The organism is Miniphocaeibacter massiliensis (assembly GCF_900232905.1).
Lineage (GTDB): Bacteria > Bacillota > Clostridia > Tissierellales > Peptoniphilaceae > Miniphocaeibacter > Miniphocaeibacter massiliensis.
Window position 1 is genome coordinate 115344 of sequence record NZ_OCTQ01000004.1, and the last position, 57671, is coordinate 173014.

At 28.4% G+C, this 57671-nt stretch carries 60 protein-coding genes and 1 riboswitch (2 of these 61 cut by a window edge); of the genes, 13 read left to right on the forward strand and 47 right to left on the reverse strand.

What is annotated here, in order from left to right:
* Positions 1-560, reverse strand: partial view of an ABC transporter ATP-binding protein gene (locus tag CS899_RS08390; RefSeq protein WP_100065743.1) — the 5' portion only. 1177 nt of this gene lie to the left of the window's left edge; only the first 560 of its 1737 coding nucleotides appear in the window; the start codon lies at positions 558-560; the stop codon falls past the left edge of the window.
* On the reverse strand, positions 554-1006 hold the full coding sequence (locus tag CS899_RS08395; protein WP_100065744.1) for a MarR family winged helix-turn-helix transcriptional regulator: 453 nt from the start codon (positions 1004-1006) through the stop codon (positions 554-556). The genes CS899_RS08390 and CS899_RS08395 overlap by 7 nt, the downstream gene beginning before the upstream one ends.
* 127 nt (positions 1007-1133) lie before the next feature.
* Between CS899_RS08395 and CS899_RS08400 the strand changes: the two genes are divergently transcribed.
* Positions 1134-2051 carry a diacylglycerol/lipid kinase family protein gene (locus tag CS899_RS08400; protein WP_100065745.1) on the forward strand — a complete coding sequence of 306 codons (918 nt, stop codon included), beginning with the start codon at positions 1134-1136 and terminating at the stop codon, positions 2049-2051.
* Positions 2052-2478: 427 nt separating this feature from the next.
* Here CS899_RS08400 and CS899_RS11090 read toward each other — a convergent pair whose 3' ends face one another.
* The 3 genes from CS899_RS11090 to hemZ form a co-directional block, all read right to left on the reverse strand.
* The gene (locus CS899_RS11090; protein WP_277985538.1) at positions 2479-3528 is read right to left on the reverse strand and encodes a 3D domain-containing protein; all 1050 of its coding nucleotides are present in this window, start codon (positions 3526-3528) and stop codon (positions 2479-2481) included.
* Positions 3529-3794: 266 nt separating this feature from the next.
* Positions 3795-4205: a hypothetical protein gene (locus CS899_RS08410; protein WP_100065746.1), complete on the reverse strand. Its 411-nt coding sequence runs from the start codon at positions 4203-4205 to the stop codon at positions 3795-3797.
* 1 nt (position 4206) lies between these two features.
* Entirely contained in the window at positions 4207-5631 is a 1425-nt protein-coding gene (gene hemZ, locus CS899_RS08415; protein ID WP_100065747.1) for a coproporphyrinogen dehydrogenase HemZ, read from the reverse strand.
* A gap of 84 nt (positions 5632-5715) precedes the next feature.
* On the opposite strand from hemZ, the gene CS899_RS08420 reads away from it, so the two are divergent.
* A complete protein-coding gene (locus CS899_RS08420) occupies positions 5716-6873 on the forward strand; it encodes a M20 family metallopeptidase (RefSeq protein WP_100065748.1) in 1158 nt (385 codons plus the stop codon).
* Positions 6874-6968: 95 nt separating this feature from the next.
* Here CS899_RS08420 and CS899_RS08425 read toward each other — a convergent pair whose 3' ends face one another.
* From CS899_RS08425 to CS899_RS08455, 7 genes are all read right to left on the reverse strand, one after another.
* On the reverse strand, positions 6969-8759 hold the full coding sequence (locus CS899_RS08425) for an LTA synthase family protein (RefSeq protein ID WP_100065749.1): 1791 nt from the start codon (positions 8757-8759) through the stop codon (positions 6969-6971).
* A gap of 197 nt (positions 8760-8956) precedes the next feature.
* Positions 8957-9676: a pseudouridine synthase gene (locus CS899_RS08430; RefSeq protein ID WP_100065750.1), complete on the reverse strand. Its 720-nt coding sequence runs from the start codon at positions 9674-9676 to the stop codon at positions 8957-8959.
* A gap of 42 nt (positions 9677-9718) precedes the next feature.
* Positions 9719-10237 carry a M15 family metallopeptidase gene (locus CS899_RS08435; protein WP_100065751.1) on the reverse strand — a complete coding sequence of 173 codons (519 nt, stop codon included), beginning with the start codon at positions 10235-10237 and terminating at the stop codon, positions 9719-9721.
* A 105-nt stretch (positions 10238-10342) separates the two neighbouring features.
* Entirely contained in the window at positions 10343-11254 is a 912-nt protein-coding gene (locus CS899_RS08440) for a DMT family transporter (RefSeq protein ID WP_100065752.1), read from the reverse strand.
* Positions 11255-11356: 102 nt separating this feature from the next.
* Complete coding sequence (locus CS899_RS08445; protein ID WP_164995899.1) at positions 11357-11683, reverse strand: DUF2752 domain-containing protein; 327 nt, start codon at positions 11681-11683, stop codon at positions 11357-11359.
* Between the two features lie 67 nt (positions 11684-11750).
* Entirely contained in the window at positions 11751-12104 is a 354-nt protein-coding gene (locus CS899_RS08450) for a DUF4234 domain-containing protein (protein ID WP_100065754.1), read from the reverse strand.
* A 72-nt stretch (positions 12105-12176) separates the two neighbouring features.
* Positions 12177-13868 (reverse strand): DEAD/DEAH box helicase, encoded by a 1692-nt coding sequence (locus CS899_RS08455; RefSeq protein ID WP_100065755.1) that lies wholly within the window; start codon positions 13866-13868, stop codon positions 12177-12179.
* Positions 13869-14006: 138 nt separating this feature from the next.
* Here CS899_RS08455 and CS899_RS08460 point away from each other — a divergent pair, with 138 nt between their 5' ends.
* Positions 14007-14819, forward strand: coding sequence for an HNH endonuclease (locus CS899_RS08460; protein WP_100065756.1), 813 nt, complete (start codon positions 14007-14009; stop codon positions 14817-14819).
* Here CS899_RS08460 and CS899_RS08465 read toward each other — a convergent pair.
* From CS899_RS08465 to CS899_RS08480, 4 genes are read right to left on the reverse strand one after another with little or no spacing between them, the layout of a single operon-like run.
* Positions 14816-15565 carry a glycerophosphodiester phosphodiesterase gene (locus tag CS899_RS08465; protein ID WP_100065757.1) on the reverse strand — a complete coding sequence of 250 codons (750 nt, stop codon included), beginning with the start codon at positions 15563-15565 and terminating at the stop codon, positions 14816-14818. The two genes, CS899_RS08460 and CS899_RS08465, sit on opposite strands and share 4 nt — an antisense overlap.
* 15 nt (positions 15566-15580) lie before the next feature.
* Positions 15581-16153: a DNA-3-methyladenine glycosylase I gene (locus CS899_RS08470; RefSeq protein ID WP_100065758.1), complete on the reverse strand. Its 573-nt coding sequence runs from the start codon at positions 16151-16153 to the stop codon at positions 15581-15583.
* Positions 16153-16458: a DUF6506 family protein gene (locus tag CS899_RS08475; protein ID WP_100065759.1), complete on the reverse strand. Its 306-nt coding sequence runs from the start codon at positions 16456-16458 to the stop codon at positions 16153-16155. The genes CS899_RS08470 and CS899_RS08475 overlap by 1 nt, the downstream gene beginning before the upstream one ends.
* Before the next feature lie 14 nt (positions 16459-16472).
* Positions 16473-16829 (reverse strand): iron chaperone, encoded by a 357-nt coding sequence (locus tag CS899_RS08480; protein ID WP_100065760.1) that lies wholly within the window; start codon positions 16827-16829, stop codon positions 16473-16475.
* 42 nt (positions 16830-16871) lie between these two features.
* On the opposite strand from CS899_RS08480, the gene CS899_RS11170 reads away from it, so the two are divergent.
* A complete protein-coding gene (locus tag CS899_RS11170; RefSeq protein ID WP_100065761.1) occupies positions 16872-17159 on the forward strand; it encodes a DUF1294 domain-containing protein in 288 nt (95 codons plus the stop codon).
* Here the strand turns inward: CS899_RS11170 and CS899_RS08490 are convergent.
* Complete coding sequence (locus CS899_RS08490; protein ID WP_100065762.1) at positions 17140-18489, reverse strand: aldehyde dehydrogenase family protein; 1350 nt, start codon at positions 18487-18489, stop codon at positions 17140-17142. The two genes, CS899_RS11170 and CS899_RS08490, sit on opposite strands and share 20 nt — an antisense overlap.
* 94 nt (positions 18490-18583) lie before the next feature.
* Here CS899_RS08490 and CS899_RS08495 point away from each other — a divergent pair, with 94 nt between their 5' ends.
* Positions 18584-19435 (forward strand): DMT family transporter, encoded by an 852-nt coding sequence (locus CS899_RS08495; RefSeq protein WP_100065763.1) that lies wholly within the window; start codon positions 18584-18586, stop codon positions 19433-19435.
* A gap of 15 nt (positions 19436-19450) precedes the next feature.
* On the forward strand, positions 19451-20176 hold the full coding sequence (locus tag CS899_RS08500) for a DUF5131 family protein (RefSeq protein WP_100065764.1): 726 nt from the start codon (positions 19451-19453) through the stop codon (positions 20174-20176).
* Positions 20177-20192: 16 nt separating this feature from the next.
* Here CS899_RS08500 and CS899_RS08505 read toward each other — a convergent pair whose 3' ends face one another.
* From CS899_RS08505 to CS899_RS08535, 7 genes are all read right to left on the reverse strand, one after another.
* The gene (locus CS899_RS08505; RefSeq protein WP_100065765.1) at positions 20193-20957 is read right to left on the reverse strand and encodes an EFR1 family ferrodoxin; all 765 of its coding nucleotides are present in this window, start codon (positions 20955-20957) and stop codon (positions 20193-20195) included.
* 29 nt (positions 20958-20986) lie between these two features.
* A complete protein-coding gene (gene carB, locus CS899_RS08510; RefSeq protein WP_100065766.1) occupies positions 20987-24199 on the reverse strand; it encodes a carbamoyl-phosphate synthase large subunit in 3213 nt (1070 codons plus the stop codon).
* Entirely contained in the window at positions 24192-25259 is a 1068-nt protein-coding gene (locus tag CS899_RS08515) for a carbamoyl phosphate synthase small subunit (protein WP_100065767.1), read from the reverse strand. The genes carB and CS899_RS08515 overlap by 8 nt, the downstream gene beginning before the upstream one ends.
* A gap of 278 nt (positions 25260-25537) precedes the next feature.
* Entirely contained in the window at positions 25538-26299 is a 762-nt protein-coding gene (locus tag CS899_RS08520) for an ABC transporter permease (protein WP_164995900.1), read from the reverse strand.
* Entirely contained in the window at positions 26289-27170 is an 882-nt protein-coding gene (locus CS899_RS08525) for an ATP-binding cassette domain-containing protein (RefSeq protein ID WP_100065769.1), read from the reverse strand. The genes CS899_RS08520 and CS899_RS08525 overlap by 11 nt, the downstream gene beginning before the upstream one ends.
* A 67-nt stretch (positions 27171-27237) precedes the next feature.
* Positions 27238-28803 carry a sensor histidine kinase gene (locus tag CS899_RS08530; RefSeq protein WP_100065770.1) on the reverse strand — a complete coding sequence of 522 codons (1566 nt, stop codon included), beginning with the start codon at positions 28801-28803 and terminating at the stop codon, positions 27238-27240.
* A gap of 5 nt (positions 28804-28808) precedes the next feature.
* Entirely contained in the window at positions 28809-29471 is a 663-nt protein-coding gene (locus tag CS899_RS08535) for a response regulator transcription factor (RefSeq protein ID WP_207204774.1), read from the reverse strand.
* 117 nt (positions 29472-29588) lie between these two features.
* Between CS899_RS08535 and CS899_RS08540 the strand changes: the two genes are divergently transcribed.
* Positions 29589-30575: a DUF975 family protein gene (locus CS899_RS08540; RefSeq protein ID WP_164995901.1), complete on the forward strand. Its 987-nt coding sequence runs from the start codon at positions 29589-29591 to the stop codon at positions 30573-30575.
* 56 nt (positions 30576-30631) lie between these two features.
* On the forward strand, positions 30632-31396 hold the full coding sequence (locus tag CS899_RS08545) for an amidohydrolase family protein (protein WP_100065773.1): 765 nt from the start codon (positions 30632-30634) through the stop codon (positions 31394-31396).
* A 43-nt stretch (positions 31397-31439) separates the two neighbouring features.
* On the opposite strand, the gene CS899_RS08550 is transcribed toward CS899_RS08545, so the two are convergent.
* The 6 genes from CS899_RS08550 to CS899_RS08575 form a co-directional block, all read right to left on the reverse strand.
* Entirely contained in the window at positions 31440-33263 is a 1824-nt protein-coding gene (locus CS899_RS08550) for an ABC transporter ATP-binding protein (RefSeq protein ID WP_242491896.1), read from the reverse strand.
* Between the two features lie 93 nt (positions 33264-33356).
* Positions 33357-33719 (reverse strand): hotdog domain-containing protein, encoded by a 363-nt coding sequence (locus CS899_RS08555; protein ID WP_164995902.1) that lies wholly within the window; start codon positions 33717-33719, stop codon positions 33357-33359.
* A 97-nt stretch (positions 33720-33816) separates the two neighbouring features.
* Entirely contained in the window at positions 33817-35157 is a 1341-nt protein-coding gene (locus tag CS899_RS08560) for a uracil-xanthine permease family protein (RefSeq protein WP_100065775.1), read from the reverse strand.
* A gap of 270 nt (positions 35158-35427) precedes the next feature.
* A complete protein-coding gene (locus CS899_RS08565) occupies positions 35428-35967 on the reverse strand; it encodes a putative ABC transporter permease (protein WP_100065776.1) in 540 nt (179 codons plus the stop codon).
* Between the two features lie 63 nt (positions 35968-36030).
* Complete coding sequence (locus tag CS899_RS08570) at positions 36031-36690, reverse strand: DsbA family oxidoreductase (protein ID WP_100065777.1); 660 nt, start codon at positions 36688-36690, stop codon at positions 36031-36033.
* Positions 36691-36725: 35 nt separating this feature from the next.
* Complete coding sequence (locus CS899_RS08575; protein WP_242491897.1) at positions 36726-36992, reverse strand: DUF1905 domain-containing protein; 267 nt, start codon at positions 36990-36992, stop codon at positions 36726-36728.
* A 212-nt stretch (positions 36993-37204) separates the two neighbouring features.
* On the opposite strand from CS899_RS08575, the gene ndk reads away from it, so the two are divergent.
* Together ndk and CS899_RS08585 are read left to right on the forward strand one after the other, a co-directional pair.
* Positions 37205-37606 (forward strand): nucleoside-diphosphate kinase, encoded by a 402-nt coding sequence (ndk, locus tag CS899_RS08580; RefSeq protein ID WP_100065779.1) that lies wholly within the window; start codon positions 37205-37207, stop codon positions 37604-37606.
* A 3-nt stretch (positions 37607-37609) separates the two neighbouring features.
* Positions 37610-38056 (forward strand): GNAT family N-acetyltransferase, encoded by a 447-nt coding sequence (locus CS899_RS08585; protein WP_164995903.1) that lies wholly within the window; start codon positions 37610-37612, stop codon positions 38054-38056.
* 38 nt (positions 38057-38094) lie between these two features.
* Here the strand turns inward: CS899_RS08585 and CS899_RS08590 are convergent, their stop codons facing one another.
* From CS899_RS08590 to dnaX, 7 genes are all read right to left on the reverse strand, one after another.
* Positions 38095-38799, reverse strand: a complete 705-nt coding sequence (locus tag CS899_RS08590) for a GAP family protein (protein WP_100065780.1) — start codon at positions 38797-38799, stop codon at positions 38095-38097.
* Positions 38800-38842: 43 nt separating this feature from the next.
* A riboswitch (guanidine-I (ykkC/yxkD leader) is annotated at positions 38843-38942 on the reverse strand.
* A gap of 46 nt (positions 38943-38988) precedes the next feature.
* A complete protein-coding gene (locus CS899_RS08595) occupies positions 38989-39303 on the reverse strand; it encodes an AzlD domain-containing protein (protein WP_100065781.1) in 315 nt (104 codons plus the stop codon).
* Positions 39303-40004, reverse strand: a complete 702-nt coding sequence (locus tag CS899_RS08600; protein ID WP_242491898.1) for an AzlC family ABC transporter permease — start codon at positions 40002-40004, stop codon at positions 39303-39305. The genes CS899_RS08595 and CS899_RS08600 overlap by 1 nt, the downstream gene beginning before the upstream one ends.
* Positions 40005-40021: 17 nt before the next feature.
* The gene (locus tag CS899_RS08605; RefSeq protein ID WP_100065782.1) at positions 40022-41005 is read right to left on the reverse strand and encodes an aromatic ring-hydroxylating oxygenase subunit alpha; all 984 of its coding nucleotides are present in this window, start codon (positions 41003-41005) and stop codon (positions 40022-40024) included.
* A gap of 64 nt (positions 41006-41069) precedes the next feature.
* On the reverse strand, positions 41070-41669 hold the full coding sequence (gene recR / locus CS899_RS08610; RefSeq protein WP_100065783.1) for a recombination mediator RecR: 600 nt from the start codon (positions 41667-41669) through the stop codon (positions 41070-41072).
* An 11-nt stretch (positions 41670-41680) separates the two neighbouring features.
* Positions 41681-42016: a YbaB/EbfC family nucleoid-associated protein gene (locus tag CS899_RS08615; RefSeq protein ID WP_100065784.1), complete on the reverse strand. Its 336-nt coding sequence runs from the start codon at positions 42014-42016 to the stop codon at positions 41681-41683.
* Positions 42017-42029: 13 nt separating this feature from the next.
* Positions 42030-43691, reverse strand: coding sequence for a DNA polymerase III subunit gamma/tau (gene dnaX / locus CS899_RS08620; RefSeq protein ID WP_100065785.1), 1662 nt, complete (start codon positions 43689-43691; stop codon positions 42030-42032).
* A 149-nt stretch (positions 43692-43840) separates the two neighbouring features.
* Between dnaX and CS899_RS08625 the strand changes: the two genes are divergently transcribed.
* Positions 43841-44851 (forward strand): aldo/keto reductase, encoded by a 1011-nt coding sequence (locus CS899_RS08625; RefSeq protein ID WP_100065786.1) that lies wholly within the window; start codon positions 43841-43843, stop codon positions 44849-44851.
* A gap of 178 nt (positions 44852-45029) precedes the next feature.
* On the opposite strand, the gene CS899_RS08630 is transcribed toward CS899_RS08625, so the two are convergent.
* From CS899_RS08630 to CS899_RS08650, 5 genes are all read right to left on the reverse strand, one after another.
* Positions 45030-45806, reverse strand: coding sequence for a ZIP family metal transporter (locus CS899_RS08630; protein ID WP_100065787.1), 777 nt, complete (start codon positions 45804-45806; stop codon positions 45030-45032).
* A 62-nt stretch (positions 45807-45868) separates the two neighbouring features.
* Positions 45869-46774 (reverse strand): radical SAM protein, encoded by a 906-nt coding sequence (locus CS899_RS08635; protein WP_100065788.1) that lies wholly within the window; start codon positions 46772-46774, stop codon positions 45869-45871.
* A 71-nt stretch (positions 46775-46845) separates the two neighbouring features.
* Entirely contained in the window at positions 46846-49320 is a 2475-nt protein-coding gene (locus tag CS899_RS08640) for a S24 family peptidase (RefSeq protein WP_100065789.1), read from the reverse strand.
* 153 nt (positions 49321-49473) lie between these two features.
* Positions 49474-50493 (reverse strand): PTS sugar transporter subunit IIC, encoded by a 1020-nt coding sequence (locus tag CS899_RS08645; RefSeq protein ID WP_100065790.1) that lies wholly within the window; start codon positions 50491-50493, stop codon positions 49474-49476.
* A gap of 131 nt (positions 50494-50624) precedes the next feature.
* A complete protein-coding gene (locus CS899_RS08650; protein WP_100065791.1) occupies positions 50625-50903 on the reverse strand; it encodes a GNAT family N-acetyltransferase in 279 nt (92 codons plus the stop codon).
* 344 nt (positions 50904-51247) lie between these two features.
* Here CS899_RS08650 and CS899_RS08655 point away from each other — a divergent pair, with 344 nt between their 5' ends.
* The gene (locus tag CS899_RS08655; RefSeq protein ID WP_100065792.1) at positions 51248-52102 is read left to right on the forward strand and encodes a YitT family protein; all 855 of its coding nucleotides are present in this window, start codon (positions 51248-51250) and stop codon (positions 52100-52102) included.
* 29 nt (positions 52103-52131) lie between these two features.
* Here the strand turns inward: CS899_RS08655 and CS899_RS08660 are convergent, their stop codons facing one another.
* The 5 genes from CS899_RS08660 to CS899_RS08680 form a co-directional block, all read right to left on the reverse strand.
* Entirely contained in the window at positions 52132-52839 is a 708-nt protein-coding gene (locus CS899_RS08660; protein WP_207204779.1) for an ABC transporter ATP-binding protein, read from the reverse strand.
* Positions 52840-52844: 5 nt separating this feature from the next.
* Positions 52845-53633 carry an ABC transporter ATP-binding protein gene (locus CS899_RS08665; RefSeq protein ID WP_100065794.1) on the reverse strand — a complete coding sequence of 263 codons (789 nt, stop codon included), beginning with the start codon at positions 53631-53633 and terminating at the stop codon, positions 52845-52847.
* The gene (locus CS899_RS08670; RefSeq protein ID WP_100065795.1) at positions 53626-54618 is read right to left on the reverse strand and encodes a branched-chain amino acid ABC transporter permease; all 993 of its coding nucleotides are present in this window, start codon (positions 54616-54618) and stop codon (positions 53626-53628) included. The genes CS899_RS08665 and CS899_RS08670 overlap by 8 nt, the downstream gene beginning before the upstream one ends.
* Position 54619: 1 nt before the next feature.
* Positions 54620-55507: a branched-chain amino acid ABC transporter permease gene (locus CS899_RS08675; RefSeq protein WP_100065796.1), complete on the reverse strand. Its 888-nt coding sequence runs from the start codon at positions 55505-55507 to the stop codon at positions 54620-54622.
* Between the two features lie 73 nt (positions 55508-55580).
* A complete protein-coding gene (locus CS899_RS08680) occupies positions 55581-56747 on the reverse strand; it encodes an ABC transporter substrate-binding protein (RefSeq protein ID WP_100065797.1) in 1167 nt (388 codons plus the stop codon).
* 335 nt (positions 56748-57082) lie between these two features.
* Here CS899_RS08680 and CS899_RS08685 point away from each other — a divergent pair, with 335 nt between their 5' ends.
* Positions 57083-57671: the 5' end (the start) of a fructose-1,6-bisphosphatase gene (locus CS899_RS08685; RefSeq protein WP_100065798.1), read on the forward strand. Its footprint extends 1370 nt past the window's final position; 589 of the gene's 1959 nt are visible here — the first part of the coding sequence; it begins with the start codon at positions 57083-57085; its stop codon lies beyond the right edge, outside the window.

Below are 57671 nucleotides of genomic sequence, written 5' to 3' on the forward strand. Positions count from 1 at the left end.
TTAAATACTTTTTCAAATATTGGATGTACTTTAAAAATAATTACTAATAAAGCTACAGCTAATAAAGGTATCATTATAAAAAATATCATTGCAACTTCTGAATTTATTCTCATTGCCATAATTAATGAAAATACTAACATTAAAGGTGATCTAACTGCTGTTCTAATAATTAGCTGATATGCCGCTTGAATATTTGTAATATCTGTTGTTAATCTAGTTACTAGACCAGCTGTAGAAAAATCATCTAAATTTTTAAAAGAAAAACTTTGAATTTTCTTGAATATATCGAATCGTAAATTTTTTGCAAAACCAGCAGATGCATCTGCTGCTGCTCTTCCTGCTAATGTGCCTGCTATTAAAGAAAATATTGATGCTAATACTAAAATTAGACCTAATTTTGTAATATAATCCATATCATTTTTTCTAATACCTTTATCTATTAACCAGGCCATTAAAAATGGCATTAAAACTTCAAATATTACTTCAATAGCCACAAATGCAGGGGCTTTAAAAGAAGCTACCTTATACTCTCTTACTGATTTTAAAATGTTCTTTAACATAGATCACCCTCCCCATATACCGAATCTATATTTTTATAAATATCACTTATCACCTCTGAAAAAATTTTCAATTTATCTCTATCTATCCCCTTAACCAATAAACTTTCATATTCTTCTATTTCCAAATTAATTATTTTTTGTAATTCGATACCTTTTTTAGTCAATTTGATTTTTTTAGCTCTAGCATCTTCTTTGGAAATTTCTCTTGTAATTAATTCTCTTTCTTCCATTAATTGAACAATACCTGTTACTGTAGATCTTCTAAGCCTAAACTCTTCTTCTATTTTTTTTTGAAAAACTTGATTATTATTTCCTTCTCTAACTATAAAATTAAGTACTCTTGCTTGAACGCCTGTTACTCCATGTTTTTCAGATACTATATCAAAACCCCATTTAACCTTTTTTGACAATATATTTACTTTTTTACCATAATGTATAGTTTCCATTTTCTCACCCCTTTTGTTAGGTTACTAACATATTATATACATGTAGTTTCCCTTTGTCAATAATGACATATATTAATTTATAGGTATAATGTATATAGACGTTTAGTTTATTGAAAGAGGAATATTGATGTATCATTTTATAGTAAACCCAAACTCTCGAGGAGGACTTGGAAGTAAACTTTGGGAGAAATTAAAAATTATTTTAGATGAAAAAAAAATCATTTACAATTATAGCCTTACCAAAAATTCAAAAGACGCTGAAAAAATAGCAACAAGCCTTTCTGAAAATATAAATAATCCAACTACTATCATAGTATTAGGTGGAGATGGCACTTTGAATGAAGTTGTCAATGGATTAAAAAACATTAATTTAATTACTCTAGGAGTAGTTCCTATTGGTTCTGGAAATGATTTTGTAAGATCTTTTGGCGATAAAAAAACCTACCAACAATATTTAGAAAGTATATTATCTCCTAAAGAAATTGTTGAATACAATATGGGAATAGTCGAAAACGAAAATTACACTAGAAAATTTATTGTATCTTCTGGTATAGGCTTTGATGCTTCCATTACAAATACTGTAAATTATTCTATTTTTAGAAAAATATTTAAAAATACACCAATAGTAAAGCTCATCTATATTTTTAGTACCATAAAAATTCTTATACAATATAAATCTTTGAAATATACAGTACATGAAGACAATAAAGTTACAGAGTTTGATAATGGATTTTTTTGTGTAGTTATGAATACACCTTATGAGGGAAAAGCCGTTAAATTTTGTCCTAATGCTAAAGGTTATGATAACTATTTAGACTTTTGTATAATTACAAGTAAACATAAATTAAAAATAGTTTACCTAATTTTAAGAGCATATTTTGGTAAACATATAACAAGTAAAAGTGTATATATTTCTAAAGGTAAAAACTTTAAGATAGAATGCTCTGATATTACTCATTGCCATACTGATGGTGAACAAATAGGTAAAAGTAATTGGGCAAAATATTATTTAGCTAATAATAAATTAAAAATAATAGTAAATTAATTTATAAAAATGTTTAAATCTTTTTTATTGGGTATATATTTAATACAAAATAATTTTAGTTTACAATTATACCAACTAAAATTAAAAAAATATATATTAGAATTTGATGTCGGGTTTAGTATAAGAGGTTATACTTTATCTTTATTCAAATAATAAATGTATATTATTAATTATCACTAAAATTATTTTTTAATATAAATCTAATGTTATTAAATATAACCCAAGATTTTTAAAAGAATTGTTTTTTCAAAAATTTTTAGAAGGGATTTGATATTATGATGGAACCTAAAATAGATTGTTGGTGTAATTGCAAATAAAAAGAGATTTTACTAAAAAATGGTAGAGTCTCTTTTTTGTTTGCTTAAATTTAGTAGAATTAAAATTGATTTAACAAAAACAAAAAAGATGCTTTAAAAGCATCTTTTTATTATTTTAATATATAAACTTTTACGTTATTTTTTACTCCCCATTGGTAACATCTATCCACTGAATTAAAGTGAACATCTATTTTGTTTCCTTTTATAGCTCCACCTGTGTCACCTGCTATAGCATATCCATAACCTTCAACATATACTTTTGTTCCTAAAGGTATAACTCTTCTATCAACAGCTATAACATTTGGGTTTTTTCTTAAGTCTATTCCTGAAGCAGTTTTATGGCTAAGTCCTGGTTCATTCATACTGTAAGCTGTTGCTTTTACAGTTAAAACTTTTGAATAAGCAAAATCTTTATCATTGTTTTGGTTATTCTCTTGTTTTGATTCTTCTTGTGCTGGTTTCTTAGCTGGTGCCTTTGCTACTTCCTTAGCTGATAAATAAGAAGAATAAACATAACCTGTTTTTCCATTATATTCTATTTTTAACCAGTTATTTTCTAAAGTTCCTGTTACTTTTGTTCCTTTAGCTAATACTCCTAAAGATTTACTTTCTGTCTTGCTAGATTGTCTAACATTTAAAGAATCAGTAGTCCATCTTGTTAAAGTTTCAGATTTCTTTTCTTTTACTTCAGTAGGCTCTTCTTTTGCTTCTGTTGTTTCTTCAGTAGCTTCAGTTGACTCTTCTTTCGCTTCTGTTGTTTCTTCAGTAGCTTCAGTAGGCTCTTCTTTTGCTTCTGTTGTTTCTTCAGTAGCTTCAGTTGACTCTTCTGTTGTTCCTATTACTTCAGCTGACCTTACTGGTGTTTCTTCTCCTATAGTTAAACTACCTATAAGATTTTCTGTATAACCTTGAATATCTGAAACAATTGTTAGTCCTTCGTTTTCAGCTATGATTATTCCACCTGCAAGACTTAAAATAATTTGCTCTTGTGATCCTATATATTCTACTTTGTTGTTTTCAATTTGATCTACTGCTACTGTTGAATCTTCACCTTCTATTTTAGGTAAGTCCACTTTAGTATCAGCATAACTCAAATTAATGGATGATGCTGTTATTGCTCCTACTGCAAGACCAGAAACCATTAATTTCTTAAAATTCATTCTTACACCTCTTTAATTGATTTTTAACTCTTTTGTAGTTTAACCCAACCAACTTTAGGTGTCAATAAAATAGCTATATTTCAATGTTTTATATTTAAAAACTCGTCTATTTTCATCTAAAATTTACAGTTTTGTAACTTTTTTGTAATATTTTTGTAATAATTGACCCCCTTCAAACCTTGAAATCAAAAGGTTACAAAAGTGTTACAATTTTTTTCATAAAATTAATCAATTTCCAAGGCATATTTGTTACTTTTTTGTAATATTTACATCTCTCCTAATCTCTTTTTTATGTCATATATATATCTATTTTGTAATTTTTGTAAATTTACGAATATAAATGATGCAATCATTGCACCTACACTTTTAATGTCATTTTTTTGATAAAGCTCAACAACGCAGCTATTTTCTCCAGTTTTTTTAAACTTTGCTTCAAATATCCCATCTATATTACTGTTTTTCATTTTTAATTTATAGCTTTTGCAAGATTCTTTTTCCTCTATAATATACTTGGTTACCAATCCATTTATAGTTGTTTCCTTAAATTCTTCTTCATTTATAAATTCTACTTTTTCTATTTCTGGTCTCCAACTTATATTATTTCTATTTGTTATAATTTCCCAAACATCTTCCACACTGGAATTAAATTCAGCTTTATTTCTAGCCTCTTTTATCATTTTAACCTCCTATTAGTCCTTTTTTCTCTTCTATTATTATATCTATTTTATTTATATAATCTCTCATATTCTTATAATTTCTATGATTTAATATGAGCCCATCATTCTTTAAAATTTTAGTACTAGATCCCATTCCTACACCTACAATATTTTCTTCTTCTTCCATCATTGTAATATTATAGATACATTCTTTTCCTATTTTAGAAAATCCTATATTTTCCATATTTCCTAAAATTTGTTTTTGTCTATATATATAGTACGGTATATAATCATTTTTTTTAGCAAATTCTTTTACCATATCCATCATTTTTTCTATATTCTCTACTTCATCTTTTAGTTCTATAGATTTTTCATTTAATTTAGATCCTTTTTTAACGGACAATGTATGAACTGTTAAGTTCTCTGGCTGTAAGCTTTTTATAATTTCTAAAGTATTTTTTATATCTTCTATATCTTCTTCTGGTAACCCTATAATTAAATCCATGTTTATTGACTCAAAACCCATGTTTTTTGCGTCATTATATCTTTTTATAAGCTCTGTATTGTTCTGCTTCCTACCTATTAGTTTTAAGGTATTTTCATTGAACGTTTGAGGATTTAAAGAAATTCTATCAACATTATATTTCTTAAGTATCTCTAACTTACTTTTAGTTATAGTATCCTCTCTTCCAGCTTCTACTGTAAATTCTTTACTCTTTAATTCACTTATATTTTCATTTATATATTTTAATAAATCCTCTAACTGTTCATCGTTTAACGATGTTGGAGTACCTCCTCCAATATATATAGTATTTAAATTTAAATTCTTGCAATAATGAAGCATTGCAAATAATTCCTTTTTTAATACTTCTAAATATTTTGGAACTAAGTCTTTATGCTTACCTATTTTTAGCGTTGAAAAACTGCAATAATCACACCTTGTAGGACAAAATGGTATATTTATATAAATACTGTAACTGTCATTTAAAAGTTTTGACAAATATACTTCTTCTATTTTAGCAATTTCTGTTATTAACTCTGCCTTTTCTCTTTGTAACAACAATTTATTCTCTAGGTGTTCTAAAGTTTCTTTTTCAGAGTATTTTTCCATAAGTTTTTTAGCTATCTTTACAGGTCTTATTCCTGTAAGCACACCCCAAGGGTTTACTTTATTAAAAACCCTTTTGAAAAATTTTAGTATTTCAGACTTTACTAATTGTTTTTTAGTAAATAAATCATCTGTTTTTTCTTCAAAATTTTCTATATAAGAATTGTAAATTATATTGTTATTTTCTTTATATATAATAGATAGATTTTCTTCTATTGTTATATTTAGGTTGTTTTCTTTAGTTTCATCTACAAACTCAAAATTATCTTCTCCTATAATCATTCTTATCAGTTCAAAAATTTCGTGTTTGTAATTTTTATCATTTAAGTAAACCTTCATTTTTACCTCTCGTTATAGATTATCATAACTTCATTGAGCTACTCTACTTATTATAATATAATATTTCTGAAAGGTAGTGATTAAATGACTCATAATTTTTCTAAATATGAAGAAGAATTATTATATTTATTACAAGAGGCTGTGAGGATAAAAAGTATTAATCCTCCAGGAAATGAATTAGAAATGTGTGGTTTTGTTTATGATTTCATGAAAAATTTAGGAATCGAAACTCATAAAGTTGAAGTTGAAGAAAATAGATATGATGTAATTTCCATAATAAAAGGGGAAAATCACGATAATGGAATAATTTTTACAGGACATATGGACGTAGTTCCTGTTAGCGAAGACGAATCTACAAGATGGACTGTTGCACCTTTTTCAGGAATTATAAAAGATGGATTTTTATATGGTAGAGGTTCTTCTGATATGAAGTCTGGTCTTTGTTCTATTATGATAGCTATGAAATACATTAAAGAGAACAATATTACTCCTAAAAGAGATATTGCTCTTGTTGCAACCGTCGATGAAGAAGATAGTATGAAAGGTTCTAAAGCTTTAATAGGGCATGAATTACTTAAGAATTTTAGAGAGGTTGTTGTATGTGAACCTACCAATATGGAAGTATGCAATGTAGGCAGAGGTAGAACTTATGGCATCATAGACATAAAAGGTAAAACAGGTCATGGTTCACAGGTTTCTTTAGATAAAAATGCGATTTTAATAGCTAATAAGATAATAGATAAAATGATGGCAACATACCTTTCTGATATGGCTCATGAAGAATATGGTTCTAGCTTTTGGCAACCTTTAGCTATTCATGCTTCTGTAGACCCTTGGGTTGTACCCGACGATTGTGAATTGAAAATAGATTCTCGACTTGTTCCTAACCATTATTGTGACGATATTTGGAATAGAATAGACAATATTCTTATGGAAATAAAAAAAGAACTTCCTAGTGTTAGCACAAATGTTACAGTTTTAGATAAAAGGGAACCTTGGACTACTGATACAAATACTGAACTAATGATAAATATTAAAAATATATATTCCATGCTAAATTACGATTTAGTATTGAAAGACTTTAAAGGAACTACAGACGGAACCATGCTTAGAAAAGATGGTCGAGATGTTGTCATAGTTGGTCCAGGACTTCTAGCAGGTGTTCACAAAGAAAATGAAAAAGTCTTAATTTCAAACCTTTATAGAGCATTGAGGCTTTATACTGAACTAATGCAAGTATAAAACAAACAATACACTAACTGTAATTAAAGAAATAAAAAAAGATTCATTATATAGAATTTTTCATATAACGAATCTTTTTTATTTTTATTAATTAATTATTTTTCTAAGAACTTTTTATCGTAAAATATACTTTTCTTACTTAATTCTTCTTCAAATTTTTTAAATCCATCTTCTTCTAGAATTGTTTTTTCTTTAGAAAATAAATTAGTCCCTAACCCTAACTTGTCCCCTTCTATTTCTACGCCAATTGATGAAAGAACTGTTGGAAACATATCAAAAGGAGCAAAATCTCTAAACTGTGTTTTTACTTCATGTTTAGGCAATATAGGATTTAGTATAACATTTGTAACTGTTCTATGATAGTCTGGGTCAAAATCTTTGAAGAAATTTTTATCCATACTTAAATGATCTCCCGTTAGTACAATAGTTGTATTTTCATAGAAAGGTTGTTTTTGAATCCATCTTACAAAATCGTAAACTTGACTTTGAGAATGTGCAATTACATTTGCATATTGTGATTTGTAAGGAGTAGGAGCTTCTTTTTCCAAATATCCATCTGGAAAATGTGTATCGGCATTTTCCATTACAAAATTAAAAGGCTTGCCAGTTTTTGAAAGTCTAGTTATTTCTTCTTTTGCAAAATCATATAGTTTATTATCTTCAAATCCCCACCAAACATTGTACTTTTCTGGAATAAGTCCTTTTTTTCTAGCATATTTAACATCAAAAATATTAAAATCTCCATGGGTTGTAAAGAAAGCTGTTAATCCACCAAAGTCAGCATCTGCTCCAAACATTATAGTTTGCTCATAGCCTTCTTTTTTTAATATATCTCCAATAGTTGTTGCTCCAGGTAGAAAATAACCATCTAAGCCATAAGTATTTCTATCTGTAGATACTTTTAATGGTAATCCTGTACTCATATTTACCATTGATGCTACTGACCAACTTGAGCCATAAGTTTGGTAAGGTCCTCCCATTAAGTCATTATTTGAAAAACTAACACCTTCTTTTGTTAATATCTCAAGCTTTGGCATTAAATTTTCATCCATATTACCACCTAGTTCTTTACTAAAATAACTATTCTCATAAGACTCTAAGTAGATATGAATTAAATTTCTTTTTTTCTGTGGAAATGTCAATTTAATGTTTTCAGGATCTACAAAATTATCCTGAATATAATTGGATTGATTAAAGTTAGCTCTGTAAACAGAAATTAAGTCCAATTCCTTAAATGTGTAAAAAGCTCCCCCAACAAGTATTATTAAAGAAACTAAGTACATAAATCTCCTTGATAATTTATATGAGAACACTTTTTTATTATTACTTAATAAATTATATTTTCGACTCAACAAAAATATAAAAGGTATTAGAAACCCTATAATACCTAAAATTGGTTTTTCTAAAGGTATGGCAACAGTATCAGTTGCAGTACCAACCATAGGTGATTTTAAATTGAAAATAAATTGTTCAGGTGCTACTTTCCCAAATATGCCTATGAGTAAATTTGTTCCAAAATAAAGAACCATTCCAATTATTGAAAATATAATAGCTACCACTATTAAAACTCTTGTTACTACAGTTAATTTCTCAACTGCTGTCTTAGTTGTTTTCTTAATAATAAGGTATTTTAGAGCAATAAATAACGCTCCTAAAAGCAAAGTTGCCAATATATATTTTAATGTAAATGAAATATTATATCTGTCAGATGAAAACAATGACTCTTTTTTGAAAATAAAAGTCAATACAAATAAAGATATAATATTAATACCTACAGAAATATATAACAAGCTAAGTATTTTTTTGAATTTACTAGAATACTTAAATAATAAAACATTAATAATTCCTATTATTAATCCCGGTATTAGATAAGATAATATTTGCATATAAACCTCCTTGAGTAATTACATAAAAAATATTACTATATAAACCAAAAATAATAAAGGAAAAGGTCTAAAATATAATAATATTATTAAAATCTACCAATAACTTAAGTAGCCTTATAAAAGCTCTTTAAATAAAAGAATCATTAAATGAAAATTTCCACTTAATGATTTTTATCAGTCTAACAATATAATTAAATTTAAATATTATCCTCTGCTTTTAATATTCTTATTTCTTCTTCTGTCAATTCTCTATATTCGCCTAATTCCAATTCTTTTGGTAGTTCAAAGTCCCCCATTTTTATCCTTTTTAAATAAGTAACACTGTTGCCAACTTTTTCAAACATCCTCTTTACTTGATGAAATTTTCCTTCGTATATAGTAAGTTCACAGGATTTTTCCGTTAAATCAACAATTTTCGCTGGCTTAGTTATTATATCTTCAGGAAGTAACTTTATACCCTTTTCAAAAACTTTAAAATAATTTTCTTCTATCTCTTCTTCTAACTCTACATAGTAAGTTTTTGGTATATTTTTCTTAGGAGATGTCAATTCGTGATTAAACTGTCCGTCATTGCTTAAAATAAGCAATCCTTCTGTATCTTTGTCAAGTCTTCCTATTGGAGCTGGCTTGAAAAATTTGTAATAATCATCTATTAAATCTATTACTGTCTCGTGTTGAGAATCTTCTGTTGCTGAAATAACTCCACTTGGTTTATTCATAATAATATATATAAATTCTCTGTATTCTATTATTTCTCCGTTATATTTTATTACATCTTTTTCAGAATCTACAATTCTCGCTGTATTTTTTTCTACTTCATCATTGACAGTTATTAACCCTTTTTTAGCATCTTTTTTTATTTCATTTCTACTTCCAACACCCATGTTAGAAATTAACTTATCTAATCTTAATCTCATGTATTTCTACCTTTCTTGTATCAATACAATTATTTTATCACACTAACTTTCAAAATGTCCTTTATCTTGATATTCTTTCCAAAAATAACCTGCTTCTAAACCTATAGACTCTCCAATTTCTGCACATCGTCTAAAAAATTCTTCATCTCCAAACATATTCCCTGCTTCATTTTTAGCGATGTCAAAAGCCTTTCTTGAAGTATGATAACTTTTCTTAGTCCAAGTAACTTGTGAGCCTTCTCTAGTCCTTCCTTGAGAGTAAAGATAGTCTTGTCTTTCTTGACTCCTATAAGTTTCTATAATCATAACTGGAAGTCCTTCTTTTTCACAAGCCTTTAAAAACTTTTCACAAAGTCTTTTTGTTTCTGGCTCTAGCTCATTTATGTCCCTGCATACTGGATAATCTGCTTCATTATACGAAATATTCTCATAATAGCTATAATCCTCAAATGGGTTGGAAAATCTACTTCTTACAACGTTAAGTATAAAAAAAACTATTCCCAATACTACTATTGTAGATATAAATATAATAATTCCTCTTAATCTTTTTCTTTTTTTCATAACTCTCCACCTCATAATTAAGTATATCTATAAACTTTTGCAAAAAACCCACAATATGTTTACAAAATATCAACAAAAAAAGAGGTGCTAAACCTCTTTGTTCTTTTACCCCTTATCCAAATTCAATATAGATGTACCTAAAACTACTAAAGTTAACCCCATAAAGATATTTATTGTAAAATTTTCTCCAGGTAAAAACAATGTTGAAAGAATTGTTCCAAAAATAGGAATAAATAACATGTACACTGAAACTTCCCCTGCTTTATTATATTTTAAAATCGTATACCACAGAGCAAATGCTGTTGCTGATAAAAACCCACTATATAGCAACAATGCTATCCCTTTTCCAGTCCATTTAAAAGATATGTCCGTTCCAAGTCTCCCTATTATCATTAAAACTACTGAACCTATTAACATTTGTGCACAAGTTGTTATAAAAGGATTTGTATTTCCTCCTTTTGCTTTAACATATACAGTTCCAAGTCCACTAAATAATGCTGCTAAGAATAAAAATCCTTCTCCTGTAAATTTAAATTGAAAGTCAAACCCTGCATTTATGTTCGTTACAACTATGCCAAAAAGCCCTACAATTATAGCTATTACTTTATATTTGTTTAACTTGTCGTCTTTAAATAATATAGAAGATAATATTACGATTATAAAAGCAGACGATGACTGCAGTATTGCCGATTTAACTCCCGTGGTATTTCCCAAACCTATGTAGTAAAAAGTATATTGTAATATTATTTGTAAAGTAGCTAATATAATTAAAAATTTATAATCTAATATTTTAAAGTTTATTTTTTCCTTTACAAATATTTTCATATAAATTAAAACTATTAATCCCGCTATAAAGAATCTAATTCCTGCAAAGTATACTTTTGCAAAATAGTCCATTTGTGGTATTTCAAAAACTTCATAGCTTATTTTTAATGCTGGAAATGCCGAACCCCACAAAAATGTAACCAACAATGTCATTGGTATGTAAAATTTCTTCTGTTTAAATAATTTTTCCATAATCTCTCCTAAAATATATCTTTCTACTATTATACACCTACCTTTAATTTCCAACTAAAAAACCTTAGTAATTTACTAAGGTTTAATTTTTTAATAACAATTTTATTTTACTATCGGTTGTAAATAATCAAAATAAGGTATATTTCTAAGTAATGCAAACACAATTAAAACTACTATTAGCACATATGTTAATTTTGTATCAAATTTGTTAAATTTATTCTTTCCTTCTATATAACCGTAAACATACTTTACTATTATATATATCAGTGCTGGAGAAAGTACAAATAGTGCTATATTGCTCCTAAACGCTGTGTAAATATCACCTTTAGTTATAGACATAATAAGCCTAGTTACTCCACAACCTGGACAATAAAGACCTGTAACAGCATTTATAGGACAAGGTATAGCAATTTTAAATTTTTTAGTCACAAATAGGTATATTAACCCTATTAAAAAAAGTAAAAAAATATTAAATATTCTTTTACTTTTCTTTTTTTTAATAATATGCTCTTCCATGGTTGTTTATCTCATTTTGAATTAATGCATTTGTTATTATACCTACACTAATTAAGTCTAATATAAGATAAAGTATTCCTGAATTACTAGAAGGTATTCCTCTCATATTCTTCATTCTATCTAGTCTTTCGCCTGCTTTATAGTCCCAATAAAATTTGTAAATTCCACATGTAATTATAGTAAGTAATAATAACATTCCACCAGATGTTTCCTGTGGTTCTTCTGTTACTATATTTAAGTCATCACCTAAACAAACTATCCAATATAAATTGTAAAGTCCACACGTAATTATTGATAATATAATACATAGAGCTACGTTTCTCTCTTGTACCATATGCAACACCTCCTTATTGTTCATATTATACCAAAAAAAGTAAGCTATTAGCCTACTTTTTTTGGTATAATACTATTTATCTTTTTTATTAGCTTTTTCTACAGATACTTTTGAACCTTTTATATACTTATTGTTTAAGTTCTTAACAGCTTTATCTGCAGCTTTTTCATTTATATCAACAAATGTAAATTTATCGTAAATATCTATATTTCCAACATCTTTTGATGCAATATCTGCGTCATTGCAAAGAGCTGAAAGTATATGTTTTTGAGAAACGCCTTTTCTTTTACCAACATTCACAAATATTCTAGTAGAGTTTTTGAAGCTTTTTCCTTGTTTTTTATCAGAGCCTCTTCTATCTCTTCTATCTCTTCCACTATCTTGTTTAGATCTATTTCTATCTCTAGCATTTCTTCCAAAAGTAGCTCTTTTATTATTGTCTACACTATCTATTTCTTCGTGACCATCTAATCTATTTTCTTTAAGATATAATTTTAATATCGCTGCTGCGATATGCATTGAACTATAGTCTTCACTTTCTAAAAGACTCACTATTTCTATTTGCTTTTCTAGTTCACCGTCATCTAAAATTTTTCTAATCATTTCTATTATCTTAGATGATTGTTTAGCTTCTATATCTTTTAAAGTTGGTAGATTTTTTCTATCTATGGAAGATTTTGTATATTTTTCTATTTCTCTTAATATATTGTAATCTCTTCCAGTAACAAAACTTATTGCCGTTCCTTCTCTACCTGCTCTTGCTGTTCTACCTATTCTATGAACGTAATATTCATTATCTTGTGGCATATCGTAATTTACTACTAAATCTACATCGTCAACATCTATTCCCCTTGCTGCTACATCTGTTGCAACTAGAACGTCTATTGTACCTTTTCTAAACTTGTTCATTACTACATCTCTTTGAACTTGTTTTAAATCTCCGTGTAGACCGTCTGCAAAATAACCTCTAGCTTGTAAATCACCAGTAAGTTCATCTACCATTCTTTTGGTATTACAGAAAACTACCGTTAATTTTGGATTATATATATCTAAAACTCTAGATAACACTTCTGGTTTTATATTACCTTTTAGTTCATAGTAGAACTGTGTAACTCTTGGAACTGTAAGTTCTTTGTTTACAACTTTTACTACCTTAGGATCTTTCTGATATTTTCTAGCGAATTTCATCATATCCTTATCCATTGTTGCTGAAAAGAATAATGATTGTCTATCATCTGAAACATCTGTAAGTATAAGCTCTATGTCTTCTCTAAATCCCATAGCGAACATTTCATCTGCTTCATCTAATACAAACATATTTATATCGTCTGTTTTTAATGTTCTTCTCTTTATATGATCGATTACTCTACCAGGTGTTCCTATTACTATTTGAACTCCCTTTTTTAAAGCTCTTAATTGTCTTTCTATTGGTTGTCCTCCATAAATTGGAAGAACTCTTAAATTTTCTTTGTACTTTGCTAATTTAGATATTTCTTCTGAAACCTGAATACATAATTCTCTTGTTGGACAAAGAACTATTGCTTGTACTTTTTTACTTTTTGAATCTACCTTCTCTACAATCGGTATACCAAAAGCTGCTGTCTTTCCTGTTCCTGTTTGTGCTTGACCTATTACGTCTTCGCCTTCCATCAAATAAGGTATTGCCTGAGCCTGTATTGGCGACAACTCTTCAAAGCCCATATCGGAAACAGCTCTTAATACCTCTTTTGACAGATTAAATTCATTAATCGTTTTTTCTGTCATTAAATAATTTTACCTCTTTCTATTTTTTGTCCTCGTTTAATATATCATTAATGACTTTCTTTTACAAATAAATATTTTATATTTTATGATATAATGTGTTAAATAAGTAATATTTAAATTATTTTATAGGAGATATTAATGAATTCTAAAACATTTACTAAAATTGATTATGGTATATACTACTTTGCAAATATTATAGATACTATTCTCGAAGATGACTTTCCATACTTAAGAAATTTAAATGACCTTTTTGGTGAATCTCAAATCCAATATTATATTAAGCCATTTCAAAAACATTCAGCATTTCATGAATTTATATCATTCACAGTTGATTCTATTTTTAATGAATATAGTGATAGATTCGATTACGTTCATACTCATAAAGAATCTCATCTCAAACACTGGTTTGATAGATACAATATTCCTACAAAAAATATATACTTATGGCTAAATTCTAAAAACAAAAATCTTGAATATCTTACTGAAATAGATGTTGATGATTATTACCAAGATTTATTATCAAGTTCTGAATATTATTTTTTACTTGAAAAAATTACGGGCGAAATATTCTTTTTGCTATTCTCAAATAGAAAAATATTACAACGTTTTAATATTCTATTATCTAGCTATTTAGAACTACTGGATGGCTCTGATATCGACAAAGAAAATATTAAATATGTACAAGGTAATAGCAGGCTACATAGACAAACTATTCCTGTATGGGTTAAAAACGCTGTTTTTTTCCGTGATAGAGGAAGATGTGTTTTTTGTAATAAAGATTTATCAAATCTAATTACAAATCAAAACCGTATAAATTATGATCATATAGTGCCTTTAAATTTATACGGATTAAATGATATTACAAATATCCAATTGTCTTGTCAAGAATGCAATAATTCTAAACGCGCTAAGAATTGTTCAACTAATAATATATACGAAAAATGGTATTAAATTTTACGCTCAATACCATTTTTAATTTTTATAGCTATTTCTGGATAGTCTGTTATAACTGCCTCTAGTTTTTTAGAAAAACAATATTTCATATCTTCTTCATTATTAACTGTCCAAACCCTTATATTCTTTGGAAAATTTTCTATGAATTTTTCTTTGTCTTTAATCGCTTTTACATTTGGATGCAGTCCCTCAAATCTTCTATCTTTTTCAAGTTTAGAAATTTCTTCTTTTTTATTAGAAATACCCTTTACAAGCCAAGCTTTCTTAGCCTTTCTATCATAAAAATGTATTCTTTTTAAAGATTTAATATTAAAACTAGAATACAAATAATCAAATTTCAAATCTTTACTTAGTAAAGTTTTAGCTAAATACCTTTCTATTTTCCTATATTTTATTTTGTCTGTCTTTATTTCTATATTTAATGTACCTTTGAATTTTAGTTCATTAAGCAACTCTAAAAGTTCATCTATTGTAGGAATTTTTTCGTCTTTATATTTTTCGTCAAACCAACTTCCTGCATCTAGCTCTTTTATCTCCTCTAATGTCATATCCTTAATGTATCCTCTACCATTAGTTGTTCTATCTACAGTTTCATCGTGTATGACTATTAATTTCCTATCTTTACTTAAATGAACATCTATCTCTATACCATCTGCTCCTACCTTTACCGCTTCTTTTATAGATGCAAATGTATTTTCTGGATGTGTACCTTTACTACCCCTATGAGCAAATATTTTTTTCATTTATTTCTCTCCAAGTTACTGTGATTTTGTCTTATATTTACAATATACCAAATGGTCGTCTATTACTCCTATAGCCTGTAAATATGAATATATTATTTTATCTCCAACGAAGTTAAAACCTCTTTTTTTCAAATCTTTACTAATTTTAACTGATAGTTCTGAACTTGCTGGAACATCTTCTATGTTTTCCCAGTTGTTTACTATCTTTTCATTATTTGTAAATGACCAGATATATTTATCAAAACTTCCAAATTCTTTTTGAATATTCAAAAATTCTTTAGCATTTTTTATTGAAGATGCTATTTTTCTTCTGTTCCTAACTATCCCTTCGTTTTGCATTAACTCTTCTATTTTATCTTCATCATATTTTGCTACAATGCTCGGTTCAAAATTATCATATGCTTTTTTATAATTATCTCTTTTTTTAAGTATAGTTATCCAGCTAAGCCCTGCTTGTGCTCCCTCTAGTATTAACATTTCAAACAAGTATCTTTCATCGTGATTTTCTACTGACCACTCGTTATCATGATACTTCCGTTCTATGTCTGAACCTACCGCCCAGTCACATATTCTACTACTCTCAGCCATTATTTCTTACCAAATGTATAAAATTCGTCAACTAATGGCTTCATATCGTCATCTGTAACTACATAGCTTATTCCAACTTTGTGATTTGTAAGTTCTATTAGCTCTCTTGCCTTTTCTTTTCCAAATGCTCCACAAAGTTCAAAGTCTTTTACTCCTTCTTCTACAAGTTTTAGAACCATTTCTTTTGCTTCTCCAAAATTTCTAACTGTTTGTATTATTGTAGTGAAGTTCTTACTTTTAAATTCTGCCCTGTCTTTTTCTGGGTCATAAATTTTACCCATTATTATTGTTGCTGATTTTTTCATTTTTTTACTCCTTATTATTTACTTTTCTTATTAGTTTTATCTCTTTCGATATTATATTCAATAATTTCTTTAATTAATTCTTTAGGTATTTCGTCGGTATATTTTATCTGAATAGTACCTTTTTTGTGAGAATATTTTCCTAGTTTATCTTTAAAATGAACAACTGCTTTATCTCCTGGATACACTCCAACATGATTTTTATTTCCTGCAAAATGTATTATATATTTATTTAAATAATAGCTAGGCATTCCCCACGATATTTTTTCTTTTAATTCACTACTTGAATTTAAGATAATATTTCTGTATTCTTCTAATATTTTTCTTTTTTCTTCTTCAAATCCAATCAAATAATTGTCAACTTCTTTGCTCATTATTTAATATTCCTCCATATGGTATAATTTTTTAATAAAGGAGTGGTAATTATTATTAAATTTATATATATTTTTTTTATTTTAGTAAATTTATTTTCTTTTGCTATTTATGGAATAGACAAGTTAAAGGCTATTAAAGGTAAGTATAGAATACCTGAATCTGTGTTACTTTTTTCTACATTAATTTCTGGTTTTTTAGGTTCTATTCTAGCTATGCTATTATTTAAACACAAATTATCAAAAAAGAAATTTGTTGTCGTAGCCCTATTATCTTCTATTTTTTACTTAGCTTTACTTGGTACCTATATTTTTAACCTAGTACATTTTTAGCTATGTTGAATTTTGTATTTGTATAAGGTGGATATCTAAAGCTATTAGATATTCCACTTTGTGTTTCTATTATGCTAGTTTTATGGGTAAATGTATCTATACTATACATTCCATGGTAGCTACCTAGTCCACTTTCTCCCATTCCTCCAAAAGGTATCTTATTTTCTGAAACGTGAACTATTACGTCGTTTATACAGCCACCACCAAATTTAAGTTCATTTATTACTTTGTTTATATTTTCGTCTGTTTTGCTAAATATATATAACGCCAATGGCGTAGACTTTGAATCTACGTAATCTACAACATCTTCCAAGTTTTCATATTCTATTATTGGAAGTATTGGTCCAAATATTTCTTCTTTCATAATTTCATCTTGTACTTTAGCTTCTGTTAATAACGTTGGCTTGAATACTCTTTCTTCTACAAAAAAGTTTCCACCGAAAACATCTTTTCTTCCTTCAATTAATTTAGACAATTCTTCTATTTTTTCTTTAGTTATTATTTTTGCAAGATTTTCTTTATTGCTATATCGTTTTTCAATTTCTGTTTTTAAATTTTTTACAAGTTTTTCTTTTACTGCCTTGTCTACAAGCACATAGTCTGGAGCTACACAAGTTTGACCAGCATTTAAAAACTTACCCCAAGCTATTTTCTTTGCTGCATCTTTTATATTTGCAGATTTATCCACTATACAAGGACTTTTTCCTCCTAGTTCTAAAACTACTGGCGCCAGGTTTTCAGCTGCTTTTGTGTATATTATTTTACCCACTCGTTTACTTCCTGTAAAAAAGTAAAAGTCATATTTTTCATTTAATATTTCTTCATGAGAATAGTTATTTGCAAAGAACACCAACTCTTGTGGTAAAACTTTTAATATTTTTTCTATAATTTTATTTGTACTCGGTACTTTACTTGAAGTTTTTAACAGTACTGTATTACCTGCTGCAACTCCCCCTATTAATGGTACTAATGCTAGTTGAAAAGGATAATTCCAAGGAGACTGTACTAAAACTTTCCCATAAGGTTTTTTAATAATTTTAGCTCTTCCTGGAAATATATTTATTGAAGTTCCAACATACTCCTCTTCTAGTAATTCATATAAATTATCTATAAAATACTTAAGTTCTTCTGTAACAATTTGATATTCTGTTAAAAATCCTTCATAACCTGTTTTTCCTATATCCTCTTTTAATGCTTGTAATATTTCATCTCTATTTTTCTTTACTTCTTTCTTTAGTACTTTAAGATACTTTATTCTATCTTCTATATTTTTAAATTTACCATTTTTCAAAAATTCATCTTGTGATTTTAGTATTTCTTTTAAATTCATTATATTACCACCTCATTATCTATATTTACCCACATCACACTGATTACCTTTCTCATTGTGATATAATACTTTTTGAAAAAGGAGATAGATTTTAGTGGATATAGTTTTAGACCGTAAAAAAGGTATATTGTTCATGCTAATTTCTTGTTTTTGGTTTGCTGCAATGCAAATGTTTGTAAAACTTTCTGGAAATAGCATACCTTTATTTGAACAAGTATTTTTTAGAAATTTAGTAACATTATTTTTATGTGGTTTTTTATGTTTTAAAAATAATGTTAGATTTTTTGGAACAAAAGAAAGTAGACCTTACTTATATTTAAGGTCAATTTTAGGTTATTTAGGCGTAGTTTTAAATTTTTATGCTATTAATAATATGAATACTGCTGATGCTACAATTTTACAAAAAAGCTCACCTATTTTCGTAATTATTTTTTCAGTTATTTTCTTAAAAGAAAAACTTACTAAAACAAATATAATTACTTTAATACTTTGTTTTATAGGAGCAATTTTTGTTGTTAGACCTCAGTTTAATTCTACTGTTATACCCGCGGTAGCAGGGCTTGCTTCTGCAGGTTTTGCAGGTGGTGCTTACACAGTTTTAGCATATGTTAACAAAATGGAAGATTCTAATACAATAATTTTCTTCTTTTCGTTAGTTTCGTCTATTATTACAATTCCTTTTCTATTTATAGATTTTGTAACTCCTACCTTTATACAGTTTTTAAGTCTAATAGGTATAGGTATTTTCGCAGGACTTGGGCAAATTTTCTTAACCTTGTCTTATAAATATGCACTAGCTACTGACGTTAGTATTTACAATTATGCAACAATAATTTTCACATCTATAATGGGTTACTTTATTTTTGGTGAAATACTAAATATTTTTAGTGTCGTTGGTATTGTTCTAATATTTTCCTCTTCTTATTACCAATATAAAAGGAGATAATAAAAAGGTGATTATATGGCTATGTGGAACCCTTGGAGAGGTTGTCGTAAGTATAGTGATGGTTGTAAATTCTGTTATATACACAAAGGCGATTCAAAAAGAAGTGTAGATACTAATTTAATAACTAAGACAAAAAACTTTGAATATCCTATAAAAAAACTGAAAAATGGTGAATATAAATTAAAGTCTAACCAAATGGTTTACTTGTGTTTTTCTACTGATTTTTTAATAGAAGAAGCTGACTCTTGGAGAGAAGAGTGTTGGAAAATTATTAAGGAAAGACAAGATTTGAATTTTTTATTTCTAACCAAAAGGATAGATAGATTTTTAGACTGTATCCCTACAGACTGGAACGATGGATATGATAACATGATTGTAGGTTGTACTATTGAAAATCAAAGAACAGCTAATTACAGGCTAAATATTTTAAAAAATTTACCTATTAAACATAAAAATATAATTTGTCAGCCTTTAATTGAAAATATAGAAATAGAAAAATATTTAGATGATGTTGAATTAGTTGTTGTTGGAGGAGAGTCTGACTACAATGCTAGACCTTTAAATTATGACTGGGTCTTAAACATTAGAAAACAGTGTCTAAATAAAAATGTTAATTTTGAATTTAGACAATGTGGCACTAATTTTATAAAAGATAATAAGTTATATAAATTAAATACAAAAATATTATGTTCTCAAGCAAAAAAAGCAAATATAAATTTTATAGCAAAAAGCAAAGCCTAAATTTCGGCTTTGCTTTTTATAAGAATATTTCTGGTTCTTTTCTTTTTGCATTATCTGTTTTAAATTTGTTGTAAATATCTTTAAATTGTTCAATGTGGTATCCTCTTGAATTTGTCGAACAATTGTAAATACACGCTGTACAATTTATACATCTTTCCCTATCTGTTTCTCTGGGATTTTCTATAGATATCGCTTCAACTGGACATATTTCCACACACGTTCCACAATCTATACAGCTTTCATCTCCCGTTGGCATAAGAGGTGAAGGTTTTACTTCTTTATAAGGCCTATTTCCTTTAATATCTAGTTTATTAATTTCATTTTTATCTATTTTTTCATTACATTCTCTTGCAAATTTCTTTATTTTTTCTATATCATCTTCGTCTGGTCTATTATTTGCAACTTCAGAAAAAATTGAATGTCTTGTAATAAAAGCTGCTGCTGCTAATATTTCAAATCCTTGTTTTCCCAACAAGTCTGTTAGTTCTAAAAGTGCATCGTCGTACTCCCTATTCCCATATGCCACAATAGCTACAGCTTTAGTATTGTTCCCTTTAAATTTTTTCAATTTTTCTACACATAAATTTGGTATTCTTCCTGAAAATACCGGTAAAGTTACAACTAACAAATCTTCTTTTGTCAGTTCTTGTTCTTTTGGTTCCCCTTTTTCAAATAAATCAATTTCTTTAATTTCCCCTACTAATTCATTTGAAAATATCTTTGAAACTTTTTTACTTCTTCCACTTGGACTAAAATAAATTTCTAGTATGTTTTTACTCATAAAATCATCCCCTATACACACTATTATATCTATTTATCAGTATATTCGCCAAGCTCAAACACATTTGACTCTAAATTTCTATTTGTAATTACATTTACAAACACCTTAGCTTTGTCAACGCTAGTTACTAACTCTACTTTAGATTCAACCGCTGCTCTTCTTATGGTAAACCCATCTCTCTTTGAGTCATTTCCCTTTGTTGGTGTGTTAAATACAATATCGAATTTCCCTTCTTTTATATAGTCTAGAAGATTTGGCCTTTTTTCACCTATTCTATTTACTACTGTATTTTTTACACCTAATTTTGTTAAATAACTAGATGTATTTTTTGTAGCATATATATCATAATTTAAATCTTTCATTTTTGTTGCTATTTCTTTAAATTCTTCTTTATCTCTGTCATTTAATGTTAAGAGTATTTTTCTTTCTTTGTATTCTACATTTGTTCCTGCTGCTAAAAGTCCTTTTTTAAACGCTTCTTCTGGTGTACTTCCTACGCCTAATGCCTCTCCTGTTGAACGCATTTCAGGTCCTAAACTGGTTTCTATGTTTCCAAGTTTTTCTGTGGAAAATACTGGTACTTTTACGCAAAAAATCTTACTTTCTTTGTAAATTCCAGTTCCATAGTCTAAGTTGTTTAGTTTTTCCCCAAGCATTACTTTTGTTGCTATTTCTATTAATGGAAGTCCTGTTACTTTTGAAATATAAGGGACTGTTCTACTAGATCTAGGATTTACTTCTATAATGTAGACTTTTTCATCTTTTATTATAAATTGAATGTTTAACATTCCTATTATATTTAATTTTAATGCTATATCTTTAGTTATTTTTAGTATATCTTCTTTGTTTTTTTGAGATATGTTAATAGATGGATAAACGCTTATACTATCGCCTGAATGAATTCCAGCTCTTTCAACATGCTCCATTATTCCAGGTATTAATATATCTTCTCCATCACAAATAGCGTCTATCTCTACTTCTTTTCCCTCTATATACTTATCTATTAAAACTGGATTTTTACTATCCTTTTCAAATGCTTTAACTAGATACTGGATTAGTTCATTTTCGTTGTGGCATATTTCCATACCTTGACCTCCTAGTACATAAGACGGTCTTACAAGTACAGGATAACCCACAATTTTTGCTTGTTTCTTTCCTTCTTCAAGGGTGAACACTCCAAAACCTTTTGGTCTTTGTAAAGATAATTCTTCTAGTAGTTCATCAAACTTCTCTCTATCTTCTGCCGTATCTATAGTTTCCTGTGAACTTCCTAATATATTTACATTTTTTTCATTTAAAAACTTTGCTAGTTTAATAGCAGTTTGACCACCAAACTGTAGTATAACTCCATATGGTTTTTCTATTTCTACTATGCTGTAAACATCTTCTTCTGTTAGTGGTTCAAAATACAACTTATCTGAAACATCAAAGTCTGTACTCACAGTTTCTGGGTTGTTATTTATAATTATCGTTTCTATGCCTTGTTTTTTTAATGCTTTTACACAGTGTACTGAACAATAGTCAAATTCTATACCTTGTCCTATTCTTATAGGTCCTGAACCTATTACTATTACCTTTTTGTTTTTAGATATTTTAGATTCGTCAAAATCACAGTAACTTGAGTAGTAGTAAGGTGTTTTTGCATCATATAGTCCTGCACAAGTATCTACTTTTCTATATGTTGGATTTACTCCATGCACTTTTCTAAGTTCATATATAAAGTTTGGACTAATATTTAGAAAGTCTGCAACTGCCTTATCTGAAAAGCCTCTTCTCTTTAAGTCAATTAATCTTTCTTTTGTTAAATCGTCTACTGTAAGCTTCTTAAGCTCTTCTTCAGTATCTACTATATTTTTTATTTCCTTTAAGAAGAACAAGTCTATTCCCGTTTGTTTTGATAAACTTTTCATGTCATAACCTATTCTTAAAAGTCTAGCAAGGTAAAATATTCTTTCATCATCTGGAATTAACGCGTGTTTTTTTATTTCTTCTATAGAAATATTTTCCAAACCTTTTAAGTCTAGCGAAAACTGTTTTATTTCAAGGGAGCGAATAGCTTTTAAAAGAGCCATTTCAAAACTTGTACCTATCCCCATTACTTCGCCTGTCGCCATCATTTTTGTTCCTAATTCCCTGTCAGCGTAAAAGAATTTATCAAAAGGCCATTTAGGTATTTTTATAACTACATAGTCTATTGCTGGTTCAAAATCAGCAGATGTTGTTTTTGTAATTGCATTTTCTATTTCATCTAAGGTAAATCCTAAAGCTATTTTTGTAGCAACTCTAGCTATTGGATAACCTGTTGCTTTTGACGCTAATGCTGAAGACCTTGAAACTCTTGGGTTGATTTCTATTACAGCATACTCAAAACTATTTGGTTCTAAGGCAAATTGAACATTACAACCACCCTCTATTCCCACTGCTTCTATTATCTTAAAAGCTGCTTTTCTAAGCATTTGATGTTCTTTGTCAGTTAATGTCTGGGTAGGTGCAACAACTATACTATCTCCCGTGTGAACTCCTACTGGATCCATATTCTCCATATTACAAACTGTTATACAGTTTCCTTTAGAATCTCTAATTACCTCATATTCTATTTCTTTCCAGCCTGAAATACATTTTTCTATTAACACTTGACTGTTCATACTTAAATGTATTCCATTTTCAGCTATTTTTATTAGTTCTTCTTCTGTACCAGCTATTCCTCCACCTGTTCCTCCAAGTGTATAGGCAGGTCTTACTATAACTGGATATCCTATGACTTTTGCGTACTCTTTTGCTTCTACTACACTATTTACAGACTTAGACTGAATTATAGGAATTTCTATTTCTTCCATTAATTCTCTAAATTTTTCTCTGTCTTCGCCTTTTTCTATAGAATCAATTTTCGTTCCAATTACCTTTAAATCATACTTTTTTAAAATACCTAAGTTTTCTAATTCTAAAAGCATATTTAAACCAGTTTGCCCGCCCATTCCACTAATAACGCTATCTGGTCTTTCTCTTTCTATAATTTTTTCTACATATTTGGCTGTTATTGGTTCTATATAGACTTTGTCAGCTACTTCTCTGTCAGTCATTATAGTAGCAGGGTTACTGTTTATTAATACTACTTCTACACCTTCTTCTTTTAAACTTTCACAAGATTGTGTACCTGAATAGTCAAACTCAGCTGCTTGACCTATTACTATAGGTCCTGAACCTATAACTAATACTTTCTTTATATCTTTATTTCTAGGCATTTTTAGCTACCTCCCCAACAGAGTTTAAAAAGTTTTCTAATACATATAACGTTTCATCTGGTCCAGGTGCTCCCTCTGGTTGAAAATGTATTGCAGTAATATTTTCTTTGTCTATGCTATATCCTTCTATTGTTTGGTCTTCTATATTCAAAAATGTTTCTTTAGCATTTTTAGGTAGCTTATAAATATAATTTCTATGATTTTGCGTTGTCATATACACTTTTCCACTTTTCAAATCTTTTACTGGTGCTCCCAATGTTCTATGCCCAAATGGTAGACTTTTTAGTTCCCCACCTAATGCCAATGTGAGTAAATCTGTTCCTACACCAAAAGATAAAATAGGTTTAAATCCTATTAGTTTTTGTATGTTATTTATTATTTTTTTGTATTCATATGGATTTCCTGGCCCATTAGATAATATTATGGCCTTTGTATTTGAATTTAAAATTTCTTGATAGTCAAAGTCTGCTGAATATACGTTAATGTTAAAATTTTTAGATTTAAAATAGTTTAATAATGATTTTTTAATACCCAAATCAATTATAGAAATTGATTCTTTGTTTCCTTCTATGTGGTAATTTTCTTTACATGTAACTTTGTAAATAAGATTTTTTTGTGTATCTTCTTTGAAATATTCTTGTACTTGAGTTTCTGTAAGTAGTTTTTCTGAAATTACAGCTTTCATAGAGCCTTCTTTACTTATTATTTTTACAAGTTCTCTTGTATCTATATTTTCTACTCCTACAATTTTATAAAATTTAAAGTATGAATCTACGTCCATCTCACATCTGAAATTGCTAGGGTATTTAGAAACAGTTCTACAAATAACTGCTGATGTCTTAGGATTATTTGACTGCATATCTTCAAAGTTAAAACCATAACTTCCAATAATAGGATATGACATTACAAGTATTTTTCCAATATTTGTAGGATCTGAAATAATCTCTTCATGCCCTATCATCGCTGTACTAAAAACCAATTCTCCTACTGTTATCTTAACTTTTCCAAAAGATTTGCCTTTGAAAATTTTGCCATTTTCTAAATGCAAAAACATATCCATTTGAACACTTCCTTTCGAAATATTTTTCCTATTATAACATGATTTTTCTATTATAAAGTCGCTAAATTCAAGTATTTTCAATGTTTTTAATTTTTTTCTTTGAAAACCTTTCTAATTTTTGTATCAAATTTTACAGAAAAAATTTTAAGCTTAGTTTTAAACTCATTTTAAAATAAATTTTTATTGGAAAGCCTTTTTTCTGTTTTGTATTTTAAATATTAACTTTTCTTCATATTTAACAAAATAAAAAACAAGTCGATTTCTCAACTTGTCTTTTTTTATTTTCTTCTTCTGTAGTAAAAACTAAATAGAAGTATTGCTACTGATAGTCCTCCATAAAACAGTATAGATTGAATAAAGGGAACAAAGTTATAACTCTCGCCTATCCAAACTTTATAAAAATCTTGGCTTATATAAGTGTAAGGAAGCATATAAGAAATATTTTGTATTATTTTAGGGAATTGTTCCACCTTAACTCCCATCATACCTCCAAGTAGCATAGTTCCCAACATAATAACCATTGATACTGCATATGTTGGCCCAAATTTTTGGAATAAATTAGCTATACCATGTGCAAATACAAATGAAATTATACATAACAATAATATTGATATTAAATATATTAATGCCCCTATAAATGTAGGAGTTTCTATTCCTATAGCTAAGTACAAAACAACTGTGTACATAAAATAACAAATAGCAAATACTATTAACTGGGCTATTAATTTTCCTAAAACCAATGTCTTTTGTGATATTCCAAAAAGATTTAATCTTAATGTTATTTTTTCTGCTAATTCTAAACTTAAATTTACACCATATCCTATTAATAAAATTGAATTAATTGTCATTGCTGTAAAACTTATATACAGAATTGTAGCAAATTGTTTGGCAAAATCTTTTGGAATACTAGATAGAGAGCCTTTGTATATTATTATTCCCATAATTACAGGAAATACTAACCCAAACAGTATGCTCCAAATATTACCAGTTGCATTTCTTAGTTCATATGAAATGAGCCTTTTTGATAGTTTAGAATTCATAATACGTCTCCCTTTCAAAGTATTTTGCTTTTGCATTTATAGATATAAGTTCTATATCTTTATTTGTTCTTTTAAAGTCTACGTTATTTTTTATTAATTTATTTACTATAATTAACTCTTCGTCTTTTCCTTTACTACTTAAAGCTATTGAATTTTCTGGTGATAGTATTTTATTAAAACCTTCTGTGATATTTCTATTTTTCTCATTATTTTCTAATATTATAAGATTTTCTCCACAGAATTTTTTAAAGAGTTCTTCTGTATAGTCAAAGGCTACAACTTCTCCTTTTTCTAGTATTAAAAGCTTATCCACTAAATTTTCTAATTCATCATAGTAATGAGAAATCATGCAAATTGTAGTATCTTTTCCTTTATACCACTTCTCTATCTTATTTATTAGCTTTTCTCTTGTTACAAAGTCAAGCCCTGTTGTAACTTCGTCAAAAAACACTAACGGAACTTCTTGATACATTACAAGTATTAACGTCAAACGCTGTTTTTGTCCACCTGACAAGTTTTGAAATCTTTTATTTACACTTTCTTTAAATTCAAAAAATTCTATAAGTTCTTGCAGTTTTTTATCTTTTTCAATTTTTGTATTGCATATCATTTCAATAATATGTCTGATTTTCATATTATTTGTGTAATTGTTAAACTGCATATGAACTGCTATTTTATTATGTGTAATATCTGTTTCTATTATTCCTTTATATGGTGCAAGACCTAAAATAGCATTTACAAGTGTAGTTTTACCTGCCCCATTTGAACCTATTATTCCTATTCTTTCTTTGTCTTTTATCTCTATTTCGTCATTTATAGAAAGTACTTTTTTATTTCCGTAAGTAACTGACATATTTCTTATTTTTATCATATACTTCCTCCTTATGACTATATTTTAATTTTTCCATATGGATTTCATGTGGATATAAAATGATATCTTATGGTTGTTTCAAAAAAACTTCTGCTAACACTCCATTTTCAATATTTTTAACACTCACTTTGTATTTTAATATTGACGCGTAGTAAGAAACCAGATATAGTCCTAAACCATTTCCTTTTTCGTCATGACTTGAAACAAATGGTTCAAAAATATCTTTTTCTATTTCTTCTGGAATTTTTGAGTTTGTATTTAAAATTTGAACTACACCTTTTTCTCTTAAACCTATTTTTACAGTAGCTCCTCTACTTGAATGTTTTACTGCATTGTTAATTAAATTGTCAAAAATCTTATATGTTAGTTCATAGTCTGTTTTTAAAGAAATATCAAATTCTTCTATTTTTAAGGTTATTTCTTTATCTTCAACAATAGCTGAATGTTTTTCAGTTATTATATTCAATAAATTTTTTATATTTATTTCTTCTATATTTATGTTCTCCAAAATATGATTTAATTTTAATATCTCAGACACTATATTGTTCATATCTAGTATTTGTCTTTTAACTTCTGGCAAATAAACATCTCTATTTGCGTATTTACCAACCTTGTCTATCATTCCATTAACAAGTAGTAAAGCTCCTGAAATAGGTGTTTTCAACTGGTGAGAAGAAGACCTCATGAAAACTTCTTTTCTTTTACTTTCTGCTTCTAGTTCGTTATAGTTATTTCTTAAAACTTCATATAATTCGTTTAACCTTTTTGAGAGTTGCTCTATTTCGTCTCCAGTTTTTATGTCTAAACTTTTTATTTCACTTGTTTTTAGTCCTTTATTATTTTCTACATGTCTCGATATTTCTAATATAGGATTTACTATTTTATTTGAGAAATACCTTGAAATTACTATTGAAAACAACAAAATTATTAAAATTATCATAGGAATGCTAGAGTATATCGGAGCTTGTATATCTGCAATTAACGGTGTCAAAATAGACGAAAATGAAATGTAAATATTTCCATCTTCATTTGTTAATAATATATAGCTTGTATAAGTATTACTTTTATCTTTTGCTTTAGCTATAAAAATAAATGTATTATCTCCATAAATTTTAGTTTCCCCATTATATTCGTTAATATTTGAGTAATCCTTTGCAAAATCTGTTGTATTAAATTTTATCTTTGCATATTTATTTAGCTCTTCTTCTGCTTTTTTAAATAAATTATTTGAAAATATATTCTCTAATTTTTTCTTGCTTTCACTACTTAATACTTTATCTATTTTAAAATTTTCTTTTTCAAAATTTTTCCGTATTTTCTCTATCTCAGATTTCAGGCTATTATCTACTATTTCAATTTCTCCATTAAAAAAATGGTTGGATAAATGCATGTTATACTTATTTTTTTCTATATACATACTTATAGAATTTATAGTTTTAATATTTTCCCCATTTCTATATTCTTTATTTTCAATATAAAAATTGTGCAAATCTATAACTTCATTTAGGTTTTCCCTCTTACTATGTTCAACATATAAGGAAGGTAACATTAATAGCATATATGACAAAAACAAAGCTAGTATTATAAATGAGAGTACTATACTATAAATAAAAGTTTTTCTATTTAGCTTCATAACTATCACCTTTCAAATTTATATCCTACTCCTATAACTGTTTTTATATGGTTTTCAGGTAATTTTTTTCTTAAATTTTTGATATGTGAGTCTATAATCCTGTCATTACCTATATAATCTTCATTAAATATTTGGTATATTAACTGTTCTCTTGTAAAAACAACTTCTGGTAAACTGTATAATGTTTCTAAAAGTAGAAATTCACTTACTGTTAAGTTTAAAGATTCTCCATTAAAAAAAGCTTGGTATTTGTCTTTATCTATAAATAAACCTTTAGTGTTTTCTTTAGTATTATTTTTAAAATTTAATCTTCTATATAAAGTTTCTATTCTTTTAATTAAGAGTATTGGCGATATTGGTTTTACTATGTAGTCATCTGCATAAGTATTAAATGCTTCTATTTGTGTCTTCTCATCTCCAAGGGCCGTCAACATTATTACTCCCATTTCAAAGTTTTTACCTCGAATATACTCTAAAACTTCAAGACCAGACAGTTCTGGAACCATTATATCTAAAATAGCTATATCAAATTTATTAGCCTCAAGCTCTTCTATTGCATTTTTCCCATTTTCTACTGAAGTTATTTCCATATCTGCCAGTTTTATATATTCTGTCAAAACTTCTCTTATATTTAAATCATCTTCTAAAAAAAGTATTTTAGCCTTCATTTTCACCATTCCTTCTTTAGTAATTATATACTGTTTGTGTGGATTCTGTATGAATTTTAGTACATATATTTTTATATCTTTTATATGTTATACTTAAATATATTCAAGGAGGTTTTTATGTGGAATAGAGTAAAACTAAAAGCTGATGCTAAAGAGTTTTTAAGTAAAAACTTAACAAATTCAATATTAGCATGTTTAATTTTTACAATAATCGTTGGATTTTTTGCACTAGATGCAACTTTTTCAGATAATGTTTCTATTTTTACACGTAACAAATTAAATGAAACTATAAAATCTGAAGAAAGATACTACGATGATTTTTTAGAAGATGATGATTATGACGAAATCTTAGATGAAGATGAAACCACTAATTTTTTAAACAAGAGTAATTTTGAATTAAATGAATTTTTAAACGATCCAGACTTAGTTAATGGAAGAAAAGGTCTTTTAACTCTTAGTCCTTTAGGTACTATTGGAAATGATTTATATGGTGTTGGTGGATTTAATGTAAATAACAACTTGTTTGTAAACTTCTTTTCAGGAGTTCTATCAATAAAAATACCAATTTTATTTTTAGGACTAATTTCGTTAATATTTTTTGTTTTGAGAATTTTATTTATAAACCCACTAACTATTGGACTAAAAAGTTTCTTCCTAAAAGGATATAGTGAAATTCCAAAAGTAAAATTCTTATTCAGTTATTTTAAAGATAACTCTTGGACAGGACTTGCTAGTAAACTTTTTTTAAGAGATATTTACCTAACTCTTTGGACTATATGCTTTATTATTCCAGGAATAATAAAATTTTACGAGTATTACTATGTTGAGTACATTTTAGCTGAAAACCCTGAAATGTCTTTAAGTGATGCTATTGAATTAAGTAGACAAATGACTTATGGAGAAAAATTTGATATCTTCGTTTTAGAAATTTCATTTTTTGGTTGGGCCTTACTTTCTCTTTTAAGTTTTAATATTGGAAGTATAATCTTAAATCCATATATGGAGGCAACTTATGCTAGATTATACCTTTTTAAGAAAGAACAACGAAAAACAGAAAAAGAACAAGAGTATTTTGATTATTATAATGAAGTAAATAACAATTAACAAAAGCCAAGGTTTTAACCTTGGTTTTAAATTACTTAAATTTATAAGGAGAGTTTATGAAAGTATTTGATGCACATCTGCATATTATTGATGACAAATTTCCATTACAAGAAAATAACGGCTTCATACCTGAAAACTTTAATATAGATTCTTATAAAAAAGCTTTAGATTCTTTTGAACTAGAATCTGTTGGTGGAGCTATTGTATCTGGTTCTTTTCAAGGATATGACCAATCTTACTTAATTTCTGCATTAAGTTGTTTAAATAGTCATGGATATATTGGAGTTACTCAACTCCCAATTACTACTACTGACTCTGAAATAAAATTGTTGCATGAAAAAGGTGTTAGAGCTATTAGGTTTAATGTTTTTAGAGGAGGCTCCGAAGATATAATCCATCTTTTTACCCTTGCAAAAAGAGTTTACAACCTTTGTGGCTGGAGTACCGAATTATACATTGATGTTAGTAAAATTACACCACCACAAGAAGATATTATCCTTTCTCTTCCTCGTGTATCTATTGACCATTTAGGTATGTCTTCAAAAGGGAATGACACTCTTTTAAGATTAGTTAGAAATGGTGTTAAAGTTAAATCTACTGGTTTTGGTAGAATTAACTTTGAGCCTTTAAATATAATGAAAGAAATACATTCTATTTCTAAAGATGCTCTTTTATTTGGAACTGACTTGCCTTCTACTAGGGCTAAACGTCCTTTTAGTAGTGAAGATATAAAATTTATAGTTAATAATTTTCAAAAAGAAGATTTTGAAAGAATACTTTATAAAAATTCTAAAGATTGGTATATAAATTATTTTTCTTAATATTTGAAAACAAAAAAAGTCCTATTTATAGGACTTTTTTATTTTAAGCTGTTACTAAATTGTCGTCTTTGAATTTATCTACATCCATAGTGTCTAAACTCATATTACCTTGTGTGTAAAGATTATAGTAGTACCCTTTTTTCTCCATTAATTCTTTATGGTTACCTTCTTCTACAATTCCTCCTTCTGTTAACACTATAATTTTGTCAGCATTTTGAATTGTAGTAAGTCTGTGGGCAATTGTCAAGGTAGTTCTACCTTTTGCAAGTTTTTCTAAAGATTTTTGTATTACTTTTTCACTTCTATTATCTAAAGCAGATGTTGCTTCGTCTAGTATTAATATTGGAGGATTTTTCAAGAATACTCTTGCTATAGAAATTCTTTGTTTTTGTCCTCCCGAAAGTTTTAATCCTCTTTCTCCAACATAGGTATCAAAATCATTTGGTAAGCTCATTACAAAGTCATATGCTCCTGCTAATTTTGCTGCTTCTATTACTTCTTCCCTACTAGCACCTGGCTTTCCATATTCTATGTTGTCAAATACTGTTCCTGAGAACAAATACACATCTTGCTGTACCATTCCTATATTAGACCTTAGACTTTTCAATGTTAATTCTTTTATATCTTTACCATCTACAGTTATTTTACCTTTATCTACATCGTAAAATCTCGGTATTAAATTACATAAAGTAGTCTTTCCTCCACCTGATGGACCTACTAATGCAACATTAGTACCTCTTTTTATGTCTAAGGAAATATCATTTAATACTATATCTTCATTATCATGATAATGAAAAGATATATTGTCTACTACTATATCTCCTTTTACATCTTTAAGTTCAATTGCATCTGGTTCGTCAAATATTTCTATGTCTTGATCCATTAATTCTACAAATCTTTCTATTCCTGTCATTCCTCTTTGGAACTGTTCTGCAAATTCAACTATTCTCTTTACTGTTGCAAGTAACGTGTTCACATATAACACATATGCAACTAAATCTCCTGGATTAAGTGAACCGTTTATCAGAAAAATTCCACCAAACACTATAACAGCCAAATACATAACTCCGTCGAATATCTTTGTTACCATTTGATATCCTGCCATATGTGTATAAGTTTCTTTTTTTATGTCTAGAAATTCTTCATTTCCTTCGTTAAATTTTCTAATTTCTTGTTCTTCGTTAGCAAAAGACTTTACAACTTTAACTCCAAGTAAACTATCTTCTACTTGAGAGTTTATTTCACCTATATGATTTCTTTGAGCTTTAAAACTTCTTCTCATTCTCTTTCTGTATTTGCCAGAGGCAATTATCATAATTGGAATAAACGCAAATATAATAAGTGTCAAAGGTATATTTATATTTATTAAAATAATAAATGAAACTATTATTTTAATTGCACCTATGAAATACTCTTCTGGACAGTGATGAGCAAACTCTGTTACATCAAATAAATCATTTGTTATTCTTGTCATTATTTGTCCAACTTTTGTATCATTAAAGTAGCTATCTGACAATTTATGAAGATGGTTAAAAACATCTCCTCTCATATCTGTTTCTATTTTAGCTCCCATTATATGACCAGTTTTTTGCATATAATAACTTGAAAGAACATCTATTATTTTTAAAACTAAGAATAATACTCCTAACTTTATAATAGTATTTATTGTTAAACTTCCAATATCATTCATTCCAGTATTTGTTAAAAATCTAAGAATTAGTGGTAATGCCATTTCACTAACTGTAGTCATACTAGCACAAAATAAATCAAAAAATAAAACAAATTTATATTTTGTAAAATATGGTACAAATCTTTGTAGTAAACTCATATTAGAATGAATTTTTGTATCTTTAATATTAGTAGCCATTCTACTATCAACCTCCCTTGGACATTATTTAACTCTAACACATTTTTGAAATCATTTCAATTAGTGTAAAAAAAGAAAAATATATCTTTTATCTTAAACAGATATATCTCTAATTGGTTTTGGATTAAAATTTTCATCTACTGAAACCATAATGAATTCTCCCGATGAACTAACCTCATTATCTCTTTCCTTTACTTTAAGTTCAACATAAACATTAAGTGAAGTATTTCCTACTTTTTTTATTTCTGCACTAGATATTATAGTTTCACCTAAGTAAACACTAAAGTTATACTCTATATTATTAGCTGCTTTTGTTAATGTTCTACCTTTTACAAAATTCCTACTTATTTCTCCTGCTGTTGCATCCATCATTTTAAAAGCTTCACCACCATGTAATAAATCATAGTAATTTAACATTTCTTTTGTTACTTTTCTCTCAAAAACGTCCTTTTTCATACTCACCATACCTATAAAATATTTTATAGTAATATTATATATCAATTAGCTATTTCTACAAATAAAAAACTCATGATTTCTCATGAGTTTTTCTCTATTAATCATCTATTGGTTGTGACTCATCTTTTGGAACTAATAAGTTTAATATAAATGAAACTAAAAAACCTACTATAATTGGAGAACCAGTTAAAACACTTATTATTTGTTCTGGAATAAAGTTTAATGCACCTAAAACTTCTGGTTTTACATAAAAACCAACAGCTATTGCCAATGAAATACCTACCACAAGTTTATTTCTATAATTTAGTGGTTGTTCTGTTATTAATTGTACCCCAGACATTGTTATTGCCGCAAATACCGTTATAGTAGCTCCCCCAAGTACCGGTGCTGGAATAGAAGTCATTATTCCACCAAATTTTGGAAGAAGTCCTGCTAGTACAAGCATTCCACCTAAAATAACAAATACTCTTTTTGCAACTACTTTAGTAGTAACTATAATACCAACGTTTTGACTAAATGGGTCTGTTGGAAAACCACCAATTACTCCACCTAGCATACCGCAAATCCCTGTTCCTTTTACTGCACCACCAAGCTCTTTGTGAGTAGCTGGTCTGTTAAATGCCCCTACCGCTGTTGAAGAAACATCTCCTATAGTTTGAACAGCTTGTACTATGTACATTAAAATCATTATTACTATTGCTTCAATTTTAAATACTGGTTTAAAATAAAATATTTTAGGTAAAGCTACCCAAGAAGCCTCTGTTATACCTTTAGTATCAACTCCTATAAAAAATGCCCAAATTATGTATCCTGCTATCATTCCTACTAGTAATCCCAGTGTTTTTAACATTCCTTTTCCAAAGAAATTACATATTAAAGTTATAATTAAAACAATTCCTGCTATTGCAAGGTACTTTGGAGCTCCATACATATCTATTGCTTTTGCTGCAGAACCACCTGCTATGTAGTCCATGGCAGTGGTGTAAAGTGACAAACCTATACAGAGTACTACTGTACCACTTACTACTGGTGGAAATAAATGAGCAATTTTTTCCATTGCCATCCCCATAAAAATTGATAAAAATGCTGCTACTATTTGTGCACCAAATATAGCTCCAATTCCCCACTCTTTACCAATAAGTAATAATATTGGCATATAGGCAAATGCTACTCCCATTGCATTTGGAAGCCCCATTCCAAATCCCAGTGGTGCTAATATTTGAACTAAGGTTGTAATTCCACCTATAAGCATTGCTGCTTGTATTAATATAATCTTTTTTTCTTCACTTAATGCCAAATTTGTAGCTATAATTATTGGTGGTGTGATGTTTCCTGCCAACATTGCTAAAATATGTTGAAAAGCTTGCGGAAAAGCAGCCCCCCAACTCGGTTTACCATCTAATTTACGCAATTCCTGCATATTTCTACTTTTATCCATAAAAATAACCTCTCTTTTCGATATCTTGAATTTTGACGTAAAAACGTTTGCTTAATTTATTCCCTCCTTTTTTAAAATTGTTTTTACTATGTCCTCAATAAATAACGCATACGACAATATCATATAAGATTACCTATTGTTGATTTTACACAACTTACTATATGTAATATCCAAATTATAGTTCGTATAATTAAAATTGTCAATGTTTTGTGATACTTTTTTAATCAATTATAGTAACTATCGGAAAAGGTTTCTTTTGCATAATACTTTTTAACCTATGAAAAAGTATAATATTTCTGCAATTATAACAACCCAAAGAATTGATGATGTTACATTTATGGTGTTTAAACTAAGTTTGCTAATTCTCCTTTCTAGAAAAGGTTGAAATACATATACTAAAAACGTTCCTCCTATCCCAAATAACAAACTGGTCTGTAAAGATATTCTTCCTTGAAAATTAAAATTGTAAGTAGTATAATCCCACATCCAATATCCTCTAGTAATTTCTAAAAAATAACTTCCTATTAATTCTATTATTGTAGTTACAACGATTATTATAAAGAAAATCAACAATGGTGTTATATTTACATTAAAAAGTAAAATCCTTGTACTAATTAAATCTTTTACAAATAGTAAAATAAACAATGCTCCTGTTCCGTAAACTGGTAAGTAAGGTCCAACCAACGCTCCACTACTTCTTCCTTCTTTTTTTATTAAAACTTCTATTATATCTTCATATATCCAGCCTATTATACTGTAAATAAAAAATATAATTACAATGTATTGAAATATTATTTTTCGCCTATTCATTTTAAACTCCTGTTCTAGTACTTCAATACATTATATTATATAACTTAAATAATTGAAACTATTTTAATGATTTTCCTTATTAAACTCTTTAATTTTCTGTAATGCTTCTATGAATACCTCCTTATTTTGTTTTCCTGGAGCGCCGTATCTATCTTCAAATATAAAGAATGGAACGGATTTTACTTGGTACTGAAAAGCATCATATTTATCTTTTGCAATTTCATCTTCAAATTTATCAGTTTTTAAAACTTCTTCCGCTTCTCTAATATCTAAACCAACTTTTTCTACCATTTCTACTAATTGCTCATCACTATTTAAATTTGCTCCATTAGTAAAATACATTTGCATCACCATATCTACAAATTCTTTTTGTTTTCCTTTTATAGATGCATATTTTGTTAATTTATGTGCTTTTTTAGTATTTGCAGTAAGCATAATATCATAGTTATAATCTAATCCTATGTCTTTTGCTTGTTCCTCTATTTCTTTAATTTCTGCTATTGTTATTTCTATTGGTTTTTCTGAATTTTCTACTATCGAATCATATTTTGTTTTGTGGTTATCTATCTTTGCATTTTCGTCTAATTGATATGTCTTAAAATTAATTTCGACCTGATCTTCCATCTTCAATTCTCTTATAGCATTATAAAGATTTGTTTTTCCCATATAACAAAATGGACAAACATAATCTGAATATATGTCTATTTTTATTTTTTTATTCATAAATCTATCCCCTACCCAAAAATTTATCTACTCTACTATTCTCTTTCCTCTATGGTTACAAAAATTGTATCTCCCGGTTGTTTATTTAACTTTTTTCTAATATCTTTTTTTATTCCTATTATGTGATTTACTGTCTTCATTCTTACTAAACTTCCATCATATGGTTCTCCGTCAAATGTGGCATGTACTTTAACTCTTCCCTTTCCAAATTCTTTTTTTACATCATATGGAAATTCTACATATGCACCATCTATGTCCGGAACTTTTCTTATTACTGCTTCAAATTCATATTTGTTTTTCAAAATTTTATCCTCCTTATTTTAATTTACATCTTCTTTAAGTATAAATATCCTTATTATATATTTTGAAACTTTAATAATTATCTTAATGATTATAATAGTTTTACTTTAATAGACCATTTCAATAAAATACTTTTTAATATATTTTTGTGAAAACTTTTTCTTTGTGATGTTTTATGATATAATTACAAAAAATATTAGTTAGGAGAATTTAAATGGAAAAGTCTTTAGTGTTAATTAAACCAGATGCGGTTGAAAGAAATATAATTGGAAATATAATTAATTTTTATGAGGAAAACAGCTTAAAAGTAACTGATATGAAGATGATATCAGCTTCAAGAGAAGTCGCTGAAAAACATTATTCAAATATTGCAGATAAACCATTTTTTGGCGAGGTTTTAGATTATATTACTAGAAGTCCAATAGTAGCTTTAATTGTAGAGGGTGAAAACGCTATCTCAAAAGTGAGATACATAAATGGTCCTACAAATCCTGAACAAGCTCCCAAAAATACAATTCGTGGAATTTACGGAAAGGATGTTCAAGAAAATTCTGTCCATGCTTCAGATTCCATGGAAAATGCAAATAGAGAAATAATTATATGGTTCGGGAAGTAACCTGTGGATTTTGTAGAAGTTGCAAATAATGAAAAGTTAGATTATTTAGATTTATTGTTGACTGCCGATGAACAAAAAGATATGATTTTAAAATATTTGTACAGAGGTAAAATGTTCGCTTTATATGACCATGATTTAAAAGCTGTTTCTGTAATTACAAAAGAGGATGATGAAATATTCGAAATAAAAAACATTGCAGTTGTACCTAAATATTATAAATTAGGGTATGGTACAAAAATTATGGAACATATTTTAAATTTTTATAAAGATTTAGGGTCTGTAATATATGTTGGCACCGGTAGTAGCAAACAAACTCTTTCTTTTTATACTAAATGTGAATTTACATATTCCCATGTAGTTAAAAATTTTTTTATAGATAATTACAATTTACCAATATTTGAAGAAGGCAAACAATTAATAGATATGATTTATTTAAAAAGGAATTTATAAAAAGGTCTTAAACATTCATAGTTTAAGACCTTTTTGTTTTACAATAGTGCTGCTAGAGGATGATATACTAAGAATCCTCCTATTATTGTAGTAACTGCTGGTGCTAGTATTTTAGACCATTTATTCATTTTATCTTTAATAAATTTATACAATTTATCAAACTTATCTTGAGCTTTTACATAAATAAAGTACATGATTATCAATGGCATTGAATAAATTATGTTGTATATTACAAGTATTATTAATAATGTCCCTAAACTTAGACTGTAATTAAATAAAATTGTTAAAAATGCAAAGTATGGTAATGCTGTTGTCAATTCTGAAATAGTAGCTATTATTCCTAATACTGTTAATGATAATGGTGATACTGATTTTATTTTTTTTGCAATAGCATTTTTTTCATCATTTTCACTTTCTTGTGGCTCCATCTTCTTTATTCTACTTTTAAATATTAAATATATTGTGGATATCAAAAATAAAATTCCTATTATAAATTCTGCTATATATATTCCTGTACCAAATTTAGAAGTCAGGCTTTTCATAAATTCGCTTATAACCGATACTAATCCGTAATATGCTAATAATCCACCTATAAAGTTTGTTACACCAATAGCTACTATGAAATACCAGATATGTTTAGCTTTCTTTACCATACCTTGTAAAACAAATTGTTGAGTGATAGCTATTGGATTGATACTGTCTGCAGCACTAGTCATTACTGTCATTAAAAGTAAATTAATCATAATTTCCTCCTTTATAATAAAAAAATAAAGCCCTGGAGTTATTAACTCCAAGGCTTTTATCCTTCCGTGTACATATCTATAAGATATGCGTCTTCTCTTGGACCTGACCAATATATAATTGCGGAACCCTAGAAAACTTTTAAATATTTAATTGACTAAATGATAGCACAGTTTTTTTAAGGTGTCAAATTATATCCCCATTATTTGTATAATAACAAACATGGTTACTACCCCCGATATTATAGTTTGAGCTATGCTTTTTCTAAAATACGATACTAAAAAACATACTCCTATTGAAATTACTGAAGGTAAAATTAATTCTTTTTCCATTGTTAATACACTTCTAGTTATTAATATTGCAAGGCTTGAAAATGGTATTATATTCAAAAATTCTACTACTTCTCTTTTTATATTTTTACCTTTTAGAAATATTAGTGTAATTATTTTAGGTCCACTTGTAAGGATTGCACATAGTATTATTAATATAAAGTATTCACTTTTCATTAAATTACACCCTTCCTTATTAAGACATATCCTATAAAACTAGAGAGTAATATTCCCACAACTATATCCCATCCTGTTGGGATTATTTTTGTAATATAAATTATCCCATAAATTGTTCCCGCCATTATTGAAAGTACTATTCCTCTTGTATTTTTCTTCAAAGAAGGAACTAATAGAGCTACGAACATAGCCGGAAGTCCTATTCCTAAGCTAATAGTCAACTTTTCTGGCAAAATATCTCCTATTATATAACCTACTACTGAAAAGCCTACCCAAAATAAATAGGGTATTATTTCAACAAATAAAGAATAAACTGTTGTAAGTTTCTTTTTTGTAAAGGAAAGCATCGAAAATGATTCGTCAGTTAGTAAAAGCCCTAATATAGGAATTGCTTTTTTATCTATTTTATCTGTCTTTACTCCTAATGATGTCGCCATAACCAAAAGTCTTAAATTAAGTAAAAATACCGATATTGCTATCCCTATTACTGGCACACCTGCCATTATTAATTCTATCGCCATAAACTGAGAAGCTCCTGCATATAATACTGCTGAAAATAAAAATGTATCTAGTAATGTCAAATTTGAGTTTTTTGCAAGTAATCCAAATGCTATAGCTATTGATATGTATCCTATTCCAACTGGTAAGGATATCTTTAACGCTTCTTTTATCTCTTTCTTAAATTTATATATTTTTACCAACCCCTATAATATAACCTTTAACTTTCAATATCATTTTTCTTTATGTTTTTTAACTCTTCTCTTCTTTTTCTATATTCTATTATCGGCTTATCTCCTACCAATAACTTTTCTCCTACTTTTAAACCAGATGCCTTCGGTTTTTGTGTTATTACAACTCTTTTGTCCTGTTTTTGTACTATATTATTAGCAAACTTTCCAAACCATGATATTATGCTGTCTACTATTCCTATTCCCGTTATAGAGTTGTAAAATCTTAAATATAATTTCGTGTTAGAATCATCTATTGGAGCAAAAAATATCATTATTAATATTTTGTCTGATACGTGGTTAAGCCATATATTTGGATATTTAAACGTCAAGTTTGTATCTTTTATAATACTTTCTTCTGGTTTTAAAGGTTGTTGTCCATTGTCTAAATCGTTATTTGCACTTGTTTGTAATGTATTTTCGTCTATCCACGTTACTTTTGGTCCATTTACAAGTGTCTTATTTCCTCTACCTATTGTATTATGATGTACAAATGGCAAGTGAATAGTGTCTAATTGATTCTCTATAACCCTTGAATAATGAGCATTCCAAACGTCAGTTTTTTCTTTCATTTTTAAGTTGCTGTTTCTTATAACTTCAAAGTGTGGAGGTTGAATTGTAGGTTCTTCATCACCATACCAAATGAATATAATACCATCTTGTTCTACAACTTGATAAGATTTAACCTTAAATCTATTAAGGCTCTTTTGAAATGCTTTTCCCTCTGCTGGAATATATTTGCTACTTCCATCTCCTGCAAATTCTATTCCGTGAAACGGACATTGTATACAGTTATTTACTTTCTTTCCTTTACTAAGAGCAGCTCCTCTGTGACAACATTTATCTTCTAATACTTTCACTTTACCATTTTCTCTATACAGTACTAATTCTAAATTTAACCTCTTTAAACCTAATACTTTATCATTTTTTACTTCTTTTGAAGATGCTATTGCATACCATTGATTTAATATCACTGAATGCCCCCATTCTTTTTAATTGAAATTCCATATAAAACAAAAGCATGGTTTCCCATGCTTTTTAAATTTCTCTTCTATCTTCTAACGCCTTGTAAATAGACATTTCATCAAAGTATTCTAAACTAACACCTATGGGAACTCCATTTGCAATTTTAGACACTTTTACACCTAAAGGCTTTAATATTTCTGACAGAAAGTTTATTGTAAAATCTCCATCTACAGTTGGTGATAATGATAGTATAACTTCTTCTATTCCTCCAGCTTTTACTCTTTCTATAAGTCTTTCAATATTTAAATCTTCTGGACCTATGTCTGACATTGGAGAAATTAAACCATTTAAGACATGATATTGACCTTTGTACTCTCTAGTTTTTTCTAAAGAAACTATATTTGAACTATCTTCTACTACAACTATTGTAGTTTTATCTCTACTGTCGTCTGCACAAATGTCACAAATTTCTAAGTCAGTTAAATTGCCACAATTACTACAGTTGTGTATTTTTTCTTTTACTGACAGTAAAGCATCAACTAAACTTTGGACTTTTGCCTTGTCCATATCTACAATTTTAAAAGCTAATCTTTTTGCAGACTTTCTTCCAATTGTAGGTAAGCTAGATAGTTCTACTATCAAATTTTCTATTGGCTTTGGATATAATCCCATTTAATCACCTACTAAAATAAGCCAGGAATGTTCATTCCTCCAGTGAATTTGCCCATTTCTTTCTCACTTGTTTCTGACACTTTACTAAGTGCATCGTTTACTGCTACTATAATTAAATCTTGTAACATTTCTACATCGTCAGGATCTACAACTTCTTGGTCTATATTAACAGATACTAATTCTTTTTTACCGTTAACTGTTACTTCTATACTTCCACCACCAGCTGTTGCTGTAAATTCAGTTTCTTCAAGTTTTGCTTGAGCTTCCTCCATTTGTTTTTGCATTTTTTGCATTTGTTTCATCATATTATTCATGTTTGGCATTCCGCCTTTTGGAAATTTAGCCATAATTAAATACCCCCTATATAATTTCTATGTTTTCTTCACCAAATAAATCTTGAATTAATTTTAAATTCTGTTCTTTTCTACTTTGGTTTATTTCATTGTAATTCGATTCTACTGTAATGTAGACATCGTGTTCTTCGTCTATAACTTCTTTTACTATATTCTTTATTATACCAATATTTGAACAAACTAGCTTCATAGAAGTGTCTTCTGTTCTAAATAGTATAACAAGCCTTTTCTTGTCGTCTATAAATCTGTATGTTGATTTTTTTATAAAACCTTTTAAAATTGGAGTTGGTAATTTTCCAACGATTTCTTCCCAATATTCAGTTTCTTTGTATTTGTCTAAACCTTCTTTTTCTTCAACTGCCTCTTCTTGCGAGGTTTCAGCTTCTTTTAATGGTTTATCTTCAGATCTCTTTTCTTTCTCTTCTAAAGTTTTTTCAACTTCTTTTTTAGAATCTTCTTTTATTGTAGCCTTTTTGTTTTCAGGCTCTTTGGATATTTTTTGTAAATCTTCAACTTTTAAATTAGATATCTTTTTTTCCAATTCTTTCACTTTATCTTCTAAAAAGTTTATTTTAGATTTAAAGCTATTGTAATTCACATAGTCTATTAACCTTGTAACTAGAAGCTCTCCTAGTATAACAGGATTTTCTGTAGTCTTCAATTTTACTTCAAATTCCATTAATATATCTATGGACTCAACTATTTGATTTAATCCTATTAATTTTGCTTGTTCTTTATATTTTTCAATATATACACTACTAGCTTCAACATAATTTTCCAGTTTATTCTTTACCAAAAGCAAATTTCTATAGTGAAGTGATAAATCTTTAAATATATTTGCTATTACTTTGCCACTTGATACTTCTTCAAATCTTTCTAGCGTTTTGTCAAAATCTTTTGAAATAATAGCATCCACCAAAGTAAAAAGCTTGTCTTTATCTACTAAACCCAAATCTTCTTCTAAGTCTTTTACTGTAATTTTGACTTTACCCAGTGAAATAACTTGATCTAATGTACTTAGTGCATCCCTCATTGCTCCATCTGCTTCGTTAGCAATAATATTGACGGCTTCACTTTCTATTTCAATGTTCAAGTCTTTTGTTATATTCAAAATATTTTCTTTTATGAATTCAGTATCTAACCTTTTAAATTCATATCTTTGACACCTTGAAAGAATTGTTTGTGGAATTTTTTCAATTTCTGTAGTTGCTAAAATGAATACTAAATGTTTTGGTGGCTCTTCCATTATTTTTAAAAGAGCATTAAAACCTTCATTTGTAATCATATGTGCTTCATCTATTATATAGACTTTGTATTTTAAATTTGCTGGTGGATAAATTACCTTATCCCTCAAATCTCTAATATCTTCTATACGTCTATTTGATGCTGCATCCATTTCAACTATGTCGAAAGTTTCTTCACTTAGTATGGTTTCACAGTTTTCACACTCATTACAAGGTGAACCATCCTTTGGATTGAGACAGTTAATAGCTCTGGCAAATATTTTTGCACAACTTGTCTTACCTGTTCCTCTAGTACCTGAAAAGATATATGCATGACCTATTAAATTGTTTTTTACTTGATTTTTTAAAACCTCAGTAACTTGGCTCTGACCTAAAACTTCGTCAAAAGTTTTGGGTCGATATTCTCTATAAATAGCTTTACGCAAAAAACAACCCCCTTAATAACTTGCTTTATTATTATATCATAGGTAGTTAAATATTTTAATTCTATAATCTTTTGTATTTTTATATGAATTATATATTCTTCACTAGAACTTTTCTATATTATTACTTATAATGATAGTAGGGTGATATTATGGAAAAAAGAATACTTGGAAGAACAGGATATGAAGTATCTGTTATTGGTTTTGGGGGAATTCCTATTCAAAATGTAGATGAGAAAACTGCTATTAGTTTAGTTGAGGAAGCTCATAAACAAGGAATTAACTTTATAGATACTGCAAGGGGATACAACGAAAGTGAAAAACTACTAGGAAAGGCTCTTGAAGTAGTAGGAAGAGATAAGTTTTACATAGCTACTAAGTCCATGCAAAGAACTTATGAAGGAGTTCTTGAAGAATTAAAAACTAGTATGGAAAATTTGAAAGTTGACTACATAGATCTTTTTCAGTTTCACAATGTTAGTAAAGAACCTGAATTTGAAACAATTTTTAGTGAAAATGGCGCTTTAAAGGCTATTAAGGAAATGAAAGAAAAAGGCATAGTAAGAGAAATAGGTGTTACTAGCCACAGTGTGGATATGTTAGATAAGCTAATAGATACTGATGAGTTCGCAACTATACAATTTCCTTACAATGCTGTCGAAGACCAAGCAACAAAGGCTTTTGCAAAAGCAAAAAAGAAAAATATTGGTGTAATTACTATGAAACCACTTGCTGGTGGTGCTATTCCTCTAGGTGAAATTTGTCTAAGGTACAATTTAGAAAATGAAAATGTAACTTTGGCTATTCCTGGAATGGATAGTATAGAACAAATAATTGAAAATACTAGTGTTGGAAATAATCCTAGGAAACTTACTGACGAAGAAAAAGCTAAGTTGCAAGATACTATAAAAGATCTTGGAACAAACTTCTGTAGAAGATGTGGTTACTGTGCTCCTTGTTCTGTTGGTATAGATATTCCTGCTAATTTCTTAATGGAAGGTTACTACTCAAGGTATGATTTAAAGGACTGGGCCATGACTAGATACAACTCTATGGAAAAAAATGCTAAAGACTGTATTCAGTGTGGAGATTGTGAACCAAGATGTCCTTATGATTTACCTATTATAAAAATGTTAGAACACGTTGCAGAAACATTGGTGTAAAAGAAGTCCTATTTTATAGGACTTTTTTATATTATTCAATGTCATTTAAATTAAACGTTGTGAGTTTATCATTCACATTGTTATTACTAAGTTTATACTCTTCTTATTAATTTTATTATTATATATTTAAGATATTTTATTATATTACATAAAAAAAGAGCCTACTGCTCTTTTTGTTTTATCCAAGTGCTACATCTAAAATCATCATTAGTGTAAATCCTACTGCAAAGCCTATTACTGCAATATTTGAATGTCCACCTTCTGCTGATTCTGGTATTAGTTCTTCTACTACTACATATATCATTGCTCCTGCAGCAAAAGACAATAAGTAAGGTAGTACTGGCTCTACAAGACTAGCTGCAAGTATTGTAAGTCCTGCTCCTATTGGTTCTACAATACCACTTAAAGATCCATAAATAAACGACCTATTCTTTGTTAGTCCCTCACTTCTAAGGGGCATTGATATTATTGCTCCTTCTGGGAAATTCTGAATGGCTATTCCTATTGCAAGTGATAGCGCTGCTGAAAAAGATATTGATGCATTACCAGAAATATAACCTGCATATAGTATTCCTACTGCCATTCCCTCAGGTATATTGTGCAATGTTACTGCCAATATGAGCATTGTGCTTTTTCCAAAATGTGATTTTAATCCCTCTGGCTTATCTTCTCCTGCGTGGATATGTGGTATTATTTTGTCTAATATTAACAAAAAGAAAATTCCTAACATAAACCCTACTGCTGCTGGTATAAACGAAAGCTTACCCATATCTTTAGACAAGTCCATTGCTGGTATTAAAAGTGACCATACAGATGCTGCAACCATTACTCCTGCTGCAAATCCTAGAAGTGTTTTGTGTAATGTGGCATTCATCTCTTTTTTCATAAAATACACGCATGCCGAACCTAATGTTGTACCTAAAAATGGTATTAATAAAATAAATAACATCTCCATATTTTTTCCTCCTTAATATCAGAGTCTTTTATTATAATATATTTTTTACTTTTTCTAAATACTTAATTTTCATAATCAGCTATTTTTCTTTTTATTTTCTCTAGTAATATATCTTTGTGTTCCGGAAGCCTCCCCTTTATAGCTATAACATTATTTTTATGAGTTGCATTAAACATTGTATTTTCCATTTTTAATTTAGATAGTAGCAAATATTCTTCTTTTAAAGACTCTAATGGTGTAAGTCTTTTAAACTCTTTATTTTTTACAAGTTCTAAAAGTGGTGCATTTGGAAAATAAACCAAATTTACTACTATTATTTCAAATGGTTTTACTAAATTTAAGAGCTTAGACGTTTCTTCTGCCTTTTCATTAGAGTATTTTTTTCCTCCAAATCCTAACATTATATATGCAGAATAATTTATTTTAGCTTTCTCTAACATTTTCATAGCTTCTAAATTCTCTTCTGCTGTTACTCCTTTTTCTTGTAACTTCAATATAGTATTTGAACCAGATTCTACTCCAACTGATAAATTATCGTACCTATTTTCTTTTAATATTTTAAGTTCTTCTTCTGTTTTTCTAAGAATATCATCTGCCCTTGTAAATGAACTTATATATTTTACTTCTTTAAAGTATTTTACTATTAATTTTGATATTTCAAGTAGATACTCTGTTTTTAATACAAAGGGATTTCCTCCTAGTAATACCACTTTTTCTATTTTTCTCTTACTATATTCATTTATATACTGTAATTTTTTTAAGTTTTCTTCTATTAATTCTAATGGCAATTTTTTAAACTGTATATTTTTATTAAGCCCGCAATACAAACATTTATTATAGCTACAGCCTACTGTAACTGGCAAAAACAAATCCCTGCTTTCAGGCATTGGAACATACAATTTGTTGTTATAAGGGCTATAAACCTCTTTTTTATATTTTTGAATTTTTTCTATAATTTTATTATCCATTTTTTCACCCTGTTTTATTATTACCCAAATAAATATAAAAGAGCCTTTGGGCTCTTTTATATTGTGTGAATTTATATATACTCTACTTCTTCCTCAATTTCTGATGGTAGTATAACTCTAACAACTTTCCCTTGTATCTCAAAATTATCACTCTCTCCAACTTTAATAGGTTCATATTTTTCATTCAAAGATATCCACTCTTCTTTACCTAGTTTTTTGCAATAATTCTCTCCATTTAAGAAAAATACACCTATATCTCCCTCTCTCACCTCTTCTTGTTTATTAATTATTGCTATACTACCATGTAATATATCAGGCTCCATACTATCTCCAGAAATCCAAACTGCAAAGTCACTGTCTATATCATCTATTCTTATAACTTCTTGTTTACTATCTTCGCTACTAAATGTTCCCTTTCCAGCAGAAGCTGGCAATTCAAACAATTCAATTTTTTTCTTAATTTTATTTGTAGGATAATCTTTTTCTATATCTTTATCACAGCTTTTTATAACATAGTCTGGTATTACCTCAAATTCTAAAGGATTTAACTGAAACAAATAGTCATTTTCTATATGAAATGTTTCATTCACAAACTTTTTAATAACTTTATTATCACTATTTTTGTTCCTTAAAATTCTATATATGTGCAATTTTTCATAATTTGAGTTTGATGTTTGATATCTTTCAAGAAGATAATCTTTATCGTGCATTTTTTCATAGTATTCATAATAATCGAAATCTGGAATATAAGTTTTAATATGCTCAGTAGCTATGTTTATTTCTTCTTCTGTCATGTTTGTTTTTCTATTACCTTCTATTATTACAGGGGTACTTCTTTTATCTTTAAAAAGATTGGACAATAGTTGCCAAGCATTTCCTTCTTTGTTTTTTTCTAATTCTACTAATCTACGCATGTAAATCATTTTACTTATTATATTATCTTCAGATTCTATATTTTCTTTTGCTATTGAAATAAATGATTTTATATCTTCTTTTTTTACTTCTTTTATTTCCAATATTCCCTTTTTATTTTCTATATAGTTAGCCACAGCTCCTTTTTCAGGAAGTTCATTATATATCATGTCAATAATGGTATTAAATTCATGTGTTAATAATATAACGGTTTTATTTTTAAATGAATTATCTTCTTTAAATAATTTATGTAAAATTGCATATTTCTTATTTCCATCAAAAGAAGATATTGGATCGTCTAATATAATTACGTCTGGATTGTTTTTTAAAGTTTTATACATAAATAAGACTAGAGCAAATGCATTACGTTCACCATAACTTAGGTGTAAATCAGCTTCATTTATACTTTTATCCATATTTAAATGTTTTAATTTTAGCTTATGAGGCTCTCCTCCCTCTTCTTCCAGTGAAACTTTATATTTGTATCCTGCATATTCTAAAAATCCATTAATTTCCTTTGAATATTTATTTATAGTATCTTTTACAATCTTATTCTGCTCGCCTACTGCTTTTTGTAATTCAACTATTCTCGAAATAAGATTATCTATTTTACCATTTATAATATTAATTTTACTTATTGTATGTTCTGAATTAAGATGATGCAAAGTATCTAAATCTACTTTATACTTTGAAATTTCTTCTATTACTTTTTTTACACCTTTTAAAGTTGGATAGCTCAAGTTATTAATTTTCACTAATTTATCTTGTAAATCAACTACTTCTTTGTTTACTTCTACTAAGTAATCTAATTGTTCATCTGACATTCCTGATATATTATTTGAAATCTCTTTTATTTCTTTATTTGTAGACTCTGAAAAATAGTTTTTTAAATTATCAAATACTTCTAAAAGTTTATTTAAATGTCCTATCTCTATAGGATTAAATTCTTTTGATACTTTTTGTATAGTTTCCTTGATATTTTCATTAGTTTTTTCTGCACAATATGGACATGTATCTGTAATATCCATAAAATTATTACCAGATAAATGCCATTTAATCCATTTTACATTTGTACCTTCTTTAGTGTTTTCCACATATTTTTTATATGCTTGCAATTCCTCAGGGATATTATATATTTTATTTCCTTTTCCTATAGCTTTGTACATTGAGCCTGCCTTTGAATAACCTTTTTTAGACTTTCCAAATCCATTTATAAAAATGTAAAAATTCGCTATTAAGTTATTTAAATCAGAATCATTTTCAAATATTTCTTTAGCATCTTTAACTAATTTTTCTATTTTTTTAAATTGATTTTTATACTCATTACTGTTAATAAATATATCAAAACTATCTTTTACCAGTTCATCTGGTTGAAACAAAAATTGAGATACAAAATCTTCATCAAAAATATCAATTTTTCCTATATTTTTATTTCCTTCTACATCAGGTTTATTTTCTTTATTAATAGAATCCATGTATTTAAAAGGACATAAACTTTCAATCTTATTCATGATGGCTTTAGCTATAGTTGATTTTCCCGTTCCATTTATAGCATAAAATATATTCAATTTGTTCTTTGCTATTTTAACTTCTCCATAATCAATATTATTACAATTTTTAATTATAATATTCATAGTATTTTCCTACCTTTAGTTATATTATATTACCTTCCACAAAGTTTATTTAATTATAAATTATATTTTATAATATATCAATTAATCTTATTTGTATTTTTGTTTCTCTACAATAAAAAAGCTAAAAGGATATTTCCCTTTAGCTTTCTGTTTTTAATTTGGAAGTTTTAAGTCCCCATCTTTTATCCAGTTTATCTTGTATAGTACTTTATAAGCTACAAAGGATATTACTGCTGGTAAAAATATTTGCAGTAGCAATATTGAACTAAATATATAGCTACTTGAATAATTTTCAGACATTGCGTTAAATGTTCCTATTTGTCCTACTATTCCACTTGTTCCCATTCCTGAACCAAGTGGTGTATTTTCCATTTTAAATAAAACCGTAGCTACTGGTCCTAGTATTGCAGATGATACTATTGAAGGAATCATTACTTTCCAATTCCTCATTATGTTTGGCATTTGAAGCATTGATGTTCCAAGACCTTGAGCTACAAATCCTTGAAGTCCATTTTCTTTAAATGATATTACTGCAAATCCTACCATTTGACAACAACATCCTATTGTCGCTGCCCCTCCTGCTATGCCAGACAAGGACAACATCATACAAAGTGCAGCTGATGATATTGGTAGTGTTAATACTATTCCTACTACTACTGACACAAGTATTCCCATTATTATTGGCTGAGTTGTTGTTGCAAACATTACAAATTCTCCAATTTTTATCATTACATAATCTATTGGAGGTCCTATAAATTTTGAAATCATAACCCCGACTAATACTGTAACTACTGGAGTAACCACTATGTCTAATTTTGTTTCTTTTGATACTATTTTCCCAAATTCAACTGCGAAAATAGTCGATATGTATACACCTACTGGTCCTCCTAGTTTATAACCTGCTATTCCTACTACTGCCGAAGAAAAGAGCACTAAGTCTGGTGCTTTCAAAGCATATGCTATTGCTACTGCTATTGCAGCTCCTGTTGCTTCTTGTGCTACTGGCCACAAGTCTTTTGTTAGAAATTTTATATTAAATTCTTGTCCTACTGTATTTAATATTGTTCCTACCAAAAGTGATGCAAAAAGTCCATAAGCCATTGCTCCCATTGCATCTATAAAGTACGTTTTCGGCTTTAATATTATGTTTTTTCTTTTTAAAAATTCTTTCATTTCTCCCTCCTAACTATTAACATTATACTCTAATTTCTTTAATAAGTCTATGTACTTTGATATTTTTTGTTATTCTTTAAATAAAAAAAGAGATATCTCTATCTCTTCTTTCTAGTAGTTGTTATTATTCTTTATTTCTTATATTCATATTTTTGATATTCTGGATTTTTGTCAAACTCTCTTTTTACAAATGGGCAAAGAGGAATAATTTTTATATTATTTTCTTCTACATATTCTATTCCTTTTTCTAACATTTTTTGTGCAATTTTTTGTCCTCTATAAGCTTCGTCTACAAAGGTATGATCCATTATAATAAGATCTTTTAATGAAGATGAAAAAGTAAGTTCCCCTATTTCCTTATCACCATCTAAAGCTACTATTCTCTTGTCTTCTAGTTTATATTCTACCATGTCCACTCCTTGTAATTAAAGATATTATTCTTATTTAAGTTTATATTTAAGTGCTTCTGACGGGCATTTATTTATTACTTCTTTTATTATCCCAATTACATATAAATTTCCTCCAATTTAATATACCCTTTTTCATCTAATATAATCCTAATTCGTAGTAATTCTATGTCTTCATTACACTCTACTGTACATAGGATATTATAAATTTTCTTTTATACTATTGCTCTTTAACATATTACCGTACTCTAACTACTGATAATTTATCGTTTATTATATTACAATCTTCTCATATTTTATGATATAATACTTCTATAATTTTATATTGTTTTAAGGATGGATTTATTATGAAAAATATAAACAAGGAATATTTCTATAATTTATTTGCTATGATTCTAGGAACTTTTCTTATAGCTTTTGGTATTAATATTTTTTTCATACCTTTTGAAATCGTTTCTGGTGGTATGAATGGTGTAAGTGTTTTGTTGTATCATCTATTTGGTATATCTGCTGATATAACTTTACTTGTTTCAAACTTCCCTCTACTTTTATTAAGCTTGTTATTTTTAGGTAAAAAATATACTTTAAATACTGTTTTTTGTTCTTTTTTACTCCCAGTTTTTGTGAAATTTATTAGTTTCATAAAACCTTTTGAGGGTGATGCTATACTAGCTGCTATTTTTGGAGGCTTACTAACTGGTGCTGGAATTGGCATTGCTTTTAGAGTTGGTGCTTCTACTGGTGGAACGGCTATTATTCAACAGATTTTACATGATTATTTAAAAGTTCCTCTTGGAACTGCGGTAGTTATTATAGATGGTTTGGTTTTAATGTCTGCTTTTATCTTTTTTGATGTTTCAACAGGACTTTATTCGTTGATTTCATTGTTTATAATTGGAAAAATGGTAGATATTGTTCAGTCTGGAGGAAGACCTGCCAAGACTTGTTTTATTATTTCTGAAAAAACTGAGGAATTAATTTATGAATTAACTATCCCTCTCTATTTAGGAGTTACTATTTTAGATGGAAAAGGTGCTTTTTCTAGAAAAGACAAGGATGTTTTACTTTGTACTTTTCCTGAAAAAACTATCGTTGCTGTAAAAAAAGCTATTTACAAGATAGATCCTAAAGCATTTTGTATTATTGTTGATACTAGGGAAGTACTTGGAAATAGATGGGGTAATTTTATACAAAACAAATAAAAAAGACATACTGAGTATGTCTTTTTTTGTTATGCTCCAAGGTAAGCTTGCTTTACTCTCGGATTTTCTGCTAATTTTTTGGCATCTCCTTCTAAAGAGATTCTGCCAGTTTCTAGTACATATGCTCTATCAGATATTCTTAAAGCCATTTTAGCATTTTGCTCTACAAGTAATATTGTAGTTCCTAGCTCGTTAACTTTTTTTATAGTGTTAAATATTTCTTTTACAAATAATGGTGAAAGTCCCATTGATGGTTCATCTAATATTAGCAGTTTTGGTCTAGACATTAATGCCCTTCCCATTGCTAACATTTGCTGTTCTCCTCCTGAAAGAGTTCCTGCTATTTGTTTTTTTCTCTCTCTCATCCTTGGAAATACATCATAAAAGTTTTTTCTATCTGCTTTTAAGTTTTCAATAGAATCTCTTATTGTATATGCCCCTAACCTAACATTGTCACTTACTGTAAGGTCTGGAAATACTCTTCTTCCTTCTGGAACTTGAGCTATTCCTAGTTTTACTATATTGTGAGCTCTTTCTTTTGTTATATTTTTACCATTGAATGTTATTGTCCCTGCACCTGAACGTATTAATCCAGATATAGTTTGAAGTGTTGTCGTTTTACCTGCCCCATTTGCACCAATTAAAGATACTATTTCTCCTTCGTTTACTTGTAGGTCTATTCCTTTAATTGCATGTATATTTCCATAGTATACATTTAAGTTTGAAACTTCTAGCAATGCCATTACTCATCCCCCTCTTCTTCATCATCAGAACCAAGATAAGCGGTTATTACTTCTTTTTTATTAACTACTTCCATAGGGTCTCCCTGTGCAATTATGTTTCCTCTATCTAAAACTATTAATCTCTCACAGATACCTAGTACGAGTTTCATATCATGCTCTATAAGAACTATTGCTATGCCAAATTTTTCTTTTATTAACTTTATGGTATCCATTAACTCTTCTGTTTCTTTAGGGTTCATTCCTGCTGCTGGTTCATCTAAGAATAATACTTTTGCTCCTGTTGAAAGAGCCCTTGCTATTTCAAGTTTCCTTTGTCTACCATAAGGCAAATTTCCCGCCATATAATTTGCATATTTTGCTAAGTCAAAAATCTCTAAAAGTTCCATAGCTTTTTCTCTTGCTTCTTTTTCTTCTCTCCAATATCTTGGAAGTCTAAATGTTCCAGCTAGATATCCATATTTCATATTGAAGTTATTAGCTACTACTACATTGTCTAGTACTGTCATATTTTCAAATAATCTAATATTTTGAAAAGTTCTAGCCATTCCATATTGAACTAATTTATAGGGCTTTTCTCCATTTATTTTTCTTCCATTGAATTCATACTCTCCAGATGTAGGTTTGTAAACTCCTGTAAGTATGTTAAATACAGTTGTTTTACCTGCCCCATTTGGTCCTATTAAACCTAGTAATTCATCTGATTTTAGCTCTAAGTTAAAATCTGTAACTGCTTTTAGTCCTCCAAAGGCGATTGAAATGTCTTTTGCTTTTAATATTGTGTTACTCATTCAACCTACCTCCACTATCTTTATTCCCTTTTATTTTTACTCTTATAAAGTCTATTATTTTTGTTATTTGGAATTCTTTTCTTCCAAGTAATCCTGTTGGTCTAAATATCATCATGAAGATTAATAACAAAGCATAAACTATCATTCTGTATTGGTCGAATCCTCTAAGCACTTCTGGAAGTATAGTAAGTACGATAGCTGACAACGTAGCTCCTGTAAATGAACCCATTCCTCCAAGTACTACCATTACTAATATATTTATAGAATTGTTGTAGTTGAAATATTTCGCTGTAATATTTCCCATATTTTGTGCATACATTCCACCTGCTATTCCTGCAAACATAGCTGATAGTGCAAATGCAAATACTTTATAATATGTTGTGTTTATTCCTACTGCATCACTTGCTATTTCGTCTTCTCTTATTGCTAGTACTGCTCTCCCGTGTCTTGACGTCATTATTGAGTACATTATTATTACAGAAAGTATTGTTATTACAAATATTGTTGTAAAGTCCATATATCTAGGTATTCCTGTCAAGCCTTGCGCTCCACCTGTAAAGTCAAAATACTCTATTAGAACTCTAATTATTTCTCCAAATGCTAGTGTAATTATTGCAAGATAATCTCCCTTTAATCTAAGTCCTGGTATACCTATTACTATTCCTACTAACAACGCTATTATTCCACCTACTATAAGTGAGGCTATATATCCAGGAAGTCCTTGTAGAACCCCTGACTTCATAAATAGTGATGCTGTATATGCTCCTATTGACATAAATCCAGCATGTCCAAGGGTTATTTGTCCTAAGCACCCTACTGTTACATTTAAACTAACTGCTAGTATTATATTTATACAAATAATATTCATTATTCCCAGTTCATATCTTCCAAGTACACCTGACTGATTTAATAAAAATATTAAGAAATATAATATAACTATAAAGGCTGCTGTTAATACATATGAAATTTTCTTTGTTGCTGTCATATTACACTTTCTCCTTAATATTTTGTCCAAGTATTCCCGTTGGTTTGACTAACAATACTATTATTAAAATTCCAAATACAAATGCATCTGCTAATTGTGATGATATATAAGCTGTTGTAAGTGCTTCTACTAATCCTAGTATCACACCACCTAGTACTGCTCCTGGTATATTTCCAATCCCTCCTAGTACCGCTGCAACAAATGCTTTAATTCCAAGCATTGAACCCATTGTAGGCTCTAATTTTGGATATGCTGACAAATAAAGAATACTCCCTACTGCTGCTAATGCACTTCCTATTGCAAATGTAAGTGATATTGCATGATTTACATTTATTCCTACTAATTTTGCTGCTCCTTCATCTTGACTTGTTGCCCTTATCGCTTTACCAAATTTAGTTTTTCTTAAGAAAAGTTGTAATAATACAGTCAAGGCTGCTGTTACTAAAATAGTTATTATTACACTAAAATTTATAGAAAGTCCCGCTACTTTTAACGGCTCTACATTGAATACTTTTGGAAATGACTGTGGATTTGGTCCTATAAATGTCATTACAAGGTTTTGTAATAGCAAACTAACTCCTATTGCTGTTATTAAATTTGATATTCTTGGTGAATTTCTAAGTGGTGTATATGCCACTTTTTCTATTAACATTCCAAGTATTGCACAAAATACTACTGCTGGTATTACTGCTAACCATATTGGAAGCCCCATGCTATTTAACATTGGTATACTAAATAGCGATACATATGAACCAATCATAAGTATATCTCCATGTGCAAAGTTTATAAGTTTAGCTACACCGTAAACCATTGTATATCCAAGTGAAACTAAAGCATATATACTTCCTATTTGAAGCCCATTTATAATTTGAAGTATTAATTCCTTCATATAATCTTCCTTTCTATTTAATAAAAGCCATCTCATTGTATAGAGATGGCTTTTATTAAAAACCTATATTCTTTTATTCTGGTTTAACTACACTATCTAAAGTATATTTACCATTAACTATTTTTATCATTGATACTGATTTTACAGGATTGTTATTTTTGTCAAATTTCAAGTTTCCTGTAACACCGTCAAAGTCTATTGCTTTCATAGCTTCAATTATTGCTTCTTTATCTGTTTTTCCAGCTTTTTCTATTGCTTCTTTATAGATATAGGCTGCATCATATCCTAATGCTGCAAATGATGATGGATCTTCATTATATTTTTCTTTGTATGCTTTTACAAAGTTTTGAACTTTTTCATTTTCGTCATGAGTTGAGTAATGATTTGTAAACACATCACCTTCTACTGAAGCGTATGCTGATTTATCTAATTGTTCTATTACTCCGTCCCAACCATCTCCACCGATTAGTGTAGCATCTATTCCAACTTCTTTAGCTTGTTGAGCTACTAATGAAATTGTATTGTAATAATCTGGTACTACTACTACTTCTGGGTTTGATGATGCTATTTTTGTCAACTGAGCTCTAAAGTCCGTTGCTTTATCTGGGTATGACTCTTGTGCAACTACTTCCATTCCTAATTCTATTGCTTTTTCTTTATATGCTTTTGCTATACCATCAGAGTAATCTGATGAGTTATTTGTAAGTATTGCAACTTTTTTAGCTTTTAATGTATCGTTTGTATATTTTGCTAGTATTTCACCTTGGAATGGATCTGTATAACAAACTCTAAATACATTTGCTCTACCTTCTGTTATTCCAAGTTGTGTTCCTGTCGGTGTAAGTAAAGGCATGTTTTCTTCAACTGCTGGTTGTGCTACTGCTTCTGATGGTGCTGATGTTACTGCACCTATAACTGCTATAACTTCTTCTGATACTAATTTGTTAAAGGCATTAACTGCTTCTGTATTATCCCCTTTATCGTCTAAAACATTGTATTCTACTTGTTTACCTAAAATACCACCATCTTTATTTATCTCTTCAAAAGCTAACTTTGCACCATTTGTAGCTGTAACTCCATAAATTGCTAAATCTCCTGTAAGTGGAGCTATTCCACCTATTTTTATTTTGTCTGATTCTTTTCCTGAGTCCTTTTTTGAATCTTCTTTTCCTACACAGCCTGTGAATAAAAGTGCCATTACTGTGAAAGCCGAAATAATTTTTAATATTTTTTTCTTCATAAATAATACCTCCCCAATGTATGTGATAATGTCTAATATTATAACAAATAAATTAGAACTTTACCATACTAAATATTATATTTTTAAAAACAAATTAATTATTTATTAACAGCTTTGTGAAATAAACCTCAATTTAGGTTAATATTTCAACAACCTTTTATTAATGTCGTTTTTAGATTCTGTATATTTATTCATAATATCGTTACTATTTCAATACCACAATGTATTTATATTTAATAATCGATGAATTTTTATATTTATTTCCAAATTTATACCTTAACTACTTTCATATTTCGCGTTTTTTTTATATGATATAGGTATCTAGGAGGAAATAAATGGCAGACTTAAAATATTTGAAATTATTATCTAAGGAATATAATTCTATTGAAAAAACTATTAGTGAAATTGTAAAACTTAAAGCTATTTCTGTACTACCTAAGGGCACTGAATACTTTTTAAGCGACCTTCACGGAGAGTACTCCTCATTTATTAGAATTTTACGTTCAGCCTCTGGTAATACTAGGCAAAAAATTTCTCAGGAATTTAAATATGACTTAACTGAGGATGAAATGAACGAACTTTCTAACCTTATATACGAACCGTCAAGTTTTATTACTTTAATGATAAAATCTAAAGATTTTACAACTAGTTGGGTTAGAAAAACTATTTTTAATTTAATAAAACTTTTAAAAGTTGTTACTTCTAAATATTCTAGAGGGAAAGTACGAAGCAAAATGCCCGAAGCTTATAGGGAATTAATTGACGAAATGCTTCATATTGACTATGTTACTTTAAATAAACAAGACTATTTCGATACTTTAATAGATACAATAATAAATATAAATGCTTCTAAAGAATTTATCTCAACTTTATGCCATTTAATACAGGATGTGTCTGTGGATTGTTTACATATAGTTGGAGATA

Coding starts and splice junctions, on each gene's coding strand:
- CS899_RS08615 (WP_100065784.1), bottom strand. CDS start 42,016: ATGGCTAAATTTCCAAAAGGCGGAATGCCAAACATGAATAATATGATG.
- CS899_RS08590 (WP_100065780.1), bottom strand. CDS start 38,799: ATGATTAATTTACTTTTAATGACAGTAATGACTAGTGCTGCAGACAGT.
- CS899_RS08550 (WP_242491896.1), bottom strand. CDS start 33,263: ATGGCTACTAATATTAAAGATACAAAAATTCATTCTAATATGAGTTTA.
- CS899_RS08555 (WP_164995902.1), bottom strand. CDS start 33,719: ATGAAAAAGGACGTTTTTGAGAGAAAAGTAACAAAAGAAATGTTAAAT.
- CS899_RS08505 (WP_100065765.1), bottom strand. CDS start 20,957: ATGAGTAAAAACATACTAGAAATTTATTTTAGTCCAAGTGGAAGAAGT.
- CS899_RS08440 (WP_100065752.1), bottom strand. CDS start 11,254: ATGGAAAAATTATTTAAACAGAAGAAATTTTACATACCAATGACATTG.
- CS899_RS08395 (WP_100065744.1), bottom strand. CDS start 1,006: ATGGAAACTATACATTATGGTAAAAAAGTAAATATATTGTCAAAAAAG.
- CS899_RS08410 (WP_100065746.1), bottom strand. CDS start 4,205: ATGATAAAAGAGGCTAGAAATAAAGCTGAATTTAATTCCAGTGTGGAA.
- CS899_RS08650 (WP_100065791.1), bottom strand. CDS start 50,903: ATGGTAGAATATAAACTAGAAGACAAGAGAATAGTAGCTTTAGATGGT.
- recR (WP_100065783.1), bottom strand. CDS start 41,669: ATGGGATTATATCCAAAGCCAATAGAAAATTTGATAGTAGAACTATCT.
- CS899_RS08645 (WP_100065790.1), bottom strand. CDS start 50,493: ATGAAAGAATTTTTAAAAAGAAAAAACATAATATTAAAGCCGAAAACG.
- CS899_RS08630 (WP_100065787.1), bottom strand. CDS start 45,806: ATGGAGATGTTATTTATTTTATTAATACCATTTTTAGGTACAACATTA.
- CS899_RS08525 (WP_100065769.1), bottom strand. CDS start 27,170: ATGATAAAAATAAGAAATATGTCAGTTACTTACGGAAATAAAAAAGTA.
- hemZ (WP_100065747.1), bottom strand. CDS start 5,631: ATGAAGGTTTACTTAAATGATAAAAATTACAAACACGAAATTTTTGAA.
- CS899_RS08435 (WP_100065751.1), bottom strand. CDS start 10,237: ATGAAAAAAAGAAAAAGATTAAGAGGAATTATTATATTTATATCTACA.
- CS899_RS08460 (WP_100065756.1), top strand. CDS start 14,007: ATGAATTCTAAAACATTTACTAAAATTGATTATGGTATATACTACTTT.
- CS899_RS08675 (WP_100065796.1), bottom strand. CDS start 55,507: ATGAAGGAATTAATACTTCAAATTATAAATGGGCTTCAAATAGGAAGT.
- CS899_RS08640 (WP_100065789.1), bottom strand. CDS start 49,320: ATGAATATTATAATTAAAAATTGTAATAATATTGATTATGGAGAAGTT.
- CS899_RS08565 (WP_100065776.1), bottom strand. CDS start 35,967: ATGAATAGGCGAAAAATAATATTTCAATACATTGTAATTATATTTTTT.
- CS899_RS08515 (WP_100065767.1), bottom strand. CDS start 25,259: ATGGATATGTTTTTGCATTTAGAAAATGGCAAAATTTTCAAAGGCAAA.
- carB (WP_100065766.1), bottom strand. CDS start 24,199: ATGCCTAGAAATAAAGATATAAAGAAAGTATTAGTTATAGGTTCAGGA.
- CS899_RS08595 (WP_100065781.1), bottom strand. CDS start 39,303: ATGAAAAGTGAATACTTTATATTAATAATACTATGTGCAATCCTTACA.
- CS899_RS08450 (WP_100065754.1), bottom strand. CDS start 12,104: ATGGTACAAGAGAGAAACGTAGCTCTATGTATTATATTATCAATAATT.
- CS899_RS08625 (WP_100065786.1), top strand. CDS start 43,841: ATGGAAAAAAGAATACTTGGAAGAACAGGATATGAAGTATCTGTTATT.
- CS899_RS08480 (WP_100065760.1), bottom strand. CDS start 16,829: ATGAGCAAAGAAGTTGACAATTATTTGATTGGATTTGAAGAAGAAAAA.
- CS899_RS08680 (WP_100065797.1), bottom strand. CDS start 56,747: ATGAAGAAAAAAATATTAAAAATTATTTCGGCTTTCACAGTAATGGCA.
- CS899_RS08425 (WP_100065749.1), bottom strand. CDS start 8,759: ATGCAAATATTATCTTATCTAATACCGGGATTAATAATAGGAATTATT.
- CS899_RS08540 (WP_164995901.1), top strand. CDS start 29,589: ATGTGGAATAGAGTAAAACTAAAAGCTGATGCTAAAGAGTTTTTAAGT.
- CS899_RS08530 (WP_100065770.1), bottom strand. CDS start 28,803: ATGAAGCTAAATAGAAAAACTTTTATTTATAGTATAGTACTCTCATTT.
- CS899_RS08635 (WP_100065788.1), bottom strand. CDS start 46,774: ATGGATAATAAAATTATAGAAAAAATTCAAAAATATAAAAAAGAGGTT.
- ndk (WP_100065779.1), top strand. CDS start 37,205: ATGGAAAAGTCTTTAGTGTTAATTAAACCAGATGCGGTTGAAAGAAAT.
- CS899_RS08475 (WP_100065759.1), bottom strand. CDS start 16,458: ATGAAAAAATCAGCAACAATAATAATGGGTAAAATTTATGACCCAGAA.
- CS899_RS08420 (WP_100065748.1), top strand. CDS start 5,716: ATGACTCATAATTTTTCTAAATATGAAGAAGAATTATTATATTTATTA.
- CS899_RS08465 (WP_100065757.1), bottom strand. CDS start 15,565: ATGAAAAAAATATTTGCTCATAGGGGTAGTAAAGGTACACATCCAGAA.
- CS899_RS08500 (WP_100065764.1), top strand. CDS start 19,451: ATGGCTATGTGGAACCCTTGGAGAGGTTGTCGTAAGTATAGTGATGGT.
- CS899_RS08520 (WP_164995900.1), bottom strand. CDS start 26,299: ATGAATTCTAAACTATCAAAAAGGCTCATTTCATATGAACTAAGAAAT.
- CS899_RS08560 (WP_100065775.1), bottom strand. CDS start 35,157: ATGGATAAAAGTAGAAATATGCAGGAATTGCGTAAATTAGATGGTAAA.
- CS899_RS08470 (WP_100065758.1), bottom strand. CDS start 16,153: ATGGCTGAGAGTAGTAGAATATGTGACTGGGCGGTAGGTTCAGACATA.
- CS899_RS08430 (WP_100065750.1), bottom strand. CDS start 9,676: ATGAGATTAAGATTAGATAAGTTAATTTCTAACATGGGTGTTGGAAGT.
- CS899_RS08455 (WP_100065755.1), bottom strand. CDS start 13,868: ATGACAGAAAAAACGATTAATGAATTTAATCTGTCAAAAGAGGTATTA.
- CS899_RS08535 (WP_207204774.1), bottom strand. CDS start 29,471: ATGAAGGCTAAAATACTTTTTTTAGAAGATGATTTAAATATAAGAGAA.
- CS899_RS11090 (WP_277985538.1), bottom strand. CDS start 3,528: ATGAATTTTAAGAAATTAATGGTTTCTGGTCTTGCAGTAGGAGCAATA.
- CS899_RS08400 (WP_100065745.1), top strand. CDS start 1,134: ATGTATCATTTTATAGTAAACCCAAACTCTCGAGGAGGACTTGGAAGT.
- CS899_RS08670 (WP_100065795.1), bottom strand. CDS start 54,618: ATGACAGCAACAAAGAAAATTTCATATGTATTAACAGCAGCCTTTATA.
- CS899_RS08545 (WP_100065773.1), top strand. CDS start 30,632: ATGAAAGTATTTGATGCACATCTGCATATTATTGATGACAAATTTCCA.
- CS899_RS08570 (WP_100065777.1), bottom strand. CDS start 36,690: ATGAATAAAAAAATAAAAATAGACATATATTCAGATTATGTTTGTCCA.
- CS899_RS08490 (WP_100065762.1), bottom strand. CDS start 18,489: ATGAATTTAAAAGAAATACTAAAATCACAAGATGAATTTTTGAAAAAT.
- CS899_RS08655 (WP_100065792.1), top strand. CDS start 51,248: ATGAAAAATATAAACAAGGAATATTTCTATAATTTATTTGCTATGATT.
- CS899_RS08665 (WP_100065794.1), bottom strand. CDS start 53,633: ATGAGTAACACAATATTAAAAGCAAAAGACATTTCAATCGCCTTTGGA.